The 54,749-nt window shown below is 64.0% G+C and carries 58 protein-coding genes and 1 tRNA gene (1 of these 59 running past the window's edge); 31 read left to right on the top strand and 28 right to left on the bottom strand.

Going from position 1 to position 54,749, the window contains the following annotated elements; genetic code table 11:
* Positions 1-791: the 3' portion of an SDR family oxidoreductase gene (locus Q0603_RS07840; protein WP_298724336.1), read on the top strand. Its footprint begins 43 nt before the window's first position; the window shows 791 of its 834 coding nt (coding positions 44-834); the start codon falls outside the window, past its left edge; it ends in the stop codon at positions 789-791.
* Between the two features lie 26 nt (positions 792-817).
* Positions 818-1,360: a PAS domain-containing protein gene (locus tag Q0603_RS07835; protein WP_298724334.1), complete on the top strand. Its 543-nt coding sequence runs from the start codon at positions 818-820 to the stop codon at positions 1,358-1,360.
* A 13-nt stretch (positions 1,361-1,373) separates the two neighbouring features.
* Here the strand turns inward: Q0603_RS07835 and Q0603_RS07830 are convergent, their stop codons facing one another.
* The 5 genes from Q0603_RS07830 to Q0603_RS07810 all read right to left on the bottom strand — a co-directional run bounded on the left by Q0603_RS07830 (position 1,374) and on the right by Q0603_RS07810 (position 4,035).
* A complete protein-coding gene (locus Q0603_RS07830) occupies positions 1,374-2,531 on the bottom strand; it encodes an aminotransferase class V-fold PLP-dependent enzyme (RefSeq protein ID WP_298724332.1) in 1,158 nt (385 codons plus the stop codon).
* Positions 2,532-2,684: 153 nt separating this feature from the next.
* On the bottom strand, positions 2,685-2,837 hold the full coding sequence (locus Q0603_RS07825; protein WP_298724330.1) for a hypothetical protein: 153 nt from the start codon (positions 2,835-2,837) through the stop codon (positions 2,685-2,687).
* 112 nt (positions 2,838-2,949) lie between these two features.
* Positions 2,950-3,189, bottom strand: a complete 240-nt coding sequence (locus Q0603_RS07820; RefSeq protein WP_298724328.1) for a hypothetical protein — start codon at positions 3,187-3,189, stop codon at positions 2,950-2,952.
* Positions 3,190-3,320: 131 nt separating this feature from the next.
* Positions 3,321-3,602 (bottom strand): hypothetical protein, encoded by a 282-nt coding sequence (locus tag Q0603_RS07815; RefSeq protein ID WP_298724326.1) that lies wholly within the window; start codon positions 3,600-3,602, stop codon positions 3,321-3,323.
* Positions 3,603-3,738: 136 nt separating this feature from the next.
* Positions 3,739-4,035: a hypothetical protein gene (locus tag Q0603_RS07810; protein WP_298724324.1), complete on the bottom strand. Its 297-nt coding sequence runs from the start codon at positions 4,033-4,035 to the stop codon at positions 3,739-3,741.
* A gap of 96 nt (positions 4,036-4,131) precedes the next feature.
* Here Q0603_RS07810 and Q0603_RS07805 point away from each other — a divergent pair, with 96 nt between their 5' ends.
* From Q0603_RS07805 to Q0603_RS07790, 4 genes are all read left to right on the top strand, one after another.
* Positions 4,132-4,485, top strand: a complete 354-nt coding sequence (locus Q0603_RS07805) for a hypothetical protein (protein WP_298724322.1) — start codon at positions 4,132-4,134, stop codon at positions 4,483-4,485.
* A 33-nt stretch (positions 4,486-4,518) separates the two neighbouring features.
* Positions 4,519-5,079, top strand: a complete 561-nt coding sequence (locus tag Q0603_RS07800; protein WP_298724320.1) for a cysteine hydrolase family protein — start codon at positions 4,519-4,521, stop codon at positions 5,077-5,079.
* A gap of 106 nt (positions 5,080-5,185) precedes the next feature.
* Positions 5,186-6,247 (top strand): SDR family oxidoreductase, encoded by a 1,062-nt coding sequence (locus Q0603_RS07795; protein WP_298724318.1) that lies wholly within the window; start codon positions 5,186-5,188, stop codon positions 6,245-6,247.
* Positions 6,248-6,276: 29 nt separating this feature from the next.
* Positions 6,277-7,470, top strand: a complete 1,194-nt coding sequence (locus Q0603_RS07790; RefSeq protein ID WP_298724315.1) for an MFS transporter — start codon at positions 6,277-6,279, stop codon at positions 7,468-7,470.
* Here the strand turns inward: Q0603_RS07790 and Q0603_RS07785 are convergent.
* The 4 genes from Q0603_RS07785 to Q0603_RS07770 form a co-directional block, all read right to left on the bottom strand.
* On the bottom strand, positions 7,453-8,424 hold the full coding sequence (locus tag Q0603_RS07785) for a LysR family transcriptional regulator (protein WP_298724313.1): 972 nt from the start codon (positions 8,422-8,424) through the stop codon (positions 7,453-7,455). The genes Q0603_RS07790 and Q0603_RS07785 overlap by 18 nt on opposite strands.
* Before the next feature lie 21 nt (positions 8,425-8,445).
* Positions 8,446-9,297: a CDP-diacylglycerol--serine O-phosphatidyltransferase gene (gene pssA, locus Q0603_RS07780; RefSeq protein ID WP_298724311.1), complete on the bottom strand. Its 852-nt coding sequence runs from the start codon at positions 9,295-9,297 to the stop codon at positions 8,446-8,448.
* 60 nt (positions 9,298-9,357) lie between these two features.
* Entirely contained in the window at positions 9,358-10,050 is a 693-nt protein-coding gene (locus Q0603_RS07775) for a phosphatidylserine decarboxylase (protein WP_298724309.1), read from the bottom strand.
* Between the two features lie 228 nt (positions 10,051-10,278).
* Positions 10,279-12,132 (bottom strand): ABC transporter ATP-binding protein/permease, encoded by a 1,854-nt coding sequence (locus tag Q0603_RS07770; protein ID WP_298724307.1) that lies wholly within the window; start codon positions 12,130-12,132, stop codon positions 10,279-10,281.
* 161 nt (positions 12,133-12,293) lie between these two features.
* Here Q0603_RS07770 and Q0603_RS07765 point away from each other — a divergent pair, with 161 nt between their 5' ends.
* Positions 12,294-13,151 (top strand): fumarylacetoacetate hydrolase family protein, encoded by an 858-nt coding sequence (locus Q0603_RS07765; protein ID WP_298724305.1) that lies wholly within the window; start codon positions 12,294-12,296, stop codon positions 13,149-13,151.
* Positions 13,152-13,240: 89 nt separating this feature from the next.
* Here Q0603_RS07765 and Q0603_RS07760 read toward each other — a convergent pair whose 3' ends face one another.
* The 5 genes from Q0603_RS07760 to Q0603_RS07740 all read right to left on the bottom strand — a co-directional run bounded on the left by Q0603_RS07760 (position 13,241) and on the right by Q0603_RS07740 (position 16,044).
* A complete protein-coding gene (locus Q0603_RS07760; RefSeq protein ID WP_298724303.1) occupies positions 13,241-14,302 on the bottom strand; it encodes a quinone-dependent dihydroorotate dehydrogenase in 1,062 nt (353 codons plus the stop codon).
* Positions 14,299-14,928 (bottom strand): 2'-5' RNA ligase family protein, encoded by a 630-nt coding sequence (locus tag Q0603_RS07755; protein ID WP_298724302.1) that lies wholly within the window; start codon positions 14,926-14,928, stop codon positions 14,299-14,301. The genes Q0603_RS07760 and Q0603_RS07755 overlap by 4 nt, the downstream gene beginning before the upstream one ends.
* The gene (locus tag Q0603_RS07750; RefSeq protein ID WP_298724301.1) at positions 14,925-15,281 is read right to left on the bottom strand and encodes a DUF952 domain-containing protein; all 357 of its coding nucleotides are present in this window, start codon (positions 15,279-15,281) and stop codon (positions 14,925-14,927) included. Before Q0603_RS07750 ends, Q0603_RS07755 begins: the two co-directional genes overlap by 4 nt.
* Before the next feature lie 182 nt (positions 15,282-15,463).
* Positions 15,464-15,727 carry a hypothetical protein gene (locus tag Q0603_RS07745; RefSeq protein ID WP_298724299.1) on the bottom strand — a complete coding sequence of 88 codons (264 nt, stop codon included), beginning with the start codon at positions 15,725-15,727 and terminating at the stop codon, positions 15,464-15,466.
* Positions 15,724-16,044: a hypothetical protein gene (locus Q0603_RS07740; RefSeq protein ID WP_298724297.1), complete on the bottom strand. Its 321-nt coding sequence runs from the start codon at positions 16,042-16,044 to the stop codon at positions 15,724-15,726. Before Q0603_RS07740 ends, Q0603_RS07745 begins: the two co-directional genes overlap by 4 nt.
* Before the next feature lie 784 nt (positions 16,045-16,828).
* On the opposite strand from Q0603_RS07740, the gene Q0603_RS07735 reads away from it, so the two are divergent.
* Together Q0603_RS07735 and Q0603_RS07730 are read left to right on the top strand one after the other, a co-directional pair.
* Positions 16,829-17,461 (top strand): helix-turn-helix transcriptional regulator, encoded by a 633-nt coding sequence (locus tag Q0603_RS07735; RefSeq protein WP_298724295.1) that lies wholly within the window; start codon positions 16,829-16,831, stop codon positions 17,459-17,461.
* Positions 17,462-17,629: 168 nt separating this feature from the next.
* Entirely contained in the window at positions 17,630-20,431 is a 2,802-nt protein-coding gene (locus Q0603_RS07730; RefSeq protein WP_298724294.1) for an ATP-dependent DNA helicase, read from the top strand.
* A gap of 15 nt (positions 20,432-20,446) precedes the next feature.
* Here the strand turns inward: Q0603_RS07730 and Q0603_RS07725 are convergent, their stop codons facing one another.
* On the bottom strand, positions 20,447-21,421 hold the full coding sequence (locus tag Q0603_RS07725; protein ID WP_298724293.1) for an alpha/beta fold hydrolase: 975 nt from the start codon (positions 21,419-21,421) through the stop codon (positions 20,447-20,449).
* Positions 21,422-21,580: 159 nt separating this feature from the next.
* Here Q0603_RS07725 and Q0603_RS07720 point away from each other — a divergent pair, with 159 nt between their 5' ends.
* Positions 21,581-22,012 (top strand): tellurite resistance TerB family protein, encoded by a 432-nt coding sequence (locus tag Q0603_RS07720; RefSeq protein ID WP_298724291.1) that lies wholly within the window; start codon positions 21,581-21,583, stop codon positions 22,010-22,012.
* Positions 22,013-22,028: 16 nt separating this feature from the next.
* Positions 22,029-22,877 carry a hypothetical protein gene (locus Q0603_RS07715; protein WP_298724289.1) on the top strand — a complete coding sequence of 283 codons (849 nt, stop codon included), beginning with the start codon at positions 22,029-22,031 and terminating at the stop codon, positions 22,875-22,877.
* Here Q0603_RS07715 and Q0603_RS07710 read toward each other — a convergent pair.
* The gene (locus Q0603_RS07710; protein WP_298724287.1) at positions 22,874-23,824 is read right to left on the bottom strand and encodes a diacylglycerol kinase family protein; all 951 of its coding nucleotides are present in this window, start codon (positions 23,822-23,824) and stop codon (positions 22,874-22,876) included. The two genes, Q0603_RS07715 and Q0603_RS07710, sit on opposite strands and share 4 nt — an antisense overlap.
* Before the next feature lie 126 nt (positions 23,825-23,950).
* Between Q0603_RS07710 and Q0603_RS07705 the strand changes: the two genes are divergently transcribed.
* From Q0603_RS07705 to Q0603_RS07675, 7 genes are all read left to right on the top strand, one after another.
* Positions 23,951-24,463 carry a thermonuclease family protein gene (locus tag Q0603_RS07705; protein ID WP_298724285.1) on the top strand — a complete coding sequence of 171 codons (513 nt, stop codon included), beginning with the start codon at positions 23,951-23,953 and terminating at the stop codon, positions 24,461-24,463.
* Positions 24,464-24,541: 78 nt separating this feature from the next.
* Positions 24,542-24,850, top strand: coding sequence for a 50S ribosomal protein L21 (gene rplU, locus Q0603_RS07700; RefSeq protein WP_298724283.1), 309 nt, complete (start codon positions 24,542-24,544; stop codon positions 24,848-24,850).
* Between the two features lie 30 nt (positions 24,851-24,880).
* Positions 24,881-25,141 carry a 50S ribosomal protein L27 gene (gene rpmA / locus Q0603_RS07695; protein WP_298724281.1) on the top strand — a complete coding sequence of 87 codons (261 nt, stop codon included), beginning with the start codon at positions 24,881-24,883 and terminating at the stop codon, positions 25,139-25,141.
* A gap of 94 nt (positions 25,142-25,235) precedes the next feature.
* Positions 25,236-26,258, top strand: coding sequence for a GTPase ObgE (gene obgE, locus Q0603_RS07690; RefSeq protein ID WP_298724279.1), 1,023 nt, complete (start codon positions 25,236-25,238; stop codon positions 26,256-26,258).
* A gap of 74 nt (positions 26,259-26,332) precedes the next feature.
* Positions 26,333-27,448, top strand: coding sequence for a glutamate 5-kinase (proB, locus tag Q0603_RS07685; RefSeq protein ID WP_298724278.1), 1,116 nt, complete (start codon positions 26,333-26,335; stop codon positions 27,446-27,448).
* An 11-nt stretch (positions 27,449-27,459) separates the two neighbouring features.
* On the top strand, positions 27,460-28,752 hold the full coding sequence (locus tag Q0603_RS07680; RefSeq protein ID WP_298724276.1) for a glutamate-5-semialdehyde dehydrogenase: 1,293 nt from the start codon (positions 27,460-27,462) through the stop codon (positions 28,750-28,752).
* Positions 28,753-28,788: 36 nt separating this feature from the next.
* Positions 28,789-29,385, top strand: a complete 597-nt coding sequence (locus tag Q0603_RS07675) for a nicotinate-nucleotide adenylyltransferase (protein WP_298724274.1) — start codon at positions 28,789-28,791, stop codon at positions 29,383-29,385.
* Here Q0603_RS07675 and Q0603_RS07670 read toward each other — a convergent pair.
* From Q0603_RS07670 to thrS, 4 genes are all read right to left on the bottom strand, one after another.
* A complete protein-coding gene (locus Q0603_RS07670; protein ID WP_298724358.1) occupies positions 29,382-31,160 on the bottom strand; it encodes an OPT family oligopeptide transporter in 1,779 nt (592 codons plus the stop codon). The genes Q0603_RS07675 and Q0603_RS07670 overlap by 4 nt on opposite strands.
* Positions 31,161-31,201: 41 nt before the next feature.
* On the bottom strand, positions 31,202-32,179 hold the full coding sequence (locus tag Q0603_RS07665; protein WP_366132464.1) for an NADPH:quinone oxidoreductase family protein: 978 nt from the start codon (positions 32,177-32,179) through the stop codon (positions 31,202-31,204).
* A 108-nt stretch (positions 32,180-32,287) separates the two neighbouring features.
* Positions 32,288-32,830, bottom strand: coding sequence for a translation initiation factor IF-3 (infC, locus tag Q0603_RS07660; protein ID WP_298724356.1), 543 nt, complete (start codon positions 32,828-32,830; stop codon positions 32,288-32,290).
* Between the two features lie 58 nt (positions 32,831-32,888).
* Positions 32,889-34,877: a threonine--tRNA ligase gene (gene thrS, locus Q0603_RS07655; RefSeq protein WP_298724270.1), complete on the bottom strand. Its 1,989-nt coding sequence runs from the start codon at positions 34,875-34,877 to the stop codon at positions 32,889-32,891.
* Positions 34,878-35,032: 155 nt separating this feature from the next.
* Between thrS and Q0603_RS07650 the strand changes: the two genes are divergently transcribed.
* From Q0603_RS07650 to Q0603_RS07640, 3 genes are all read left to right on the top strand, one after another.
* On the top strand, positions 35,033-35,869 hold the full coding sequence (locus tag Q0603_RS07650; RefSeq protein WP_298724268.1) for an amino acid racemase: 837 nt from the start codon (positions 35,033-35,035) through the stop codon (positions 35,867-35,869).
* Positions 35,870-35,888: 19 nt separating this feature from the next.
* Positions 35,889-36,812: a LysR substrate-binding domain-containing protein gene (locus Q0603_RS07645; RefSeq protein WP_298724266.1), complete on the top strand. Its 924-nt coding sequence runs from the start codon at positions 35,889-35,891 to the stop codon at positions 36,810-36,812.
* 137 nt (positions 36,813-36,949) lie between these two features.
* The gene (locus Q0603_RS07640) at positions 36,950-37,981 is read left to right on the top strand and encodes an amino acid ABC transporter substrate-binding protein (protein ID WP_298724263.1); all 1,032 of its coding nucleotides are present in this window, start codon (positions 36,950-36,952) and stop codon (positions 37,979-37,981) included.
* A 64-nt stretch (positions 37,982-38,045) separates the two neighbouring features.
* Here Q0603_RS07640 and Q0603_RS07635 read toward each other — a convergent pair whose 3' ends face one another.
* Complete coding sequence (locus Q0603_RS07635) at positions 38,046-39,233, bottom strand: glycosyltransferase family 4 protein (protein WP_298724261.1); 1,188 nt, start codon at positions 39,231-39,233, stop codon at positions 38,046-38,048.
* Between the two features lie 110 nt (positions 39,234-39,343).
* Between Q0603_RS07635 and Q0603_RS07630 the strand changes: the two genes are divergently transcribed.
* Positions 39,344-40,090 carry an alpha/beta hydrolase gene (locus tag Q0603_RS07630; protein ID WP_298724258.1) on the top strand — a complete coding sequence of 249 codons (747 nt, stop codon included), beginning with the start codon at positions 39,344-39,346 and terminating at the stop codon, positions 40,088-40,090.
* Positions 40,087-40,629, top strand: a complete 543-nt coding sequence (locus Q0603_RS07625; protein WP_298724256.1) for a GNAT family N-acetyltransferase — start codon at positions 40,087-40,089, stop codon at positions 40,627-40,629. Before Q0603_RS07630 ends, Q0603_RS07625 begins: the two co-directional genes overlap by 4 nt.
* On the opposite strand, the gene Q0603_RS07620 is transcribed toward Q0603_RS07625, so the two are convergent.
* The gene (locus Q0603_RS07620) at positions 40,587-41,456 is read right to left on the bottom strand and encodes an SDR family oxidoreductase (RefSeq protein ID WP_298724254.1); all 870 of its coding nucleotides are present in this window, start codon (positions 41,454-41,456) and stop codon (positions 40,587-40,589) included. The genes Q0603_RS07625 and Q0603_RS07620 overlap by 43 nt on opposite strands.
* Positions 41,457-41,525: 69 nt before the next feature.
* Between Q0603_RS07620 and Q0603_RS07615 the strand changes: the two genes are divergently transcribed.
* Positions 41,526-42,299 (top strand): hypothetical protein, encoded by a 774-nt coding sequence (locus tag Q0603_RS07615; RefSeq protein WP_298724252.1) that lies wholly within the window; start codon positions 41,526-41,528, stop codon positions 42,297-42,299.
* On the opposite strand, the gene queG is transcribed toward Q0603_RS07615, so the two are convergent.
* The 3 genes from queG to Q0603_RS07600 all read right to left on the bottom strand — a co-directional run bounded on the left by queG (position 42,286) and on the right by Q0603_RS07600 (position 44,477).
* On the bottom strand, positions 42,286-43,356 hold the full coding sequence (queG, locus tag Q0603_RS07610; RefSeq protein WP_298724250.1) for a tRNA epoxyqueuosine(34) reductase QueG: 1,071 nt from the start codon (positions 43,354-43,356) through the stop codon (positions 42,286-42,288). The genes Q0603_RS07615 and queG overlap by 14 nt on opposite strands.
* On the bottom strand, positions 43,337-43,690 hold the full coding sequence (locus Q0603_RS07605) for a RidA family protein (RefSeq protein WP_298724248.1): 354 nt from the start codon (positions 43,688-43,690) through the stop codon (positions 43,337-43,339). Before Q0603_RS07605 ends, queG begins: the two co-directional genes overlap by 20 nt.
* Positions 43,691-43,808: 118 nt before the next feature.
* The gene (locus Q0603_RS07600; protein ID WP_298724247.1) at positions 43,809-44,477 is read right to left on the bottom strand and encodes a glutathione S-transferase family protein; all 669 of its coding nucleotides are present in this window, start codon (positions 44,475-44,477) and stop codon (positions 43,809-43,811) included.
* 358 nt (positions 44,478-44,835) lie between these two features.
* Here Q0603_RS07600 and Q0603_RS07595 point away from each other — a divergent pair, with 358 nt between their 5' ends.
* The gene (locus tag Q0603_RS07595; protein WP_298724245.1) at positions 44,836-45,507 is read left to right on the top strand and encodes a glutathione S-transferase family protein; all 672 of its coding nucleotides are present in this window, start codon (positions 44,836-44,838) and stop codon (positions 45,505-45,507) included.
* 130 nt (positions 45,508-45,637) lie between these two features.
* The gene (locus Q0603_RS07590; RefSeq protein WP_298724244.1) at positions 45,638-45,961 is read left to right on the top strand and encodes a HigA family addiction module antitoxin; all 324 of its coding nucleotides are present in this window, start codon (positions 45,638-45,640) and stop codon (positions 45,959-45,961) included.
* A 157-nt stretch (positions 45,962-46,118) separates the two neighbouring features.
* Here the strand turns inward: Q0603_RS07590 and Q0603_RS07585 are convergent, their stop codons facing one another.
* Together Q0603_RS07585 and phhA are read right to left on the bottom strand one after the other, a co-directional pair.
* Complete coding sequence (locus Q0603_RS07585; protein WP_298724242.1) at positions 46,119-46,724, bottom strand: HD domain-containing phosphohydrolase; 606 nt, start codon at positions 46,722-46,724, stop codon at positions 46,119-46,121.
* A gap of 157 nt (positions 46,725-46,881) precedes the next feature.
* Positions 46,882-47,766, bottom strand: coding sequence for a phenylalanine 4-monooxygenase (phhA, locus tag Q0603_RS07580; RefSeq protein WP_298724240.1), 885 nt, complete (start codon positions 47,764-47,766; stop codon positions 46,882-46,884).
* A gap of 152 nt (positions 47,767-47,918) precedes the next feature.
* Here phhA and Q0603_RS07575 point away from each other — a divergent pair, with 152 nt between their 5' ends.
* On the top strand, positions 47,919-48,401 hold the full coding sequence (locus Q0603_RS07575; RefSeq protein WP_298724238.1) for an Lrp/AsnC family transcriptional regulator: 483 nt from the start codon (positions 47,919-47,921) through the stop codon (positions 48,399-48,401).
* A 30-nt stretch (positions 48,402-48,431) separates the two neighbouring features.
* Here Q0603_RS07575 and Q0603_RS07570 read toward each other — a convergent pair whose 3' ends face one another.
* Entirely contained in the window at positions 48,432-49,346 is a 915-nt protein-coding gene (locus tag Q0603_RS07570) for an N-formylglutamate amidohydrolase (protein ID WP_298724236.1), read from the bottom strand.
* Between the two features lie 142 nt (positions 49,347-49,488).
* On the opposite strand from Q0603_RS07570, the gene Q0603_RS07565 reads away from it, so the two are divergent.
* The 4 genes from Q0603_RS07565 to Q0603_RS07550 form a co-directional block, all read left to right on the top strand.
* Positions 49,489-49,563: transfer RNA gene (locus tag Q0603_RS07565), tRNA-Val, on the top strand.
* A gap of 431 nt (positions 49,564-49,994) precedes the next feature.
* On the top strand, positions 49,995-50,222 hold the full coding sequence (locus Q0603_RS07560; protein WP_298724235.1) for a hypothetical protein: 228 nt from the start codon (positions 49,995-49,997) through the stop codon (positions 50,220-50,222).
* Between the two features lie 318 nt (positions 50,223-50,540).
* Complete coding sequence (locus tag Q0603_RS07555; protein WP_298724233.1) at positions 50,541-52,580, top strand: methyl-accepting chemotaxis protein; 2,040 nt, start codon at positions 50,541-50,543, stop codon at positions 52,578-52,580.
* Positions 52,581-52,833: 253 nt separating this feature from the next.
* Positions 52,834-54,749, top strand: a 1,916-nt coding sequence (locus Q0603_RS07550) for a methyl-accepting chemotaxis protein (protein ID WP_298724231.1), incomplete at its 3' end; no start/stop codon positions are given.

Genomic DNA, 54,749 nt, shown 5'->3' with positions numbered 1-54,749 from the left:
TCATGGGCGTCGCCAACGACCATTCGATCGCATGGGGCATCGCCCGCACCCTGGCCGCCCATGGCGCCGAACTGGCCTTCACCTATCAGGGGCTGGGTTTCGAGCGGCGCGTGCGCCCGCTGGCCGAAAGCGTCAATGCCAAGGCCGTCGTGCCCTGCGATGTCGAGGACGAGACCAGCATGCACACCGCTTTCGACACGGTGGGCAAGGCGTTCGGCGGCAGCTTCGACTTCGTCGTGCATGCCATTGCCTATTCCGACAAGGAAGAGCTGAAGGGCCGCTATCTCAATACGACCAAGAGCAACTTCACCCGCTCGATGGCGATCTCCTGCTATTCCTTCACCGAGGTCGCGCGGCTGGCCATGCCGTACATGACCAATGGCGGCGCGCTGGTGACGCTGACCTATGAAGGCTCGACGCGGGTGATGCCGAACTACAACGTGATGGGCGTCGCCAAGGCCGCGCTGGAGGCATCCGTGCGCTATCTTGCCGTCGATCTCGGCCCGCAGAACATCCGCGTCAACGCCATCTCGCCCGGCCCGATGCGCACACTGGCCGGCTCAGCAATCGGTTCGGCGCGCGCCACCTTCAAGTTCACCGCCACCCATAGCCCGCTGCGCCGCAATGCGTCGCTCGATGAGGTCGGCGGTGCGGCCTTGTTCCTGCTTTCCGATTGCGGCTCGGGCGTCACCGGCGAGGTGATCCATGTCGATAGCGGCTTCCATGTGCTCGGCATGCCCAACCCGGCCGATCTGAACGGCAACGGCACGAACGGCAACGGCGAAGGCTGAGTTTGGCCGCGCGGCCTGGATCTTCCATGGACCGCCCGCTGAGCTCCCTGCTTTCCGATCTGCGCCTGCCCGGTCATCGGCAGATGGCCGAGCATTGGCTGTTGCTCTATGAGGAGAGCGGCCGGACGGTGCCGCCGCTGTCGCGCATCGATCCGCTGCGCTTTCCCAAAGCACTGGCCGATTGCTGGATCATCGATGCCGAAGCTGATGGCCGCTTCCGCGTGCGGCTGGCGGGTGAGGCCATGAAGGAATGGTACGGCTTCAATCCGAAGGGCCGCTGTTATGAAGAGCTGTTCGCTCCGGCCGTTCTGCCCATCCTGCATGACCTGTCGCGCCGCGTGATCGATGCGCCCAGCATCGGCTATCAGCGCATGCGCACCAACGCGCCAGCATGGCGTGATCCGGCTTTCTTCGACCGCATCGCTTTGCCGCTGGCCGACGCGGACGGCCGCATCCGTCATCTGCTCGGCGCCACGCAGCTCAAGGATCCCGCCGATCAGGGCAAAAGCAGCCTGGAATCCAGCGTGGAAGCGAATTACTGGTACACGATACCCTCGGCTGCGGCTTAACCGCCAACAGCCGTCACCGCTTCAGCGCCGTCTTCATCACGCTGAACAGGCGCTCGACATCCTCATCGCTATTGTAGAGATGCGGCGTGACGCGCATGGAACGGCCGCGCACCGAGACATAGACCTTCTTTGCCGCAAGCCTGGCCGGCAGATCGACCGGCACCTCGCCGCCGAAGCGCAGGCCCAGAAAATGTCCGGCGCGGCGATGCGCCGGTGCGCTGCTTAAGCCCAGTTCGGCCTCGGCGCGTTCGGCAATTGCCGCATTGCGCGCCGCCAAAGTGGCCTGGATATTCTCAATGCCCCAGTCGAGCAGCATCTGCAGCGCTGCGATGGCGGCCGGTGTCAGCGCGAAATTGCTGCGCTCACCCACATCGAAGCGGCGCGCGCCCGGCTGGTATTCGCTTTTGTAATCGACCAGACCGGCGAAATTCTCTGAATCTTTCCGCGCGATCCAGTTCTGCTCCAGCGGCACCGCCTGCTGCCAGCGCCTGGCCACATAGAGATAGCCGAAGGAATAGGGCCCCATCAGCCATTTATAGCCGCCGACGGCGAGGAAATCGGGATCGATCTCGGCCACGTCAAACGGCAGCGCGCCGAGCGACTGCGTCGCATCGATGCACAGCGCCGCGCCCACGGCGTTACACGCCTTGCGGATGGCGATGAGATCGAGCAGCCCGCCATCGGTCCAGTGGCAATGCGGCAGAGCGACGATGGCGGTGGATCGGTCGATATGCGACAGCACCGCAGCGGTCCAGTCGTCATCGGCGGGCCGCGGCACGGTAACATAGCGTGCATTGGCGGCGCGCGCCTTTTCCATCCAGCGATAGACGTTGGAAGGAAACTGCTCGGCCAGGGTCAGCACGCTTTGGCCTGCCTGCAATGGCAGGGCCTGGGCGGCCACCGCGATGCCATAGGAGGCTGCCGGCACCAGCGCGATGTCATCAGCCGTGGCATTGATGATCTGCGCGAAGAGGGCGCGCACTCTTTCGGAATCGGTGAAGAAATCCTGCGGCGTAACCTCCCAAGGCCTTGCCTTGCGGCGCATTCCCGCTTCGCCTGCCGCCACGGCGGCGCGGCTGAGCGGCGACATATAGGCGCAGTTCAGATAGGCGACATCGGCCGGGATGTCGAAGAGATGGCGCTGGCTGGGAAGGATCTGCGGCTTTGTCATGCCGGCAGATTAGCCGCCGCACCGGTCAATGCCAGTTGCAGGAAATGTATGGCGACAATATTCCGTCGCTGGCGGCACACGCCGAGCCCAGTGCCAATCCTGTCGGGCCGATTTTTCCGACCCGCCCTTTCGGACAAGGGGCAACGTTAACCGCTAAAGCTGCCTGGCGAGATCGCGGATCGCGACACGGCAGGCCTCGGCCGTGCGCTCGAGATAGGCGCGCGCATCGGGACGCAAGTCGTTCTGCTGCAACTGCTCATTGATCGAAGCCAAAATAGCGCGCAGGTGCCGTATCCGGGCCGGCATATCTTTCTCCCCCTCAAACGAATCGCTCATGATGGGAGCGAGAGTGGGGGAGGATGGTTAATAAAATCTGAGGCGGGAAAGCCGGATTTCCGCCTTACCTGCGCGCCTGCCCTTAGGCAGCCGTGGCCGGTTGCGACGATTCGACGAAACTGCGGATGCTGTCCAGCACATGCCGGGGCACGGGATCATGCCCTTTGAGGATCAGCACCAGCGCGGCGCGGTTCATGCCGAGCTTGGCGGCATAGTCTTCGAAGCTGATCCCATGCTGGCGGCAGGCCTGCAGCACCAGCGGCTGCACATCGCGGGCAAAGAATGTCTTCGCGCCATATCCCCTGGTTTCCAAGCGGCTCACGGCGATGCCTCCTTTCACCCTATCGCTATGCACCGTCTCCAGTGCCGGGCCCCTGCCCGGACCGGCACCAGAAATTTGGCAAAACCGGTGGCGGTTTCAAGAGGCCAAAGACGGTTCGTCCAGGACCAAAATCAGAAGCCGGCTGGCGCGGGCGTGTCGGCCACGAAAGCATCAATCGCCAGCAGAAGCGTGCGCGGCACCGGATCATGGCCGCGCAGGATCAGCGTCAGCGCCGCGCGCGACATGCCCAAGCGGCGCGCCAGCAGATCCAGGCTGACGCCATGATGGCGGCAGGCCTGCAGCACCAGGGGCTGCACGTCCCGGAGGAAGAAAACCTGCGCTCCCAGCACCATGGCCGGCATGCCTGGGGTCCGCAGCCCCGGTTTGTCGAAAAGCGGATGTCCTGGCGTCACGGCCCTCTCCTGCCTGCTGCAGGCGGACAATAGCGGCGAAACAGCAAGCCAGCGGTGACCGTGGCGTGGCCCGGCTCGATGCAATGTTTGGTTAATGGGAAAGCGCAAGCGTCCTTAATCAGACGCTAAGATCGGATCAGACGCTGAGATCGGTATTCCGGCCCATGCCGCGCGGCCGGTAATGCGCGGTTTTCGTTTCCGCCGCATTGGCCTCGGAATCGCTGTTCTTGCCCTTGTCCTTCTTGGCGCGGTCAGAATCGCTCGACTGGCCCGAGGCGGTGGTGGCCATGCGGCTGTCGGCCCGCACCGGAATAGCCGTCACCGCCGCAGCCGCCTGGGCTGCGTTGGGGGCTTGGCTCTGCTGCGCCAGCCCCTGGGCCGGATTGGCCTGGGCCTGGGGCAGAACCGTCACGGGGGGGACGAACAAGCTCATATTTCACATGTAGTAGTGTGACAAAGCCTTGACAAGCCCTTATTTTTCCATCGCTGGTATCCCCGAATCATCCATTGCCCGTTTAAGGAGGCCGTCTTGGCCAAACCCGCCCCCAAGCCTGCCGCCAAACCCGGCCTGTTAAGCCGGCTCTTCGGCAAGCCTGCGCCCGCGCCGAAGCCCGAGCGGCGCTATCACGGGCCGGCCAAGACGGAAGCCGAAAAGCTGCGGCTGCGCACCCAATTGGCCCAGCAGATCAAGACGATACGGGCCAAGCTGGACCCCCGGCTGCTGCGTCTGGCGGAGAAGATCGCCAAGAAGGGCCCGCCGACCACGGACCAGGAGCGCGCCCAGCTCGCGATCGAGCTTTTTCTGGCACAGCGCAAGGATGGCGGCGATTTTGCCGCCAAGCTGAAGGCCAAGCTGGAAGAACAGAAACGCCGCAGCCATTGACGCCGCAGCCATTTAACGCCGCAGTCGTTGACCATGACGCCCCTGCCCCGCCATGCCGCCCTGCTGGTGATCGATGTCCAGCGGGCCATCGACGCGCCCTATTGGGGCCCGCGCAACAACCCGGATGGCGAGCGCAACATCGCAGCCCTGATCCAGGGATGGCGGTCGAGCGGCCGGCCGATTTATCACATCCGGCATGACTCGACCGAGCCCAGTTCCGCCTATCGCCCCGGCGAGCCCACTCACGACTTCAAGGCGGAAGCGATGCCGCTGCCGGGCGAGACCGTGATCGGCAAGCACACCAACAGCGCCTTCATCGGCACGGACCTGGAGAAGCGTCTGCGCGACGCCGGGCAGACGACGGTGGTGATCTGCGGCGTGCTGGTGCACAATTCGGTCGAGACCACCGCGCGCATGGCCGGCAATCTCGGTTTCGACACTTACGTCGCCGCCGATGCTACCTGGGCGGTAGACAAGCTATTGCTGGATGGCCGGGTGATGAAGGCCGATGACATGCATGCGCTGTCGCTTGCCAATCTCGCCGGCGAATACGCAACCATCGTCACCACCGCCGAATTGCTCGCCGCGCTGTAATTGCCCGCGGCGATTTTTCACAAAATGGAAAAACTGATTCGCGCGCGCGCCGACTACCCGCGGCGCCAGGCCTGCCCAAAGTGATGGCTCCATGTCGGAGCCATTCATGTCTACGGATAAAAAAGTTGCCCTCATCGTCGGTGCCCAGGGTGTGATCGGCCGCAATCTGGCGGCGCATCTGGCGCGCCTGGAAGATTGGGAGGTGATCGGGCTTTCCCGGCGCGGCGGCGCGGCCAACGGCCGTTTGCGCCATATCGCCGTCGATCTGCTCGATCCTGAGGACAGCCGCGACCAGCTCGGCGGACTGCGCAACGTGACGCATGTCTTCTATGCCGCCTATCAGGACCGGCCAGGCTGGGCCGAGCTGGTCGCCCCCAATCTCGCCATGCTGGTCAACGTGATCGATGCCATTGAGCCTGCTGCGCGCAACCTGCGGCATGTCAGCCTCATGCAGGGCTACAAGGTCTATGGCGCGCATCTTGGCCCCTTCAAGACGCCGGCGCGCGAAGAGGATGCCGGCCGGCATATGCCGCCGGACTTCAACATGGATCAGCAGCGCTTCCTGGAGGCGCGTCAGCGCAACAAGTCCTGGACCTGGTCGGCGATCAGGCCATCGGTGGTCTGCGGCTTTGCTCTGGGCAATCCGATGAACCTTGCGATGGTGATCGCGGTCTATGCCGCGATCTCGAAGGAGCTTGGCCTGCCCTTGCGCTTTCCCGGCAAGCCCGGCGCTTACAACACGCTGATGGAAGTGACCGATGCCGGCCTGCTGGCACGCGCCACGATCTGGGCCGCAACCGAGCCGCGCTGCGCCAACCAGGCCTTCAATATCGCCAATGGGGATCTGTTCCGCTGGAACGACCTGTGGCCGAAGATCGCGCGCTTCTTCGATCTCGATGTTGCACCGCCGCTGCCGATACCGCTTGAAACGGTGATGGCCGACAAGGCGCCGCTCTGGCAGGCGATGGTGCAGAAGCATGGTCTGGCGCCGATCCCATATGAGGATCTCGCTGCCTGGCGCTTCGGCGATTTCGTCTTCTCTTGGGAATACGACTTCCTCGCCGATGGCAGCAAGGCGCGCCGCTTCGGCTTGCATGACTTCGTCGATACCGAGGCGATGTTTCTCGGCATCTTCGCCGATCTGCGCCAGCGCAAAATCATCCCCTAAAAAACAACCCAGACTTGGAGATCATCATCATGCGACGACTACCGCCTTCCTTTGCCATAGCTGCGCTGGCGATCAGCGCCTTCGGCATCGGCACCACAGAATTCGTGATCATGGGCCTGCTGCCGCAGCTCAGCGAGGATTTTTCCGTATCCGTCCCGCAGGCCGGTCTTTTGGTCACCGGCTATGCCCTGGGCGTGGCGGTGGGCGCGCCGCTGCTGGCGGCGATTACCGGCCGCATCCCGCGCAAGACCCTGCTGCTGGGCCTCATGGGCCTGTTCACCATCGGCAATCTGCTCTGCGCGACTGCGCCGTCATACGAGCTGCTGATGACGGCGCGCGTGGTGACCAGCTTTGCCCATGGCAGTTTCTTCGGCGTCGGATCGGTGGTGGCGGCCGGCCTGGTGCCGCCCGACCGGCGCGCCGGCGCCGTGGCCCTGATGTTCAGCGGCATAACCATCGCCACCATCGTCGGCGTGCCGTTCGGCAAGGTGCTGGGCGATGCCTTTGGCTGGCGCTCGACCTTCTGGGCGGTGACGGGCCTTGGCGTGATTGCGATGACCGCGATTGCAGTGCTCGTGCCGCGCATCGCGCGCCATCAGGAAACAAGCTTCCTGGGCGAGTTGCGGGGCGCGATGAAGCCGTCCGTTCTGCTGGCGCTGACCACCACCGTTTTCGGCTTTGGCGGCGTGTTTGCAGCCTTCACCTATGTCGCGCCGCTATTGCTGGAAGTCACACGTTCGACTCAGACGATGGTGACGCTGGCCCTTCTCTTGTTCGGAATCGGCGTAACCATCGGCAACATGCTGGGCGGCAAGATCGCGGATCGCAGCCTGATCCCGGGCCTGATGGGCATCCTGGCGATCCTGATCGTCGTGCTGCTGGCGCAGTATCTCTTCGCCGCACAGCTGGTCCCGACCCTCATCCTGGTAACCCTGGTCGGCATCTTCGGCTTCGCCACCGCGCCGGGCCTGCAGACCCGCGTGCTGGACAAGGCGGGCGATGCGGCGGCGCTGGCGGCGACCTTGAATATCGGCGCTTTCAATCTGGGCAATGCGCTGGGCGCCTGGCTGGGCGGCGCGCTGATCGATGGCGGCTTCGGAATCGCCTCCACGGCACTCGGCGGCGCGGCGATGGCCTTGATCGGGCTTGGCGCCGCCGCTTTGGGGCTGGCTGCCGACCGCCGGCGGTCGGCCTCGCTGGCTGCTTCAGCGACGGCTGAGTGAACGCCTGCGCGCGCTGCCCGGCTTCATGGAACCTGGTTTCTTCATGGGGTCGGGCAGCTTGCGTTCCAGCGCCTGCAATTCCGCGGCGACGTAATCGACGAAGGCACGGATGCGCCGCGGAATCTGGCGACCCGGCGGAAAGACCGCATGCAGGCTTTCCTCGCGGCGGTATTGCGGCAGCACGACCTGCAGCCGGCCGGCGGCAATATCTTCTGCCACATCCCAGACCGATTTCTGCGCCAGTCCCAGTCCCGCCAGCGCCCAGGCATGCGCGACCTCGCCGTTATTGGCCGCCAGTCGGCCATCGATGCGCAGGCTTTGCTCACCCTCGGGACTGGTGAAGCGCCAGATCTGAACGCCCGGGCCCTGGCCCGCGCAGACGGCGATGCAGTCGTGATGGGCGAGATCGCTTAAGGCCTGCGGTATGCCGCGCACCTTCAGATATGACGGCGCGGCGCAGATCACACGCTGTGCCGCCACCAGCCGCCGCGTCACAAGACTCGATTCCGGCAGGTCGCCGAAGCGGAAGGCGACGTCGATATTCTCGGTCAGCAGATCGACGATGCTGTCGTTGAGATGCAGATGAAGACGCACGCGCGGATGCCTGGCCGCGAAGCTGGCGATCAGCGGCGCCAGCCGCTTGCGGCCGAAGGCCACTGGCGCGCTGATGCGGATCGTGCCGGTCAGCACGCCATCGCGGCCCGACACGGCCTGCTCGGCATCGGCGACGCTGTTTAAGATCTCGCGGCAGCGCTCAAGAAAGGTCAGGCCTTCCTCGGTAAGCGTCAGTTTGCGCGTGGTGCGATTAACCAGCCGTGCGCCGAGGCGGCGTTCAAGCTGCGATAGCTGCTTGCTGACCACAGCAATGGAGAGGTTGAGCCGGCGCGCCGCCGCCGACAGGCTGCCGGCAATCGCCACGGCGGCAAAAATCTCCATTTCGCGAAGACGGTCCATCGCGAAGGAAGATAGAGCAGCTTAATGCAGAAGGGTACGCGGCTCGTCCGGCTTATCGTGGGATGCCGTCGAAGGAACGGCAGCCTCGGGCTCCGCGGCCTTGGCGCTGTCGCCGCGGCGCAGGCGCTCATGGGCGCGGACCGAAAACGGAATCGAGATCAGATAAGCCAGCAGCATGGCGCCCAAAGTATACCAGGGCTGGTTCAGCAGCCCGGCAACCAAGAGGCCCGTGGCCAGCAGGATGAGGCCGACATATTCGCGGCCGACGCGGACGCGCTTGAACGAAAATGTCGGCACGCGGCTGATCATCAGGCCGCCGATCAGCAGCAGCCACAGTGCATTCAGCGCTGGCGAGCGGAAGACGTCGCTGTCGATTTCCTGGCTGAGGATCAGGAAGACCAGCGCCAGGCCAGCGCCAGCCGGCGCCGGAACGCCGGTGAAGAAGCTGCCGGTCCATTGCGGCTTGTCGGGATCGTCCAGCGCCGTGTTGAAGCGCGCCAGACGCAACGCCGTACAGACGGAGAAGGCCAGCACGACCAGCCAGCCGGTATTGCCGCTGCCAAGCTCATGCAGGCTCCAGAAATACAGGATGATCGCCGGCGCGACGCCGAAACACAGGAAGTCAGACAGCGAGTCGAGTTCTGCGCCGAATTTCGACGCGCCTTTGAGCAGCCGCGCCACGCGGCCATCCAGCATGTCGAACAGGGCGGCGACCGCAATCGCGCCGATGGCGAATTTCCACTGCCCGACCAGGGCAAAGCGGATCGCGGTCAGACCCGAACAGAGCGCGACGATGGTCAGGATATTCGGGGCAAGCGTGTTCAGCGGCAGCTTACCCACCCGCTTCGGCGGGACGATGAGCTTCAGCGGCATCCGCTCCTCCTGTCGCATGAACCCTTTAAGCCTCCTAACACACCCGGCGTTGACGCCGTCTTAACGGACCTCGCCGACGCGAGGCTGTTCGTCGCTGTTGTCCTCGGCGACCACCGTTTCGCCGGCCACCGCACGCTGGCCGACGATCACCAGCGGCACCATGCCGTCATCGAGATAGATGTCGACGCGGCTGCCGAAGCGGATCATGCCGAAACGCTGGCCCGCCTTCAGTTCCTGGCCTTCGCGCACATTGCACAGGATGCGGCGAGCCACCAGGCCGGCGATCTGGACGACGGCGATCTCCTTGCCGTTCTTCAGCTTGATCTTCAGCGCCTGACGCTCGTTATCGACGCTGGCCTTGTCCAGGGCTGCATTAACGAAGCTGCCCGGACGATAGGCCGTCGCCGTGACAACACCGTCAACCGGGCTGCGGTTCACATGCACGTCGAAGACATTCATGAAGATCGAGATGCGCTGGCGCGGATCGAGGCCCATGCCGAGCTCTTCCGGCGGCACCGCACGCTCGATCATCTGCACGACGCCATCGGCCGGCGAAATCAAAAGCCCCTCGCGCACCGGGGTGACGCGCGGCGGATCGCGGAAGAAATAGGCGCACCACAAGGTCAGCACCACGCCCGCCCAGCCAAGCGGCTCGGCGATGAAGAAGAGAATCAGCGTCGCCGCCGCGAAGATCGCGATGAACTTGTAGCCTTCCTGGTGAATCGGCACCAGAACGGAACGGATCGTGTCCATATTGCCCCAGCCTGTGAACGGGATGACGGGCTAATCTAGTGATTGCCAGCGGTTATATAAAGGGGCGGAGGTAAAGGTTCTGGCTGGCGGAAGGCCGCATTCCGCAGCCGCGCTGCCATCGCCGCAATCCGTCATGCCCTGGCTTTGACCCAGGGATTTCTGGCCGCCTGCGCAGGACCCGCGGGTCAAGCCTGCGGGTGATGTATTGATACCTCGCTCCGCAATGCTTCACTCCGCCACTTCCGCCTTCGTTGCCGGGCGGGATACGGGCGCTGCGTTGGGGCGTTCGGAGGCGATCTCCTCGCCGGCTTCGCGGGCTTCCTGCTGCTTCTGCCACAAGGCTGCATAGAGGCCGTTCTGCGCCAGCAGGGCATGATGGCGGCCGCGTTCGGCGATGCGGCCATCGTCCAGCACAATGATCTCGTCGGCATCCACCACGGTGGAGAGGCGATGCGCGATGACGAGCGTCGTGCAGCCTTCTGCTGCGCGCTCCAAAGCGGCCTGGATCTCGCGCTCGGTATGCGTATCCAGTGCCGAGGTGGCCTCGTCGAAGACCATGATCTTGGGCTGCTTCAAAAGGGCGCGGGCAATGGCAACGCGCTGCTTCTCGCCGCCCGAAAGCTTCAGGCCGCGTTCGCCTACCATGGTCTGCATGCCATCGGGCAGGCGGCTGATAAGCTGATCGAGCTGCGCGAGCCGGGCCGCTTCGGCCACTTCGGCATCGCTTGCCTCCACCCGGCCGTAGCGGATGTTGTAGAGGATTGTGTCGTTGAACAGCACGGTATCCTGCGGCACGATGCCGATGGCCTTGCGTACGCTGAGCTGCGTCACATCGCGGATATCCTGACCATCGATGCGAATGCTGCCGCCGGTGATGTCGTAGAAGCGATAGAGCAGCCGCGACAGGGTCGACTTGCCGGCACCCGAAGCGCCGACCACCGCCACCTTGGCGCCGGGCGGGATACGGAAACTGACGCCTTTGAGGATTTCGCGGCGCGGGTCGTAGGCGAAGCGCACATCCTCGAAGACAATCTCGCCCTGCATGATCTGCAAGGCCGGAGCATTCGGCTTGTCCTGCACCTCCTGCGGCACGTCGAGCAGCTTGAACATCTGCTCCATGTCGATCAGGCCCTGCTTGATCTCGCGATAGGCGAAACCGAGAAAGTTGAGCGGCAAATAAAGCTGGATCAGATAGGCGTTGACCATCACCACATCGCCCAGCGTCATGGTGCCGTCGCGCACGCCAAGCACGGCGAAGCTCATCACGCCGATCAGGCCGACCGCGATGATGGCGCCCTGGCCGAGATTGAGCATGGCCAGCGTCGTCTGGCTTTTCACCGCGGCCTTTTCGTAGCGTTCCAGCGCCTCGTCGTAGCGGCGCGCCTCATGAGCCTCGTTGGTGAAATACTTCACCGTCTCGTAATTCAGCAGGCTGTCGATGGCGCGCGTATTGGCGCGCTGGTCCTCGTCGTTCATCTGCCGGCGGTATTTGGTCCGCCATTCGGTGATCAGCAGCGTGTAGACGATATAGCCGCCGATGGTGACCACGGTGATGGCGGCGAAGATCCAGCCGTAAAGCCACCACAGAATGCCGCCGACCAGGCCGATCTCGACGATGGTCGGCAGGATGTTGAAGGTCATGAACTGCAGGACGAACTGGATTCCCTTGGTGCCGCGTTCGATGACGCGGCTGAGACCGCCGGTCTGGCGCTCAAGATGGAAGCGCAGCGACAGCGCATGCAGATGATTGAAGACCTGCAGCGCCAGATCGCGGATCGCCGCCTGGGCCACTTTCGCAAAGACGGCATCGCGCAGTTCGCCGAAGGCCTGGGCGCCGACACGCGCAACGCCGTAGGCCAGCACCAGCGCCAAGATCGCGCCGACGGCAAGCTGGCCCGCTGAGACGCCGCTTTCCAGCAGATCGACGGCGCGCTTGAACAGATATGGCACCGCAACATTGACCAGCTTAGCGGCCACCAGGAAAACCATGGCGATGACGACTCGCAGCCGCAGATCGGGGCGGTCGGCTGGCCAGAGTCGAGGCAAAAACGACTGCGCGAGAGAATTTTTCAAGCTGGCCATGGCGGTTCGGAGCTGGTCGGGCGTAGTGGTCGGGAGGCGGGACAATTAATATAAGGACGCGAATGCAGCAGCGCTTGTGCGACGCCACTTGATCAAGCGGCAAAGCCAAGCGTATTGTTTGCCCCCCAAACTATTTCCCAATCCGGCAAGGGAGCGTTCCGATGAAAGTGGTGAGCTTCGTCCGCAATGGCAAGAGCTCGTATGGCGTGGTGGTTGGCCCCAATAACGACGGCATCGTGGATGTCGGCGCCAAGCTGGGCTCCAAATATCCCGATCTGGTGAGCGTGCTCAAGGCCGGCGCCCTGGCGGAAGTCGAAGCCGCCGCAAAGGGCGCTGCCGCGGATGTGCCTTTTGAAGGCACGACCCTGCTGCCGGTGGTGCCGAATCCCGGCAAGATCGTCTGCGTCGGCGTCAACTACGATGAGCATCGCCGCGAAATGGGCCGCGAGCCGCCGGGCCATCCGACCATCTTCCCGCGCTGGCCGGAAAGCCAGGTCGCCCATGGCCAGCCGGTGATCAAGCCCGCCGAATCCGACAAGCTGGATTACGAAGGCGAGCTGGCCGTCATCATCGGCAAGGAAGGCTATAAGCTGTCCGAGGACAAGGCGCTGGACATCATCGCCGGCTATAGCTGCTACATGGACGGCTCGGTGCGCGACTGGCAGACCCATACCAGCCAGTTCGCTCCCGGCAAGAATTTCGTCGCCACCGGCAGCTTCGGCCCGTGGATGGTGACGGCGGACGAGATCCCCGATCCGCAGGACCTGATGCTGGAGACCCGCCTGAACGGCCAGGTGATGCAGAAGTCCGGCACCGACCTGATGACCTTCAACGTGCGCAAGATCATCCGCTACATCACCACCTGGATGCCGCTGAAGCCCGGCGACGTGATCGCCACCGGCACGCCGGGCGGCGTCGGCACCAAGCGCAACCCGCCGGTCTACATGAAGGATGGCGACGTGGTCGAGGTCGAGATCAGCAAGGTCGGCCTGCTGCGCAATCCCATCAAGGCGGCGTAGGCGATCCATCCTTTCTGTCCTGCAAAGCGCGGCGTTGGAAAAGACGCCGCGCTTTTTTCATCTTGCATTTTCTCACCGGCCGGTGAGAGTCACCGATGATCGGCGCCAACCGCGTCGGCAATGCTGCTGAAGCCGTCTTTCTTCAACAGCGCAGCAAGTTCGGACTTGATCCGCGCGACCAGACCCGGGCCCTCATAGACCAGCGCGGAATAAAGCTGCACGGCATTGGCGCCGGCGCGGATCTTGGCATAAGCCTGGGCGCCCGAGGAGATGCCGCCCACACCGATCAGGGTCATCTTGCCACCGACCTGCCGGTAAAGCTGGCGCAGGACTTCGGTGGAGCGTTCGAATAACGGGGCACCGGACAGCCCGCCCGTTTGCTTGGAATTGCCGCTGCGCAGGCTCGCCGGGCGGGCGATGGTGGTGTTGGTCGCCACGATGCCATCCAGTTCGAAGTTCAAGGCAAGCTGCGCGATGGCGTCGATATCCTCATCGGCCAGATCGGGCCCGATTTTGACCAGCAGCGGCGTTTTGAGCTGGCGATGCAGCGGCTGAATCCGCGTCAGCAGCGCCGACAATTCCTCGCGGCCCTGCAGATTGCGCAGGCCCGGCGTATTCGGCGAGGAGACGTTGACGACCGCGAAATCGACCAGCGGCGCCAGCTTTTCATACGATGCGGCATAATCACCTGGCCGGTCTGTGCTGTCCTTGTTGACGCCGAGATTGACGCCGACCAAACCCTGCGGGGCAGACGGGCTGCCGCGCCGCTGCTCCAGCCGACGCGCCATGATGGCCAGGCCTTCATTGTTGAAGCCCATGCGGTTGATCACCGCGCGATCTTCCTCCAGGCGGAAAAGGCGCGGCTGCGGATTGCCGGGCTGTGGCCGCGGCGTCACGCCGCCGACTTCGACAAAGCCGAAGCCAAGCCGCAGCATCGCATCCGGCACTTCGGCGTTCTTGTCGAAACCGGCTGCAAGGCCGACCGGATTGCCGATCCTTTTACCGAAGAGCCGGGTCGCCAGCACCGGATCGTCGATATGTCGCAAAAATGGGGTCAATCCGGACTTGAGCAGCGTCAGGGTCAGCCGATGGGCTTTTTCGGCATCCACATGGCGGATGAAAGGCCAGACAAGGCTGCGATAAAGGCTCATGACACGAACTCCGCCGTCATCAGGGACTGCGCGGCAACCGTGTCGTAAGCAAGCGACGGATAAACGGTTTCATGCATGACAACGATCGTTTCGATAGGAAAGCTCAGGTCGATGGTGCAGGCCGCGATCCGCATAGCGAAATCGGCCGGCAGTTTTTCCGGCTGCGCGTAACGGGCTAAGGTGACGTGGATCAGATCATAGCGCACGGCGCCGCCGGGCGGCGGCGGCAAGGCTTCCGCCATGCGGCGGCGCAACGCCCAGACGGCCTCCTCCGGTTCGGCCACGGCGATCACCGCCGTGGGCGTTGCCCGCAGCCTGCGCAAACGAAGTGCAAAGGCACGCTGCCCGGCGCAGAATTCAACAAGCTCGGCCAAAGCGCGCGGGCCGTGCGCCTGCCAATAGGCTTCCTTGTCGAAGTTTGAGCGCACCGGAGCAATGCCATAAAGCGAGGCATGCAACGTGGGCAGTGGCGGCAGATGCAGGTGATCCGGCCCGCCTGCAATCTCAGCGATCCTGGACAGAATCCTGGCCACCTGCTGCTGAAAGCCGTCCGATGCAAAGCTGGCCAGCGTGTAGGACAAAACCGGCCTGGCCCAGAGCGGATCGCCAAGAAAAGCATCCGTCATGGCATGTCGTCCGGAAAGACATGACGGCCATCCGCGCCCAGCGGCAAATCGGTCACACGATAGACGGCATCGACGGGAAGAGCGCCGTAAAGATGCGGGAAGAGATCGTTGTTGCGCGAGACTTCCCATTTCAGCGGCGCGGTGAGCCTGGCCGCATCAACATAAAGCAGCAGCAGGTCGGCCAAGCCCGCATAATGCTTGGCCGCCGTTTCCGCTGCCTGGGCGGCCGTGGAAAAGTGGATGAAACCATCGCGGATATCATGCGCCGTGCCAGCAAAGGCACCGGCGGCCTGGGCCGCCTTCCAATCGGACCTGGCGACGATGCGGTAGATGGTGGTTGGGGGGAAGGTCATGGCGCAGGTATAGCCGAAGCCCGGTTGAGCGTCACCTCGTCCGGTCCGCCCAAGGCGCAGCGGCCCATTCAAAAAAGCGGATGGCCGAGATGAGGTCCAGCCGACACCCAGCGCACAGATCCAGCCGGCGGCCGGACGCCATCGGGCGACAAAGACCGAGCGATGCAAAGCCTCGACGAGTGTCAGTTCGACCTGAAGCTCGTTCGGACGCTGGCGCAGCTTTTCCGCACGGCCTGCGCCTGAAGACGCTCCTCCTTCGATGTGAAGAGCGCCGATGTGAAGAGCGCGTCTAAGATATTCTCAATCGCCTCGATCAAAGAGATAACGGGCAGCGCGACGATCTTGTTCAGCGTCGCCGCGCGCATCGCCCCCGCGCGCCAGACATCCAGCGGGAAAGCCTGATCAATGTAACCGGCGGCGCGCGCCGGCAGAGCTGACGAGATCATCGCGCGCTCCAGGCCAGCGGCGAGGACGGCACGCCTTGATCGAGTTTGGCTTCGACCCGCAGCAGGTGCTCGGTCAGGCGGGTCTCCGCATCTTTCATATGGCTGAGCGACGCATAGTTCTGCGCCACTTCAAGCCTGTAGTCGGCCAAGGCCGCCCGCGTTGCCGCAATCGCCGCGCGATGCTCGCTTTGCATTTGCGCGATCGTCTGCTCCAGGCGATCGCGCTGGCTCTGCGTGAGCCAGAGCAAGCCCGCCAAAGCCGGCAGTTCGACGGCGCTGAGCCACCACATCAAGTCGAAGGTCATCGTTCCAGTCATGGCGTGTCTCCTTCCTTTCGGGCTCGACAATCTGTGGTCGCAAAGCCCAAAGACTCGATCGCTTGCGGATGAGGCTCTTGGCTTCTCCCGGCGCAGGCTCTGGCGCCCGAGTCACCGCCTGCGCATGGCCGCGCTTCGTTCCCACAGGGTCTATGTTCGGAACATACAGGGGGTATTGTCAAGGGATATTTTCCGCATACAAAGAAGAATTTCCTAATAAGTTCTTATTCGCTGCTATGCAGGCTGATCAGCCATGCAACCGTCCCGATGCAGGAAAAAGGCAGCGGCGGCATCAGCCGGCGCGGCAGCTGAAAAAAACCGGAACCGTGACGGTGCACCGGCGGAGCCCGCGCAGGCGCGCGCCCGGATCAGCATTTCTGGACCAGTCATAAAACTGCGGATTTCCAGGTGATGCATGAGAGATCGGCACCGATCCGGCCAGCCTTGCGGGCTGTACATATGGGCATGATGCTGACAAGGCGGGCTTTCCCCGCCACCGCAGTCTGGCAAGCTGGTTTTTTTTGACAAAGGCTGCCACCGCCCGGTCGGCTCGATCTGCCGCGTATGCTCCAGGCCAGCACCTTGAGCGCTTGAAGGGGCGGTATAAAGGGCGAGAAAGCCGATTCTGGAGCCATTTGTTCTACAAATGTCCCATAAGGCAACGAGAACAAATAGAATAAATAAGCTATATATAGATATATAGTCCCATTGAGTTCCTTAGCCAAACCCGCATATTGAGAATATTCCTGTAGCCAAATCGGCCGATTTGTAAGACGATGTTCCCATGCTTACCCATAAGGCGATTTGGGCCGCGATCGACGGCCTAGCCGAACGTTACGGCCTCACCGCATCCGGCTTGGCTCGCAAGGCCGGCCTCGATCCCACGACCTTCAACCGCAGCAAACGCGTCTCGCGCGACGGCAAGCAGCGCTGGCCGTCGACGGAATCGATCTCCAAGGTGATCGAGGCGACCGGAGCCAGCGTCGAGGAATTCATGAGCTTCCTCGTCAGCAACGGCGCATCGCGGCCGATTGCGCGCATTCCGCTGATCGGCTTGGCACAGGCGGGCGCGGCCGGCTATTTCGACGATGCCGGCTTTCCGACCGGCGAGGGCTGGGAAAAACTGCCGTTTCCCGAGATGGACGATCCGCAGGCTTATGCGCTGGAGATCAGCGGCGACAGCATGCTGCCGGTCTATCGCGACGGCGATGTGGTGATCGTGTCGCCTGCCGCCAGCATCCGGCGCGGCGACCGCGTGATCGCCAAGACCGTGCAGGGCGAAGTGATGTGCAAGATCCTGGCCCGCCGCACGCTGACCCGCGTCGAACTGACGTCTTTCAACCCCGCGCATCCGGATCGCAGCTTCGACGTGCATGAGCTGGCCTGGATGGCGCGGATCGTCTGGGCGCGGCAGTAACGGCGCAGACCAGTAATCTGCGCCGTAATCAGCGCATAACAGTCAGTCGGCAAGCGCGTCTCCCTTCTGGGAGAAACCAGGTGGTTCGCAGAACGCGGCATGCCGCGTGACGAATTCCATGCTGCATCCTGTAACGGCGCGGCTGGATCGTGTAACCAGGGCAGATCGATGAGCGTCCCGCCCCTCTCCTCTCTTCTTGCGCGGCTGCCGGCCCTGGTGGCTGGCGGCGGCGTGGCCTGGTGGGCGGATTCTGATGCCCCGGGTGCTGTCGAGAAGCTGTCGCCGGATGCAGCAGCAAGACGTACCCGCGCGACACCGCCGCTGCTGGTGCATGCCAAGGCCACGGCGGCGCGGCTGGGCGTGGAGCCGAATTTTGCTGCTTTCGATTTGCTCGATCTTTTCGCCTTCGTGCGGCCGGCAAAATTCTGCCTGCCGACGCCGCACGGTCTGCTGCAACGCATCGGCCTCGACGCCGCCGACGACGAGGAAGCAGTCCAGTATCTTCGCGAAGCTGCGCTGACCTTGCTGCAGGAACTGCCGCGGCAATCGCCACGCAGCCTGCGCCGCGTTGCGAGGCTTGCGCAGTCGCTGCAAAAAGCCGGCTGGCCCTGGGCGCCCTATATTCTCGCCGCGCTCGGTCCGGAACAGGCGGCCGCACCGGCAGGCGGTTTCGGCGGCTTCGACATCTGGCAGGAATTGCCCGATTGGGTCGATTACGCGCCGCCGCCGCCGCCCGATACGCAATCGGTGACGCCGATGGAGGCGCGCGAGCGTCTGGCGCGCCTGCTGGGCCAAAGAGGCGAAGGCGGGGCGGCCGAGATGCGCGATGCCCAGGCCGACTATGCCGCCACCACGGCGCAGGCCTTCGCGCCGCGCGAGATGATCGGCATGCCGGAAATCGTTCTGACCGAAGCCGGCACCGGCATCGGCAAGACGCTGGGCTATATCGCCCCGGCCAGCGTCTGGGCCGAGAAGAATGGCGGCACGGTGTGGCTGTCGACCTATACGAAGAATCTGCAGCGGCAGCTGGACCGCGAACTCGATCGGCTGTTCCCCGATCCCGCCGAGAAGGCCGCGAAAGTTGTCATCCGCAAGGGTCGCGAGAATTATCTCTGCCTGCTTAATCTTGAAGACGCGCTGCAGGGCGGCGCGGCGCGGCCGCAGGACATGGTTCCGCTGGCGCTGATTGCGCGCTGGGCCGGTGCAACGCGGGACGGAGATCTGGCCGGCGGCGACTTTCCCGCCTGGGCGGTCGACCTGCATGGCCGCAACCGCACGCTGGGACTGACCGACCAGCGCGGCGAATGCATTCATGCCGGCTGTCCGCATTATCGAAAATGCTTCATCGAGCGCGCCGTGCGCAAATCGCGCAAGGCGGAGATGGTGATCGCCAATCATGCGCTGGTGATGATCCAGGCTGCGTTGGGCGAAGACGACAGCCAGAAGCCGCTGCGCTACGTCTTCGATGAAGGCCATCATCTCTTCGACGCCGCCGACAGCGCCTTTGCCGCGCATCTGACCGGCCAGGAAAGCGTCGAGCTGCGCCGCTGGCTGCGCGGTCCGGAAGGCGGCCGGCGCAGCCGCGCGCGAGGACTGGCCAACCGCATCGGCGATCTGGTCGTCGAAAACGAAAAAGGCCGCGTCGCGCTGGAAGAAATCGTCGAAGCCGCGCGCGCCCTGCCCGCCGATGGCTGGCTGGGCCGTCTGAGTGATGGCGTGCCGGCCAATAGCGGCGAGAAGTTCCTCGCCAAGGTGCGCCAGCAGATCCTCGCCCGCGCGCCGCAGCCCGATAGTCCATATGGCCTTGAATGCCCCACCAAGGAACCGGTGGACGGTCTTGTCGATACAGCGCATGGCTTTGCCGCCGCCATGATGCGCATTCTTGAGCCGATGAACAGGCTGGTGAAATGCCTGTCCGACATGCTGGCGGATGAAACGGCCGAACTGGACACAGCAACGCGCGCCCGCATGGAAGGCGCGCTGCGCGGCCTGCTGCGTCGCAAGCTGACCCTGGAAGCCTGGCGCAGCATGCTGCTCGATCTTGAGACGGAAACGCCGCCGAGCTTTGTGGATTGGTTTGCGCTGGAACGCATCGATGGCCGCGATTTCGATCTCGGCCTGTACCGCCATCATCTCGATCCGATGCTGCCTTTTGCCGCCGCCGTGCTGAAGCCGGCCCATGGCGTGGCGATCACCTCGGCCACCTTGCGCGACCTTGCACCGGCCAAGGCCGATGCGGCGCCGGAACAGGCCTGGGTCAGCGCCGAAATACGTACGGGCGCGCGCCATCTGCCGCAGCCGGCGCGCCGCGCCGCTTTCCCCTCGCCCTTCGATTATGCCGGACGTACCCGTGTGCTGGTGGTCACCGATGTGCGCCGCGATGCCATGGATCAGGTGGCAGCCGCCTATCGCGAGCTGTTTCTGGCTGCAGGCGGCGGCGGGCTGGGGCTGTTCACGGCGATCTTCCGTCTGCGGGCGGTGCAGAAGCGCATTCTCAAGCCGCTGGCGGACGCGGGCCTGCCGTTATTCGCCCAGCATGTCGATCCGCTGGACAATGCGACGCTTGTTGACATCTTCCGCAGCGAGGAACATGCCTGCCTGCTTGGAACCGATGCGATGCGTGACGGCGTCGACGTGCCGGGCGCGTCCTTGCGGCTGGTGGTTTTCGACCGCGTGCCCTGGCCGCGGCCGGATCTGCTGCACAAGGCGCGCCGGGCTGCCTTCGGCGGTCAGGCCTATGACGATCTGCTGACGCGCCTGAAACTGAAACAGGCTTATGGCCGTCTGCTGCGCCGGGCGGATGATTACGGTGTGTTCGTCGTACTCGATGCGCAGCTGCCGTCACGCCTGCTTTCGGCTTTTCCGGCCAGCGTGGATGTGCGGCGTGTCGGCATCGCCGAAGCCGTCGCCGAGACGCGCAGCTTCCTCGCGCAGATGCGGCTGGACAGCGGCGCAGCCCAGCAGGCCTAGATCAATGCTGCCTGATTATTGCTGCTCGAGCGCGGTGACGACCGCCTGATGCGCCGCGTCGGCAAAGATCATGTCCATATGCCCAAGCCCCGGCAGAACCGTGATCTGCGCATCGGAGCGGATCTCCTTGATCAAGGGCGGAAAGGCCTCGGCGACGAAGAGCTCGTCATTTGCGCCGACCAGCACCACAGGCGGCACCGGCATCTTGCGGAAGTCGGCGGCGTAGTCTTCATGCGCCTTGAAATTGCGCCATAGCCGGTAGGAATAGGCATAAGGCTGACCCTCGGCATCCTCACGCGCGAAAGCCAGCACCGGCAAATCCTGAAACCAGGGCAAGCCGAGCTTGTCGAGCACGGACAAACCGATCAGGCGCGGAATGTACGCCGTCGCCCAGCCGCCGCCTTGCGGACGATAGGTCGGCGCGTCGTGATGCAGCATCGGCGCCAGCAGGATGTAGCGGCGGAATTTCTCCGACAGATGCGATCCGGCAATCCGCAGCGTGAAGCCGCCACCGGATGAAAAGCCGATCAATGTCCATTGCGCCGCCGGATGCGTGGTGGATTGCGCCGCCAGGAAATCCTCCAAGTCGTCTTCGAGCTGGCCGACATAATCGATATCGCCGCGCCGTCCGCTCTGGCCATGGCCGCGGATGTCGATGGCAAAGACACTGGGCGGATCAGGCATGGCGTGCAGCGCCCGCGCCAACGCATGCATGCTTTCCGCCTGCGCCGTCGATCCATGCACGAGAATAACAGCCCGCGCGATCGCACCGGAATAAGCGCGATAGGCCAAAGCAGTTCCGTCACGGGCGCGGATGAACCGCCGTTCAGGCAAGGCGGTAATATTCTGCTGCGCAACCAGCTCGTTGACAGCGGTTAATGGCGGCGGTGGCGGCGCGCTTCCCCACACGATCGCTGCGGCCACGACGGCAACCGCGAAGAGCAAGGTGCCGAGACCGGGCAGGATCACGTAGCGAACAACGGCGCGCATGATCCCCAAGCTTGCTTTGCCCAAGTGAAAAAGGAAAGCCTGTTGTGATGGCAAAAATGTGGCCTATGGCGGCGGCGGATGATGAATTTTTCTGCACTTGCAGTCGCTCCGACATGCTCTCATAGTCGGCAGAACTCCACCTCAATCAGCAGCCGGATCATGTCTACCATCACACCGCACAACGCCTTGATCTATGCCATGGTGATCGCTGCCGTGGCGGATGGAAAATTGAAGGAATCGGAAGTGGCCGCAATCGAAGTGGCAGTGCGTCATCTGCCGATCTTCCAGGACTATTCACTCGATGCCATGCGCGTCGCGACCGGCGACTGCGTTGCATTGCTGGATGAGGAAGACGGCATCGATGCCGCGCTCGGCCTCGTCAAGGAAGCGCTGCCGCCGGATTGGCGCGAGACGGCCTATGCGCTGGCCTGCGATATCGTCGCGGTCGACGGCCACGGCCGGCAGGAAGAATTGCGCTGGCTGGAAATGCTGCGCCATGAGATCGGCGTGGAACGTCTGCATGCCGCCGCCATCGAGCGCGGGGCGCGCGCCCGCTACAAGCGCGCCGCTGCCCTCGTGCCGGCGGAGTAGCCGCGATTGAGCGGCGATGCGCAGCAATGGTCAGGACATCCTTCTGCGGCGCATCGTTGATGCGCTCTCTCCGATCCCGGGCATCGACGTCATCACGCTCGGCGGCTTACGCGCGCGCGGCGTAGCATCGACGGAATCCGATTACGACATCGGCCTCTATTACGATCCCCGCCATGTCTTTGACCTGGCTGCGCTGCAAGCGGCCGTTTCCGCTCTGGATGAAGACGCATCGCTGACGCCCATCGCCGGCTGGGGACCCTGGATCAACGGCGGCGGCTGGCTGACGGTCGATGGCCAGCGCGTCGATCTTCTGTATCGCGATCTCTACAAGGTGCGCATGGTGATCGACGATTGCTGCATGGGCCGCGTCACCACGCATTACCAGCCCGGCCATCCGCATGGCTTCGTCTCCGCCATCTATATGGGCGGAGTCGCTCATGGCCGTGCGCTGTGGGATCCGACCAATGCCTTCGCCGCCCTGAAGCGGCTGACAACGCCCTATCCCGATGCACTGCGTGAGGCTTTGCCGCAGGCCTTCCAATGGGAAGCCGAATTCGCCCTGAGCAATGCCGAAAAGAGCCTGCATCGCGGCGATCTCTGTTATCTTTCCGGCTGCGTCTTCCGCTGCGTATCCTGCCTCTGCCAGGTGCTGTTCGCGTTGAACGGCGAATATCTGCTGAACGAGAAGAATGCCGTCGCCCAGGCCGACGGGTTCACTCTGGCGCCGCGGCATTTTTGCAGCGGCGTCGAAAGCGTCTTCATGGCCATCGGCAATGGCGCACCGGAAGACGGTCTTGAACGCCTGCGGCAGATGGTGCGCGAGACCGCCGCCTTGGTGCGTGGCGGCGAATTCGATCTGGCCTAGGCGACGGCTTCGCCGGCGCTTGCAGCCATGGGCTGCGCCAATGCGCTGCCAGGCGGCACGATCAACTTTATCGCCCGCGCGCCGATCCTCACTTTTGCCGGCAGGTAGGTCACGATATCACCATCGGCCTGCACGGGCTCCGTCTTTGGGCCGAAAATGTCGATGCGATGGCCGCGCACCAGTTCGATCTCCGGCAATCTGTGCAACCGCCCCAGCATCAGCGCCGCCGCCGCGCGCAGGACGCCGGCGCGCCCGCTTTTCCTGAACAGGCAGACCTCAAAGGCGGGATCGTTCAGTCGCGCATGCGGCGCGCAGACGAATTTGCCGCCATAGAAATGCCCCTTGGCGATGACGGCCGAAGCACAAGCGTAATCCACGCCATCGATCGCCAGCCGGAATCCCGGCCCGTCATAGCGGATGAACTGCCGCAGGGTTTCAATCACATAGGCGCCCTTGCCGAGCCAGAATTTTTGTCGCGGCGACAGGGCCGCGACGACATGGGCATCGAAGCCGATCCCGGCCATGATGGTGAACAGGCGGTCATTCACATAGCCGGGCCAGATCCGCGCCACCGGTCCATGCAGCAAGGCCTGCGTCGCGGCAGAAGGACCAAGCGGCAATCCGATTTCCAGCGCCAGCACATTGGCAGTGCCCAGAGGAAGGATGCCAAGCGGGGCCGCATCCTCGGGCAGGCCGTTGGCGATTTCGCCGATGGTGCCGTCGCCGCCGGCCGCGACCACGGCATCGTAGCGCGCAGCAAGCGCCTCGGCGGCAAAGCGTTCCGCATCGCCGCGCCGGGTGGTCGGGCGGAACTCAGCCGCACAGCCGGCGTCTTTCAATAAATCGAGCCAGGCTTGCAGCCGGGCGCGCCTGCGCGGGTTCAGCCGGCCGGATCCCGCGGCCGGGTTGTAGATCACCAGCAGGCGGCGGCGCTGCGACACAGGCATGCGGGCCCGGATAGCAGATTTGCTCCGCCCGGTTAAGGACGGTTTTATGCCCGGCCCTGCCCGGGCGGGCGGCGCGATCTCCTCACCCCGAAGCGTGCACATATTATTGTATGCTATGCAGGCAGAATGCGGTGGCATCCGATTCTCTGGCACCTCTTCCTGCTCTTTCTGGCCGCCCCGGCCATGGCCGCCGGCCCGGTCAAGGTTGTGGACGGCGACACGCTGCAGATCGGTACGGTCACCTATCGCTTCTATGGCATCGACGCTCCGGAAAAAGACCAGATTTGCAGGAAAAACGGCGTCGACTGGCTGTGCGGGCAGGAGGCGGCGGCCTATCTGCGCCGCCTGATCGGCAACCGCCAGGTCCGCTGCCGGGAAAAGGACCGCGACCGCTATGGCCGCATCGTTGCGATCTGCTGGGCCGGCCGGATCGAGCTGAACCGGGAGATGGTCCGCGCCGGCCTGGCCTGGGCCTATACCGACTATGCCCGCGACTATGAGGATGCCGAACGGGAGGCTCAGATCGGCGGCCGCGGCTTCTGGGCCGGCGAGGCCCAGCCCGCCTGGGAATGGCGGCGGCAAAGGCGGCGCCATATAGGCCCGCAGACGGGCCAGAATCCGGGGTTGACAGCCCCTTAGCGGCAGTTATAGTGCGCGACCTCGGAATTCGGGTGGCGCCGGAAGGCTGGCGCTGCCATTTTCTTATGGAAAACCAATATGTTCGCAGTGATCAAGACCGGCGGTAAGCAGTACAAGGTGGCGGCGGGCGACGTGCTCGAGGTCGAGCTGTTGGCCGGTGAGGCCGGTGACAAGATCGAATTCGATCAGGTTCTGGCCGTCGGCAAGGGTGCCGATCTGAAGGCCGGCAAGGCGGTTGGCGCCGCCAAGGTGAAGGCCGAGGTGATCGGCCGCACCCGCGGTCCGAAGCTGATCGTCTTCAAGAAGCGCCGCCGGCAGAATTCGCGCCGCAAGAACGGTCATCGCCAGCAGTACACGGCGGTGAAGATCCTCGAGATCGCCGCCTGATCGGCGCATAGAGTTTAAGGAGACAGTTCCATGGCACACAAAAAAGCTGGCGGCTCCTCGCGCAACGGCCGCGACTCCGAGTCCAAACGCCTCGGCGTCAAGAAGTTCGGTTCGGAAGCCGTCGTCGCCGGCAACATCCTGGTCCGCCAGCGCGGCACCAAGATGCATCCGGGCAAGAATGTCGGCATCGGCAAGGATCACACCCTGTTCGCCCTCGTGGACGGCAAGGTGAAGTTCCATGACGGCAAGAATGGCCGTACTTTCGTGTCGGTGCTGCCGCCGGAGGCGTGATCTCACGCGCCTTTCCCGAGAGCATAGCAAATCGATCAAGGGGAATGGCGCAGGCCATTCCCCTTTTTCGTTTTGACGACATAGCAGCAGCACAATGAAATTCCTCGATCAGGCCAAGGTCTATATCGAAAGCGGGCATGGCGGCGCCGGCGCCGTCAGCTTCCGCCGCGAAAAGTTCATCGAGTTCGGCGGACCAGACGGCGGCAATGGCGGCAAGGGCGGCGACGTCTGGGCCGAATGCGTCGACGGCCTGAACACGCTGATCGACTACCGCTATCAGCAGCATTTCCGCGCCGCCCGCGGCGGCCATGGCATGGGCCGCCAGCGGTCCGGGGCCAATGCGCCCGACGTGGTGCTGAAAGTGCCCAAGGGTACGCAGATCTTCGCCGAGGACAACGAAACGCTGATCGCCGATCTGACGGAAGTGGGCCAGCGCGTGCTGCTGGCCAAGGGCGGCGATGGCGGCTTCGGCAACGAGCATTACAAGTCTTCCACCAACCGGGCGCCGCGCCGCGCCGATCCCGGCTGGCCCGGTGAGGAGAAGTGGATCTGGCTGCGGCTCAAGCTGATCGCCGATGCCGGTCTGGTCGGCCTGCCCAATGCCGGCAAGTCAACCTTCCTGTCGCGCGTTTCCCGCGCCAAGCCCAAGATCGCCGATTATCCCTTCACCACGCTGAAGCCCCAGCTTGGCGTGGTGAAAACCAATGACCGCGAATTCGTGCTGGCCGACCTGCCCGGCCTGATCGAAGGCGCGGCGGACGGCGCTGGTCTTGGCCATCGCTTTCTAGGCCATGTCGAGCGCTGCGCCGTCATCCTGCATCTGCTGGACGGCACGGCGGAAGATCCGGTCGCCAACTGGAAACTCATCCGCAAGGAACTGAAGGCCTACGGCGCCGGGCTGGACAAGAAGCCCGAGATCATCGGCCTCAACAAGATCGACGCCCTGAGCGAAGAGGAAGTGAAGGAAAAGCTGACCAAGCTCAGGCGCTCGGCCAAACGGCCGGTCTTTGCGCTGTCCGGCGTCTCCGGCGCGGGCGTGGATGAAGTCGTCGCCAAGCTCTACGAGGTGATCGCCGAAGCGCGCGCCGCGGAGAAGGCGGAGGCGGAAAATGCGTGATCGGCGCTCTACTCCCCTGACGTCATGCCACCGCCTGGCCGTGGCATGACGGCTGTTTTTGTATCGAGTTCGCTATGACTGATGCTTTGAAGAAAGCAAAACGCGTTGTCGTCAAGGTCGGCTCGTCCCTGCTGGTCGACAGCGAGAAGGGCACCCTGCGGGCCGCATGGCTGAATGCGCTGGTCGATGACATCGCTGCCCTGCGTGAAGAGGGCAAGGACGTGCTGGTGGTTTCCTCCGGCGCGATTGCGCTTGGCCGCCGCATTCTCGGCCTGCCGGGCAAAACCCTGCGTCTGGATGAAAGCCAGGCGGCGGCGGCGGCCGGGCAGATCCGTCTGTCGGCGGCCTGGCAGGAAGCGCTGGCGCGGCATGATCTGAAGACCGCGCAGATCCTGCTTACCTTGGGCGATACGGAATCGCGGCGGCATTACCTCAACGCTCGCGAAACCGTGCACACGCTCCTCAAGCTCGGCGTCGTTCCCGTGATCAACGAGAACGACACGGTGGCGACGGCGGAAATCCGCTTCGGCGACAACGACCGCCTGGCGGCCCGCGTCGCGCAGATGATCTCGGCCGACTGCCTGGTGCTGCTGTCCGATATCGACGGCCTTTATTCGGCCGATCCCGGCCTCGATCCCAATGCCAAATTCTTCCCTGTGATCGAGCAGATTACGCCCGAAATCGAAGCGATGGCCGGCGTGTCGCGCTCCGGCCTTGGCCGCGGCGGCATGATCACCAAGATTCTCGCGGCCAAGATCGCAGTGGGTGCGGGCTGCGCCATGGTGATCGCCAACGGCAAGGTGATGCATCCGGTAAAATCGATCCGCGATGGCGGACGCTGCAGCTGGTTCCTGGCGGAAGGAACGCCAAGCGCGGCGCGCAAGCAATGGATCGCCGGCCATCTCAACCCGCAGGGCTCGATCACCGTCGATGCCGGCGCGGTGAAGGCGCTGAAGCAGGGCCGCTCGCTGCTGCCCGCTGGCGTGACCGATGTCGAAGGCCGCTTCCAGCGCGGCGATTTGGTGCGCGTGCTCGATCCCGAGGGCATCGAGATCGCGGTGGGCTTAAGCGCCTATGCCGATGAAGATGCGCGCCGCATCAAAGGCCATAAATCCGGCGACATCGCGGAGATTCTCGGCTACGGTGGCCGTGACGAGATGATCCACCGCGACGATCTGGTTCTGCGTTAAGGACGATACCGATGACCGCGCATGCGACGATCTCCGACACGACCGCTTCCATTGCCGCCCTGATGGATCAGATGGGCCGCGACGCGAAAGCCGCCGCCGCCATTCTGGCCACCGCCTCGACTGGACAGAAGAACGCCGCGCTGCGCGCCGCCGCTCAGGCCTTGCAAACGCGCGAGGCAGAGATTCTTGCTGCCAACGCTGAAGATATGGCAGCTGGCAGGCAGAAGGGCCTGAGCGCGGCCCTGCTGGATCGTTTGATGCTGAACAGCAAACGGATTGCCGGGATCGCGCAAGGTCTGGAAGAGATCGCCGCCCTGCCCGATCCGGTCGGCGGCGTGATCGCCGAATGGACGCGGCCGAATGGTTTGAAGATTCAGCGCGTGCGCACGCCGCTCGGCGTGATCGGCGTGATCTTCGAAAGCCGCCCCAATGTCACCGCCGATGCCGGTGGGCTCTGCCTGAAGGCGGGCAATGCCTGCATTTTGCGCGGCGGCTCTGAAAGCTTTAGGTCCAGCCGCGCCATCCATGCCTGCCTGGTGGAAGGATTGAAGAGCGCCAAATTGCCGGAAGCGGCGATCCAGCTTGTGCCCACCACCGACCGCGCCATGGTCGGCGCCATGCTGACCTCGCCGCAATGGCTGGATGTCATCGTGCCCCGCGGCGGCAAGTCGCTGGTGGCGCGCGTGCAGTCGGAAAGCCGCGTGCCGGTCTTCGCGCATCTCGAAGGCAACTGCCATATCTATGTCGAGGAAAGCGCCGATCCCGACATGGCCGAGCGCGTGGTGGTGAATGCCAAGCTGCGGCGCACCGGCGTCTGCGGAGCGGCCGAGACATTGCTGGTGGAACGCAGCGCTGCCAAAACCCTGCTGCCCCGGCTCGTGAAAGCCCTGCTGGACAAAGGCTGCGAAGTGCGCGGCGATGCCGAGGTGCAGGCAGCCGACGCCCGCGTGAAGCCCGCCACCGAAGAGGATTGGGCGACCGAGTATCTCGATGCCATCATCGCCGCCAAGGTGGTCGATGGCCTGGATGATGCCATCCGGCATATCTCCACCTATGGCTCGCATCACACCGAAGCGATTCTCACCGGGGATACCGGCCATGCTGCCACCTTCATGAACCGGCTGGACAGCGCCATCCTGCTGCATAACGCCTCCACGCAGTTTGCCGATGGCGGCGAGTTCGGCATGGGGGCGGAGATCGGCATTGCCACCGGCAAGATGCATGCCCGCGGACCGGTCGGCGTCGAGCAGTTGACGACCTTCAAGTATCTCGTGCACGGTAACGGTCAGGTTCGGCCCGACTAAACCCATCCTTTTTTGAAACGGCAGCGCGATCCATCCATGATCCCATCCTTCGGTTCGCGCCTGTCATTGCGGATTGGATTGCTGGGCGGCTCGTTCAATCCCGCCCATGCCGCGCATCGCGAGATCAGCCTGATCGCATTGCACCGGCTGAAGCTCGATCAGGTCTGGTGGCTGGTCAGCCCGCAGAATCCGCTCAAGACAGCCGACGGCATGGCGCCGCTGGCCGAGCGCCTGGCCGGCGCGGCGCAGGTCGCCGCGCATCCGCGCATCAAGGTCACCGCCATCGAGACGCGGCTCGGCACCCGCTATACCGCCGATACGCTGGAGCATCTGCGGCGCCACTATCCGAATCTGCGCTTCGTCTGGCTGATGGGGGCCGACAATCTCAACCAGATCCGCTACTGGGACCGCTGGGAGGACATCGCGCGCAGCATGCCGATTGCCGTGCTCGACCGCCCCGGCCATAACCTGACCGCGCCGCAAAGCCTGGCCGGCCGCTATATGAATCGCTGGCGCCTGCCGCAGCATGAGGCGGCCGCGCTCGCCAGCCTGCAGCCGCCATGCTTCCTGCTGCTGAAGTCAAAGCTCAATCCGTTGAGCGCAACCGCGCTGCGACAGCGCAAAGCTGGCTAGTCCAGCGCGCGCAAGGCCAGCGTCGCCACGCCGATCAGGCTCTCGCCGGCCACCAGTCCGGCGGCCAGTCCAACCACATGCCGCTCCGCCCATTGCGGCGCGATACGCGCAATCAGCGCCGCCGCTGCCGCACCCAGGAAGAGCGAGATCGCATTCCAGGCCGGCACCACGAAAGCCAGGCCAATCGCCGGCGCACTCGGCAGCCAGCGCGCATGGCGCGGCGGCAGCATCTGTTCGGCCAGCGCAAGGATCACGCCCAGCACGGCTGCGACTGCCATGGCCGGCAACGCGCCGGTCGGGATCGAAGCCAGCCCAGCCGTCAGCACTTCCGCCACCGCTTTCCAGGTCGCCACTGCCGGGGCCGGCCATTCCGGCGTGATCAGCATGCTGCGCGGATCGGGGATCAGCAGCAGATAGACAATCGAGCCGACGACGCTGCCGACGATGACGCCGAAGAACTGCGCCAGGATCTGAAAGCGGAAGGTCGCCCCGATCAGCATGCCGGTTTTCAGATCCTGCATCAGATCGGCGCATTGCCCCGCCGCGCCGCCGGTGATGTTTGCCGTCATCAGATTGGTGCCGATCTGGCCGGGGGCGAGGATGCTGTAGGCAAGCTGCGTCACCTGTCCCATGGCGCCGATCGGTGTGATGCCGGTTTCGCCCGTCGCCCGCGTGGCGACGATGGCAAGGATGTAACTCACCCCCACCGCGCCGATAGCAGTCCAGAAACCGATGCCGAAGAGATGCGCTGATGTGAGCGCAATCAGCACGGCGATGGCGCTGAGCGCGAAAGCATGGCCGCGCCAGCCAAGCCCCCTCGCCCATCGCGAGGACTTCGGCTTCTTCTTGCCGCCGTAGAGGCGCAGCAGCGAGATGCCGAAGGAAACCAGCGATGCCACCACCATCAGCGTGGCGCCGGGCCAGAGCAGCCATGTGACGAGCGGCGCGAACCAGGAAGCTTGTGGCTCAATTGCCCCCGGCTCGGCCCAGCCCTGTGCGAGGACATACGGCGCAAGAAGGCCCCAGGCGACTACGGCACCCAGCAGAATCGACAATCCCGCACGCAGGCCGATGATCGCGCCGAAGCCGAGCATCAGCAGCGACGGATCGAGCGTGAAGCCTAAATTGCTCAAGGTCGGCGCTGCGGCACTGCCCGGCAGCTTCAGGCCAGGACCGACACGCGGCATCGCGATGACAAGATCGTGGAAAGCCTTGATGGCGCCCGAGACGGCAGCCGCGCTGAGCAGCAGTTTGAGACGCGAAACCGCATCATCGCCGCGATCGTGGATGCGCGTCATCGTCTCGGCGGTAGCGATGCCGGCGGGAAAGCTCAGCTTCTCGCGCAGTAGCATCTGATTGCGCAGACCGGCAGCGACAATGACGCCAAGAATGCTGACGATGGCGACCCAGAAGATCAGCCAGTACCAGGGCAGCACCTGGCCGGTCAGCAAGGTCAGCGCCGGCAATGGCGCCACCAGGCCGCCGGAGATGTTCGAGGCAGCGGACGACGCCACCATCTGATTGGTGTTGTTTTCCAAAATGCCCCAGGACCGCGTGCCGATCAGAGCGCGATTGACCTGCCAGAAGCCGAAGCCCAGCAGCACGGCAGCGATCGCCATGTTGAAGGCCCAGCCGATCTTCAGGCCGCTGTAGACATTGCAGGGGGTGAGGATCGCGCCGATGACCACCCCGGTGAGGATGGCCCGAAGGGTCAGTTCCGGTTGGCGCGCAAGAGATATTGCTGGCGATGCCGCCGAGGGTCCTGCCGGGGCCATGGAAACCAAACTAGGTTTCCCGGCCGCGGCAGCAATGGCATTTACGCGACCTTGATGACGACCTTGCCGGTGGTCTTGCGCGACAGCAGGGCCTGCATCGCCTGCGGCACCTGATCCAGCGAAAATGTGGCCGAGACATGCGGCTTCAGCCGGCCCTGTTCATACAGCGCCAGCAGGGCAGCGAAATTGGCGCGGTTCTTCTGCGGCTCGCGCGCGGCGAAGGCGCCCCAGAAGACGCCGACAATGCTGCAGCCCTTGATCAGCGCCAGATTGGCCGGCGCTTCCGGAATGCGGCCCGAAGCGAAGCCGATCACCAGCAGGCGGCCATCCCAGTTGATGCAGCGCAACGACTGGTCGAAAGCATCGCCGCCGACCGCATCGTAGATCACATCGGCGCCGTTGCCGCCGGTGAGTTCCTTGACCCGGTCCTTGATGCTTTCCTTGTTGTAATTGATCACATGGGCAGCGCCGTATGCCTTCACGATCGCCGCCTTCTCGTCCGAGCCGACGGTGCCGATTACGGTGGCGCCAAGTTCGCGGCCGAGCTCGACAGCATTGAGGCCGACGCCGCCGGCCGCGCCATGCACCAGCAGCACCTCGCCCTTCTTCAGACGGCCGCGGTCCACCAGCGCGTGGTAGGTCGTGCCGTAGGTGATCGGGAAACCGGCGGCAATCTCGTAAGGCATCGAAGCCGGGATCTTGAACACATTGGCGGCGGGGCAGTTCACCTCGGTGGCAAAGGCGCCATGGCCGGTGGTCGCCATCACGCGGTCGCCGACTTTCAGGTCGCGGACGTTTTCGCCCACGGCGGCGATTTCGCCTGCGCATTCCATGCCCGGCGCGAAGGGAAAGCTTGGCTTGAACTGATACTTGCCGGCGATCATCAGCGTGTCGGGGAAGTTCAGCCCGGCGGCATGCACCTTGATGCGCACGTCCTTCGGCCCCAGCGCGGGCAGGGCAAGCTCCTTGAGCTGCAGGCTTTCCGGCCCGCCCCAGGCCTCGCATACCATTGCCTTCACGCTGGCCGCTGCCGACATCGTTCGCTCCCTATCGTCTGGTTCTGGATCTGGTTTTTTGGATAAAGAAATGGCGCCGGACGAAACATCCGGCGCCATGCCAGCTCCTGCTTATTTGGGAGCCATCACCATCGTCATCTGCCGCCCTTCCATCTTGGGCGTCTGCTCGACCTTGGCCTTGTCGTTGAGATCCTCGCGCACCCGGTCCAGCAGCTTCATGCCGAGTTCCTGATGCGCCATCTCGCGGCCGCGGAAGCGAAGCGTGACCTTGACCTTGTCACCCTCTTCGAGGAAGCGCTGCATCGCCTTCATCTTCACGTCATAGTCATGCGTGTCGATCATCGGGCGCAGCTTGATTTCCTTGATCTCGATGACCTTCTGCTTCTTGCGCGCCTCGGCCGCCTTCTTCTGGGCCTCGTACTTGTACTTGCCGTAATCGAGGACCTTGGCGACGGGGGGCTGTGCAGTCGGCGAAATTTCCACCAGGTCGAGGCCGGCCTCTTCGGCGATCCGGAGAGCTTCGCGGATCGGAACGACGCCGCGGTTCTCGCCGGAGGCATCGATCAGTCGAACGCTGGGGACGTCGATTTCAAAATTGACCCGCGGGCCGTCGGTTTTCGGCTGCGGCGGGGCATTAAACGGGGGACGGGCTATGACGCGCTCCTATAGTCGTTTCAGCAAAATCAGTGGGTTAGCCGAAGGCATGCCTGGCTCAGGCCTGCGGCATGCGGGCTTCGGCGGTCAATCTAGCAATCGCTTCGGCTAAAGCAATGGTTTCCTGACGCTCTTCGCCCAGGCGCCGCAGGGTCACAGTGCCCTGCTCGGCCTCCTTCTTGCCGACCACGATGATGACCGGGATCTTGGCGAGGCTCAGCTCGCGGATCTTGTAGTTGATCTTCTCGTTGCGCAGATCGGTATCGGCCCGCAGGCCCGCGGCATCGAGCTGGTCCGCCACCTGGCGGGCATAGTCGTCGCAATCCGACACGATCGGCGCCACCACCGCCTGGACCGGCGCCATCCAGAGCGGCAGCTTGCCCGCATAATGCTCCAGCAGGATGCCGATGAAGCGCTCGAAGCTGCCGAGGATGGCTCGGTGCAGCATCACCGGGCGGTGGCGCTGGCCATCGGCGCCGACATATTCCGCGCCCAGCCGCTCGGGCAGCACGAAGTCGACCTGCAGGGTGCCGCATTGCCAGTCGCGGCCGATGGTGTCGCGCAGCACGAATTCCAGCTTCGGGCCATAGAAGGCACCCTCGCCGGGATTGAGGGTGTAGTCGAGGCCGGCGGCGACGCAGGCTTCCTTCAGCGCGCTCTCGGCCTTGTCCCAGGTGGCATCCGAACCGGCGCGCTTTTCCGGCCGGTCGGAGAATTTCACCCGGATGTCGGTAAAGCCCATGTCGTGGTAGATGCTCTTCAGCAGTTCGCAGAACTGCTTGCTCTCCGAGATGATCTGATCCTCGGTGCAGAAGATATGCGCATCGTCCTGGGTGAAGTTGCGCACCCGCATGATGCCGTGCAGCGCGCCGCCCGGCTCGAAGCGGTGGCAGGAGCCGAACTCGGCCATGCGCAGGGGCAGATCGCGATAGGACTTGAGCCCCTGATTGAAGATCTGCACATGGCAGGGGCAGTTCATCGGCTTCAGCGCGAAGACCCGCTCGTTGGGATCGCTGCCGTATTCGCGGATGCCCTGCTCGTTCTCCGCCAGATACATGTTCTCGCGGAACTTCTCCCAGTGGCCCGAAGCCTCCCAGAGCTTGCGGTCGACGAGCTGCGGCGTGCGCACCTCGACATACTTCGCCTTTTCCAGCCGGTTGCGCATGTAGCGCTCCAGCGTGCGGTACAGCGTCCAGCCCTTCGGGTGCCAGAACACCATGCCGGCGGCTTCTTCCTGCTGATGGAACAGGCCCATCTCCTTGCCAAGCCGGCGATGGTCGCGCTTTTCGGCCTCTTCCAGCCGCTTCAGATAGGCGTCGAGTTCCTTCTGATCGCGCCAGGCCGTCGCATAGATGCGCTGCAGCTGGCGGTTTTTGGCATCGCCGCGCCAGTAGGCGCCCGAGACCTTCATCAGCTTGAAAACCGGCGGCAGCTTGCCGGTGGAGGGCAGATGCGGGCCGACGCAGAGATCGAGCCAGGTATCGCCCTGGCGATAGATCGAGATCGGCTCGCCGCGCTTGGCGATCTCGGCCACCCATTCGGCCTTGTAGGTCTCGCCGATGGACTTGAAATACTCGACCGCCTTTTCCGGCGACCATTCCTCGCGCTTGATCGGCAGGTCACGCTGCACGATCTCGCGCATGCGCTGCTCGATCTTGGCAAAGTCGTCGGGCGTGAAGGGCTCGTCGCGGACGAAATCGTAATAGAAGCCGTCTTCGGTGGCGGGGCCGAAGGTGATCTGGGTGCCGGGATAAAGCTCTTGCACCGCCTGGGCCAGGACATGGGCGCCGTCATGGCGGATCAGCTCAAGGACTTCAGCCTCGTTCTTGTCCTTCAGCGTGACGATCTCAAGCCTGGCGTCCCGGGTGATCGGGGTGGCCAGATCCTTCAGCACACCGTCCAGCCGGATCGCCAGGGCCGCCTTGGCCAGGCCCGCGCCGATCGAAGCGGCCACTTCCGTTCCCGTCGTGCCGGCCGCGTAAGTTCGGACGCTGCCATCGGGCAGCGTGACGCGGATTTCGGCGGCGGAAACGGCAGAACTGGACATGGTTTATGAACCTCCAAGGGGGCGCAGCCTAGCCGTCTGGCCCCCCCTGTCAAGGCGGGCGGGCCAGGGTGGCCAGATAGTTATTCCGCTTCCGCATAACCCCTGCCCGACTTGGCATTGGCCGGACGTAGCCGGCTTTGTCATGGTCTGCAGCCATGGGTCAGCATCAAGCGATCACCATGCCGCCGGTCACTGCCGCCGTCCCTTTGCGGCGGCGGCTATTAGGCGTGCTGGGCGGCATGGGGCCGCTCGCCACCGCCGATTTCCTGCGCAAGCTGATCGAACTGACCCCTGCCGCCTGCGATCAGGAGCATGTGCCCCTCATCGTGTACTCGGTGCCCCAGATTCCCGACCGCTCGAGCTGCATCGAAGGCCGGGGCGCCTCGCCGCTGCCCGCCATGCTGGCCGGATTGCGCTGCCTGGAAGCCGCGGGGGCGGAGATTATCGCCATGCCCTGCAACACGGCGCATTACTGGTACGACCCGCTTTGCCGTCAAACCGGGGCCGAATTCCTGCATATCGTCGACACCGTCGCCGATGCGCTCCTCCGCCAGAATGTGGCGGCATGTCCAGTGGGCCTGCTGGCCACCACCGGCACCATCCGCGCCGATATCTATGGCAGTCGCCTGGCCGGGCGCGGCTACAGTCTGATCCTGCCCGGCGCGCGCCAGCAGGAAGACCTCGTCATGGCGGGCATTCGCGCAGTGAAGGCCGGCCGCCTTTCGCAGGCGCATGGCCTGCTGCAATCGGCTGCCGCCGATCTGGCGGCGGCTGGCGCCAGGGCGGTGATTCTGGGCTGCACCGAAATCCCGCTTGCCCTGCCACAGACCGACTGGCGCCTGGATGTGGCGCGGATCGATGCGACCGAAGCGCTGGCTCAGGCCTGCATCGCCCGCAGCCTGGCCGTGAGCGTTTCCGCCGTCCCGGCACAGACAGCTACAACGCTGGCAGCTGCAACGCTGGCAGCTGCAACGCTGGCCGAAGCCGTTTAGGGCATGCAAAGATACCGGCATGGAACTGAAGTGGCTGGAAGATTTCATCAGTCTTGCCAATACCGGCAGCTTCTCGCGCTCGGCCGAGGAGCGCAATGTGACCCAGCCCGCCTTCAGCCGCCGCATCAAAGCGCTGGAATTCTGGCTCGGCGCGCCGCTTGTGGACCGCAGCACCTATCCGACCGTGCTGACGCCCGCTGGCCGCGCCTTTCGGGATGTGGCGGAAAGCATGCTGCGGCAGATCTACCAGCTGCGTGACGAACTGCGCCAGGCCGAACATCAGGCGCGCAGCACCATCCGCTTTGCAGCGCTGCATACCCTGTCGCTGACCTTCTTTCCCGCCTGGCTGCGGCGCATCAGCGAGGGCGTAGGCCGGCTGAACACCACCATGATGGCCGACAACATGCACGATTGCATGCAGGCTTTGGTCACGGGCACCTGCGACTTCTTGCTCACCTATGCGCATCCGGGCGTACCGCTGCTGCTCGACCCGCGCCGCTATCCATCCGTCGTGCTTGCCGAAGATAAAATCCTGCCGGTCTGTGCGCCAGGCCCGGAGCGCAAGCCGCTTTATTCCCTGCCTGGTACCGCGCGGGCGCCGCTGCCTTATCTTGCCTATTCGCCGGACACCTTTCTTGGCCGCATCGTCGAGGTGGCGATTACTACCGGCCGGCAGCGCGGACCGCACCTGTCCGTCATCTACGAGAATTCAATGGCCGAGGCACTGAAGGCGATGGCGGTGGAAGGACAGGGCATCGCATGGCTGCCGGCAAGCTCCATTAAACGCGAACTCAAGACGGGGGACCTCGTTCCTGCCGGCGATGAAAGCTGGAACCGCAGCATGGAAATCCGGCTCTATCGCACCGGCGATCTGGGGCGGCCGAAGATGGAAGAAGTCTGGTCGCTGGTCTGCCGGCAAGCCGAACAGAAAGATTCTGCTTAACCCCTGATCAGGCTGCCAAAAATAGCCGCACCCTCCCCTTATGCCAAATTTGCATAGTTCATTGCCATTCGGCATTGGCAACTGGCTGGGGATGTGAGTAGCGTAATCCGGTTGAACAAACGGGGGAATCCATGTGGATGAAAAAAAGCTTTAAAGGGATGCTTACCGCCATCGGCGCTGTTGCCGGCATGGCATTGGCGCAGAACGCCGCTGCCGGCCCGACCTTCGATGCGGTCAAGGCCAAGGGTTTCGTGCAATGCGGTGTCAACGGCAGCGTTGCCGGCTTCAGCGCGCCGGATTCGCAGGGCCAGTGGAAGGGTATCGACATCGACCTCTGCAAGGCCATCGCGGCGGCAATGTTTGGCGATGCCTCCAAAGTGCGCTTCACGCCAACAACCGCGCAGCAGCGTTTCGTGGCGTTGCAATCGGGCGAAATCGATGTGCTGACCCGCAACGCAACGCAGACCTTGATGCGCGATGTCTCGCTGGGTCTGCGTGAGGCCGGTGTGAACTTCTATGACGGCCAGGGCTTCCTGGTGTCGAAGAAGCTCGGCGTCAAATCCGCCAAGGAACTCGGCGGCGCCACGATCTGCGTGCAGCCCGGCACCACCACGGAGCTGAATCTTGCCGATTACTTCCGCAAGGCAGGCATGACCTACAAGGCCGTGGTGATCGAGAAAGTGGATGAAAACATCGCCGCCTTCTCCTCGGGACGCTGTGACGTCTACACCACCGACGCTTCGCAGCTGGCTGCGATCCGCGTGACGGCGCTGAGCAATCCCGACGACTACATCATTCTGCCCGAGCTCATTTCCAAGGAACCGCTGGGACCGATGGTGCGCCAGGGCGATGAGCAATGGTATCAGGTCGTCAAATGGACCCTGATGGCGATGAAGGAAGCCGAGGAACTTGGCATCACCTCGCAGAACGTCGACCAGATGCTCAAGAGCGAGGATCCCGGCATCAAGCGCTTCCTCGGTGTCACGCCCGGCTTTGGCAAGGGCATCGGCCTGGACGAAAAATGGGCCTATGAAATCGTCAAGCAGGTCGGCAACTATGGTGAAAGCTTCGAGCGCAATGTCGGCAAGGGCAGCCCGATCAAGCTGGACCGCGGCCTGAACGATCTGTGGACCAGGGGTGGCCTGATGTACGCCATCCCGTTCCGCTGATCAGAAGCCTGAAAACTGTAATATCCCAGAACTGCAAGACGTTGTGACGGCGCCACGGGCGCCGTCACGCATGTTCGGGGAACAGCAAATCCGTATAGACCCTGATATAGGCCGCGCACATCGTATCGACGGTGAAATGCTCGGCCACATGGCGGCGCGCCCGTTCGGCAATCGCCATCCGCCGCTCAGGCGTCAGCTTCAGCGCTTCCTCCAGCGCATCCGCCAGCGCAATCGCATCATTCGGCGGCACCAGCCAGCCGGTTTCTCCAGGCAGCACGGTTTCGCGGGCGCCGCCATGATTGGTGGCGATCACCGGCTTGCCCATCGCCTGGCCTTCCACAGCGATGCGGCCGAAGCCCTCCGGCTCGATGCTGGCGGAGACCACCACATCGGCCAGCATGTAGGCCGCCGGCATGTCCTTGCAGTCGCCCGGCATGCGCACGCAGCGATCAAGCCCGAGCTGCACGATCATGCCTTCCAGTTCGGCGCGGTATGTCTCGCGGCCCTGATGATCGCCGACCAGTACGGCGATGAAATCCTGCTTGCCGCGGCGCCTGGTCAACTCGGCCAGCGCGCGCAGCAGCACCGCATGACCCTTCCAGCGCGTCAGCCGGCCCGGCAGCAGGATCACCGGCAGGCCGTCGACCAGCCGCCATTGCTGCTGCAACTTCGCGATGCGGTCGGGATAGACACGGGAGGGATCGAATTTCGCCAGATCCGTGCCGCGCGCAATGACAGTGATCAGCGACCGCGGCACGCCGAAGGTCTTATGCGCATACTCGCCGACGAAATCGGAGATTGCCACCACGCGGTCGCCCTTGGCCATCGGCCCGGCCCAGAAGCGCTTGAACCAGTTATGCGCCTTGTAGGCGTTGTGAAAGGTCGTCACCAGCGGCACGCCGCAGCGCCGGGCGGCGGCGCGCGCAGACCAGGCCGGAGCGCGCGAGCGCACATGAACCAGATCGACCGGCAGGCTGCGGATCAGCTCTTCCAGCCGGTCGGTATTCCGACGCATGACGAGGGGATTCTTGCTCGCGACAGGCAGCGTGAAATGCTTGGCACCGGCGCGCTCCAGCTCGCGCACCATCGGGCCGCCCTCGGAGACCACGTAGGATACCCAGCCAGCCCTGGCCAGAGCCTTGGCGGTATCAACCGTGCCGCGCTCCACCCCCCCGGTGACAAGCGCAGGTAGCACCTGCAGCACAGCGGGAGGACGGCCGCCTTCTGGACGTTCGGCGGGCGCTGCGGTCATAGTGAGGTTCGGATCGTCTGGCATCAAAGGGTAACGCGATTCGCGGCACTATAAAGGCGCCGCGATCCGCCGGAAATGCCCGGACCCCACAAGATTGCAGGAGTTTTTCCGTGTCCGAGACGCAATTTCTCACCCGCCCCGACCAAACACGCCTCGCCTATTGCAGCATTCCGGGCCGCCAGCCGGGCGTGCTGTTCTGCGGCGGGTTCAAATCCGACATGACCGGAACCAAGGCCGTGGCGCTGGAAGCTGCGGCCAGGGCACGCGGCACGGCCTTCACGCGTTTCGATTACTTCGGCCATGGCCAGTCGGATGGCCGCTTCATCGACGGCACCATCGGCCGCTGGAAGGAGGATACGCTGGCGATTCTCGATCAGGTCTGCCAGGGACCGCAGGTGATCGTCGGTTCCAGCATGGGCGGCTGGCTGGCGACGCTGGCGGCGCTGGCGCGGCCGGAGAAGGTGATCGGCCTTGTGCTGATCGCGCCGGCCCTGGATTTCACCGAAGATCTGATGTGGGCGCAGATGACGGAGGAGCAGCGCGCCACGCTGCTGCGTGACGGCGTGCTGCGCGAGCCGTCGGACTATTCCGAAGAGCCTTATGAATATACGCTGCAGCTCATCACCGATGGACGAACCCACTGCCTGATGAAGGCCGGCATCGTTTTCGACAAGCCGGTGCGCATCCTGCAGGGCATGCGCGATCCGGATGTGCCCTGGCAGCATGCGCTGAAGACGATCGATGCGTTCAGAGGCGACGATACCCGCCTGACCCTGATCAAGGATGGCGATCACCGCCTGTCGCGGCCGCAGGATATCGACCTGCTGATCGAGACAGCCTGGAGCCTGATCCGTTGATCGTCTCGACCGCGAGGCTGCTGCTGCGGCCGCCGGTGCCGGGGGATGCAGCAGTGCTTTCGCGGCTGATGACAAAAGAGGTCAGCCACCGCACGGCATCCTGGCCCTATCCGCTCAGCGAGGCGGCAGCCGAAGCGAAGCTGCGGGAAGTCATCGCCGCCGAGCGTGCCCATCGCAGCTTTGCCCGCCTCATCACGCAGCGCGAGGATGGTACGCCGATGGGCTGGCTGGTGGTCGCACTGGTGAATGATGCGCCGCGCACCGGCAGCTTAGGCTACTGGCTGGGGACTGCCTTTCACCGGCAGGGCTATCTCAGCGAAGCGCTGATGCCGTTCGTTCAGGCTGCGATCAGCGCCCTGCAGATTGAGCGGCTGGAGGCCGGTGTGCAGGCGACGAATGCGGCTTCAGTTGCCCTGCTGAAGAAACTCGGCATGCAGTTCATCGGACGGCAGATGCATTACGTGCCTGCGCGCGAGCGCGAGGAAGCAGCCGACTTCTACGCCATGGATTGCCACAGCGCCGTCAATCCCTCGCGATAGGTCGGGTATTTCAGGTTCACGCCCAGCTCACGCTTGATGCGGTCATTCTTCACGCGGCGATTGTCGGCATAGAAGCTGGCGGCCATCGGCGAAAGCTGCGCCTGTTCGAACGGAATTTCCGGCGGCGGCTCCATGCCGAGCAGCTTGGCGGCGTAGGCGACCACATCCTGCGGCGGCGCGGGTTCGTCATCGGCAACATTGTAGATCGCGCCGGGATTGGGCTTGCGCATCGAGGCTTCCAGCACGGCGGCGATATCTTCCACATGGATGCGGCAGAAGACCTGGCCTGGCTTGACGATGCGATGCGCGGTGCCGCGCCGCAGGCCTTCGAGCTGGTTGCGGCCCGGTCCGTAGATGCCGGCGAGGCGAAAGACATGCACCGGCACGCCGCGGGATTTCCAAAGCTCCAGCCAGCCCGCTTCGGCTTCGGCGCGACGCTTGCTGCGCGGCTGATCGGGACGCACCGGGCTTTGCTCATCCACCCATGCGCCGCCGGTATCGCCATAGACGCCGGTGGTGGAGAGATAGCCGAGCCATCTCAAATTCGGCAAAGCGGCAATGTCGGCGCCATGCCAGCGCAGGACGGCATCGGCTGCATCATCCGCCGGCACCGAAACGAGGATATGCGTCGCCGGCGCCAGCACGGACGCATCGGCCAGCGGTGCCGTACCATCAAAGACATGGCTGTCATAGCCGACTGCTGCGATATCGGCGGCTTTCTCCAGGCTGCGGCTGGTGGCGATGATGCCCCAGCCTTTGGCATGCAGACGCATGGCCAGAGCCTGCGCGGTGAAGCCAAGGCCGAAGCAGAACAATGTGCCGGTCACGGAGATAAACCTCGTCGCATTCCGATGCGCGCCTTGCTTTTGCCATGGGCGGAGGCCACTCTCCGCGCCATGCCGATCTTCAAGATAGCGTCTTGTGCCGCATTCGCCAGCCTTGCCCTTCTGTCGATGGGCTCTATTGCCCAGACGTCGCAGTCGCGCGCGCTGGAGGATATCGCCTATCAGGATTGCCTGAGCCTGGTGCGCAGGAATCCGGAAGAAGGATTTGCCCAGGCGCAGGTCTGGCAATCGACCGGCGGCGGATTGGCGGCAGCGCATTGCGGCGCGCTGGCGCTGGTGGAGCTGAAGCATTACGCCGATGCCGCCGACCGGCTGGAGCTGCTGCTGCCGCTCGCCGAGAAGCAGGCGCCGCATCTGACGGTGGCAATTCTTGATCAGGCGGCCAATGCCTGGCTGCTGGCCGAGCAGCCGCAGCGGGCGCGGCAATTGCTCGATATCGCGGTGAATGCCGCGCCGCATCAATCCGACATCCTGATCGACCGCGCCATTGCGCTGGCGGCACTCGACGATCATGCGGCGGCCCGCGCCGATCTGGACCGCGCGCTGAGCCTGGAGCCGACGCGCGCCGATGCCTATGCGCTGCGCGCCAGCGCAAGGCGGCAGCTGAACGATCCTGCGGGCGCGCTGGAAGATGCCGAGACGGCTTTGGCGCTGGAGCCGCGCCTGCCGGAGGCACTGCTGGAGCGCGGCATCCTGCGGCTGAACATCGGTGACCGCAAAGGCGCGCGGGCCGACCTCATTCAGGTGCGGCTGATCGCGCCGGACAGTCCCGCTGCGGTGGCAGCAGGCCGCTATATCGAAGAGATGGACGTCAAGGCCGATTAAGGCGCCGCAGGGCCCATGCGGCATGCTCGCGCACGATGCCGCTTTGATCGGCGGATAGTTTCTGCAGCACCGCGATCGCGGCCGGATCGCCGCTGTTGCCGAGCGCGATGCAGACATTGCGCACGAAACGGTCGCGGCCGATGCGCTTTACCGGATTGGTCGAGAAGCGTTCGCGGAACGCGGCGTCATCCAGCCCGGCCAGTTCGATCAGCAGCGGCGCATCAAGCTCAGGCCGCGCATGGAACGAGATTTCCCGCGCCAATTTAGCGAACTTGTTCCACGGGCAGACGGCCAGGCAATCGTCGCAGCCATAGATGCGGTTGCCCATCGCAGTGCGGAATTCCTCCGGGATGCTGCCGTCATATTCGATGGTCAGATACGAGATGCAGCGCCGCGCGTCGAGCTGATAGGGCGCGGGAAAGGCATTGGTCGGACAGGCATCAAGGCAGTTGCGGCAGGAGCCGCAATGATCGGCCTCGGGCGCATCGGGTTCGATCTCGAGCGTCGTGAGAATGATGCCGAGGAACAGCCAGGAGCCGAAATCGCGCGAGACCAGATTGGTATGCTTGCCCTGCCAGCCGATCCCGGCGGCAGCGCTGAGCGGCTTTTCCATCAGCGGCGCGGTATCGACGAAGACCTTGACCTCGTCACCCCATTCGCGATGCATCCAGCCGGCAAGCGCCTTCAGCTTCTTCTTCACCACCAGGTGATAGTCGCGCCCCTGCGCATAGACGGAAATCGCGGCGCGCTCGCGCTGCGCCAGCACATCGAGCGGGCTCTTCTCCGGCGCGTAATTGAGGCCGAGCGCAACGATGCTTTTCGCCTCGGGCCAAAGCGCATTGGGATGCCGGCGGCGCTCGGCCTTCTCTTCCAGCCAGCGCATTTCGCCGTGGCGCTGCAGCGCCATGAACTGATCCAGCCGCTCGGCCAGTTCCGGGCCGATGCGGCCGGTATTCGTGAAGCCGACCGCATCGAAGCCTTCCTCGAAAGCGCGCGCCCGGATGCGCGCCTTCTTATCTTCTGCCTGCTGAACCGGCTTAGTCGGGGAGTGCGGCAATGCAGGCGATCTCCACCTTGTAGGCCGGCGCCGCCAGCTTGGATTCCACGGTGGCGCGGGCCGGCGTGTTGCCCTGCGGCACCCAGGCATCCCAGGCCTTGTTCATCTCGGCGAAGGTGCCGATATCGGCGAGCCAGACATTGGCCGAAAGGATGCGGGTCTTGTCGGTGCCGGCTTCCTTCAGCAGGCGGTCGATCTGGGCGAGTATCTGCTGGGTCTGGCCGAAGACATCGGCGCTGGTGTCGCTGGCGACCTGGCCGGCCAGATAGACCGTCTTGCCATGGACCACGGCCTGGCTCATGCGGGGGCCGACATCGATGCGGCGGATGGACATGGGGATGCTCCTTCTCTTCCTTCGTTTCTCAGACGTCATGCCCGGGCTTGACCCGGGCATCTGTTTTCCGTTCTGCACAAGATCCTCGCGTCAGGCGCGAGGATCTTGTGTCTTGTAGTTAAAAATCCAGATCGGCGTAATGCTTGGGCGGTGGCAGGCCGGGGATGTGGTCGGCGAGCAGCGGCCGGAAGCTGGGCCGCGACTTCACCCGCGCATACCAGTCCTTGGCGCCGGGATGATCCTCCCAGAGGATGTCGCCGAGATAATCGAGGCAGCTCAGATGCGCAGCCGCAGTGATGTCGGCCAGGCTGAAATCGTCGCCGGCCAGCCAGTTCCGCCGCTCGGTGAGATAGGCGATGTAATCGAGGTGGATCTTCAGATTGCTGTGGGCGATGCGGATCACCGAGGATTCCGGATGGCCCATGCCGAGAAAGCGCTTCATCACCTTCTCGTAGATCAAAGGCTCACTGGCCTCGCGGCCGAATTTGTGATCCCACCAGGCGACCAGCCGGCGCGTCTCGGCGCGGCTCGGCGGATCGAAGCCGATCAGCATCTTGTTGGGATAGACCTCGTCGAGGTATTCGCAGATCGCCTGGCTGTCGGCCAGCACGCGGCCGTCATGCTCGATTAGCACGGGGCCCTGGCCCGTGGGATCCATGGCGAGGAATTCCTCGCGGCGCTCCCAGATCTTCTCGACCTCGAGATCGAATTCCAGACCCTTCTCCTTCAGCAGGATTCGCACCTTGCGGGAATAGGGAGATAGCCAAAGATGGTAGAGCGTGCGCATGGCAGTGGATCAGCGGTTTGGCCCCGGCAGAACGGCGCACGGCAGCCAGCAGAATCAGCAAATCGTTGATATGGCTTTGCCCAGAGCGCCGCAAGAGCGATCCGGCAGGATCGGCCAGGATCGTTCTGTGGCCGGAGGATTCCTTTGCGGAGCAAACGGAGCGAAACTCGGCCAACGGAGCCACGCCGAAACTGAAGAGTACCCGTCTTCCACGCAGGTTCGCAGGCATGGGGCTTAAGATGGGCGACCGCAGCACATATGGCGGTGAAGAACATATATAGTACATCGCGACAGGGGATCAGGCCCACGCTATGGTCCGGGGACCGATCGATCAGTGAAGCTGTCGAGGGAGGATGAGGTGCTGACCATCTGGGGCCGGGCGAGCTCGGTGAATGTGCAGAAGGTGCTGTGGACGGCCGATGAGCTGGGCTTGGCTTACGAGCGTATCGATGCCGGCGGCAAATTCGGCGGGCTGAGCGACGCGGCCTATCGCGCCATGAACCCGAACGGGCTGATCCCGACCATCCGCGACGGCAGCGGCACGGGCGAGGAGGTCGTGCTGTGGGAGAGCAATGCGATCGTGCGCTATCTCGCAGCGCGCTATGGCGCGGATGATGCGAATGCGGGTGATGCGAATTCTGGCGCAGCGCCGCTCTGGCCGCGCGATCCGGCACGGCGCGCGCTGGCCGACCGCTGGATGGACTGGGCGCTGACCACCATCAATGAGCCGATGCGTGTGCTGTTCTGGGGCCTCGTGCGCGATCCGGTGAATGCGAAGGTCGACGAGATGCTGCGCGCCGAGGAGCAGAGCGGCGAGCTCTGGGCGCGGCTCGATGCCTGGCTGGCCGAACACGGGCCTTTCATTGCCGGCGATAGCCTCAGCATCGGCGACATTCCGGTCGGCTGCCAGGTGCAGCGCTGGCTCAGCTTCCCCATCCAGCGCCCCAGCCTGCCGCATCTCGAAGCCTGGCATAAGCGGCTTGCCGAGCGGCCGGGCTATCGGAAATGGGTGATGGTGAAGATGGAGTGAAGACAGTAGAGGCTCGTGGAAGCCTCATCTTGGCACCTTACAAATTAGAATATTATGCCCTGCTTAGAGTATAGCATCCGCATCGATCAGCAATGGCGCATCTGCTTCGGCTGGAAGGATGGCAATGCCTATGACGTCGAAATCGTCGACTACTACTAAGCGGATTCCCAACCCGCATCCGGGACGCATCCTGAATGAGGAATTTCTCAAGCCGCTGGGCCTGAGCCAGAATGCGCTGGCACGCGCGCTGGGGGTGCCGCCGCGGCGGATCAACGAAATCGTCCTGGGCAAGCGCGCCGTCACTGCCGATACGGATCTGCGGCTGGCGCGTTTCTTCGGCCTGTCGGAAGGCTTTTTCCTCGGCCTGCAGGACGATTACGACCTGCTCAAGCGCAAGCGCGAACTGGGCGACAAGCTGAAGCGCATTCCCGTTTTCGACCGCAGCGCGGCCTGAACCGCCAGGCGGACAGCAGCAATCGACTGACTTCCGGGCCTGTCGGTCTATAGCTTCAGGCGTGCCATCTGCGCGTTCTTTCTCGGCGGCAAAAGGAATGGATGCTCGGACTAAGTCCGAACTTGACGGTGCGAGCCGTAGCCCTGGCGTGTTGCCGTCAGTTCCGGCCGGCGTTGACGAGCTGCTCGATTTCGGGCGCGCGGCGGCTGAAGGCGGCCAGCACGTCCGGATCGAAAAAGCCCGGCGAGGTGCGCTCATCGCCCTGCAGGATGATGCGGCTCGCCTCGGCATGGCTGAGGCCGTGCTTGTAGGGCCGGATGGCCCGCAGCGCCTCGTAGACATCGGCGACCGCCACAATACGGGCTGCCAGCGGAATGGCCTCGCCGGCCAGTCCCTGCGGATAGCCGCTGCCGTCGAAATGCTCGTGATGGCTCAATGCCACGGCGGCGGCGAGATCAAGCGCCGGATGGCGCGCCTCGCGCAGCAGATCGTGGCCGTGATGGGTGTGCAGCGCCATCACCTCGCGCTCGGCCGGATCGAGGCGGCCGGGCTTCATCAGGATGCCATCGGCGATTGCGGTCTTGCCGATGTCGTGCAGCAGGGCGGCCTCACCGATATCCTGCACCGTCTCGCTGTCGAGCTGCAGCGCCTCGGCGAGCATGCGGCTGATCACCGCGGTCAGGTCGGCGTGCTTCATCGTGTGGCGGTCGCGCACATGGGCGACCCTTGCAACCAGCTGCGCAACGGTGGGACGATCGATCATGGGAAGGAGGATACGCGGGAAAGTCGCTTTGAGATGGAAAGTCTCGGCTTCTATTTCGACCGTATTTAGCCGCTACCAGCGGCAAACGCCACCCTCCGGGCCGCGAAGAAGAATAGGATAGGGGATACGAAGCGGTCCTTAGCGCAGAAATGAGGCGTCAGGCGTCGGCTGTGTCGCCCCAGCCGCCTTCCTTTGCATCCAGCGTGCCGCGGTTGATCACGCCGTCCGATGCCGTGAGATCGGCGGCGCCGTAATCGGGCAGGGCTTCGAGCGCGCGGTAAAGTGGAGCGAAATCCGGCTGCGTCGCCTCAAACAGCTCATCGAAGCTGCGGATCACGAAATAGGTTTTCTGAAACGTGTCGATGCGGTAGCGCGTGCGCATCACGCGCATCAGGTCGAAGCGGATACGGTTGGGCGCGGCAGATTCCAGGCAGAAGACGCTTTCGCTTTTTGACGACAGGATGCCGGAGCCATAGATGCGCAGGCCCTGCGGCGTTTCGATCAGGCCGAATTCCACCGTGTACCAGTAAAGCCGCGCCAGCCGGTGCAGCGCATTCAGGCGCGCCGCCTTCAGCCCGCCTTGGCCATAGGCCTGCATGTAATCGGCAAAGACCGGATTCATCAGCAGCGGCACATGGCCATAGATGTCATGGAAGACATCGGGTTCCTGGATGTAGTCGATCTGATCGCGGCGGCGGATCCACCAGGTGACCGGAAAGCGCCGTTCGGCCAGATGGCCGAAGAAGACATCATCCGGCACCAGCCCCGGCACGGCGACGATGCGCCAGCCGGTGGCCTTCTCCAGCACATCCGACAGGCGCCCGAAATCCGGCACGCCGTCGGCGGCGACGCCCAGGCCCGTCAGCCCGGCGAGGAATTCATCGCAGGCGCGGCCGGGCAGCAAAGCCGCCTGGCGCTGGAACAGGGCGCGCCAGACGGCATGGTCCTCCGCCGTGTAGCGCTGGCGCGGCTGGTCGAGGGTGTAATCGGGCCGCAGTGGCAGACCGGCCGAATGCTGATCGGCATAAGCAAGTGCAGCCATGGCGTGCCTCCCTGTTCTGATTGGCCTCGACTTGTCGCAAGATTATCGCGTCATCGACGCAAGAGCCGTGCAATTCCTGACAAAATTGGCGCTAATATGCGTGGATCGTGTATGATCGGACGAATTTTGCGGCGAACTTGCGGGAACTTGCCATGCTGGCCGACCTCGATGTTTTCGACCTGCGCCTGCTGCAGCATCTGCAGAAGGATGGCCGCGCCGCCAATGCGGCCCTGGCCGAGCATGTCGGCCTGAGCGCCAGCCAGGTGAGCCGGCGGCTGGCGCGATTGGAGGAGACCGGCGTGGTGGAGCGCTATGCCGCGCTGCTGAAGCCCGAAGCCGTGGGGCTGACAGTGCTCGCCTTTTCCAACGTGTCGCTGGAGAGGCATGCGGAAGAATTGGTGCATGGCTTTGAGAGCGCGGTGGCCAGCCATGCCGAAATCCTCGAATGCTATTCGGTAACCGGAGAGGCGGATTTCGTGCTGCGCATCGTCGCGCCCGACTTAAAAGCCTTTGCGGACTTCCTGCAGCTGAAGCTGCTGCGCATTCCCGGTGTGCGCAGCGTACGCTCCAGCATCGTGCTGCACCGGATCAAGCAGACGACGCAATTGCCGCTGGATCATGTCGGCCAGCGCTGACAGGCGCGCTGGCCGTTTGACGCATGGCGATCAGCCGTTGAGGAATTTTGGCGTGGCCGAGGCGGTAAGCAGTTCGATCAGCCCGGTCATCGCCTTCTGCACGCGCTCAAAGCCCGCGGCTTTGACGATGCGTTCCTCGTCCATGTAGAGGTCGCGGTTGATCTCAAGCTGCAGCGTATGGATGCCTTCGTCGCGGCGGCTGTAATGCTGGGTGATGTAGCCACCGGCATAGGGCTTGTTGCGCGTGGTCGAGAAGCCGCAGGACTTCAGGTAATCCTCGACGCGGTCGACCAGGCGTGGCGCACAGGACACGCCATGGAAATCGCCGATCACCATATCGGCGCGGCGCTGGCCCGCATCGGGCTGGTTGCTGCCGCCGACAGACGGCATCGAATGGCAGTCCAGCAAGAGCGCGATGCCATGCTTTGCCTTGGCGGCGGCCAGCAGGCTTTCCAGCGCATCGTGATAGGGCCGCCAGCAGGTTTCCACGCGACGCTCGGCTTCCGTGAAGGGCAGTTTGTCGCGATAGATTTCCAGTCCGCCGGCAACGACGCGGGCAATGGTGCCAAGCCCTGCGCCGATCTTGCTGCTTTCGGTGACCACATGTGGCGGCAGCGGCGCATCGAACATCGCCGGGTCGAGTTCGTAGGCCGAGCGGTTCGGATCGCAATAGGCGCGCGGGAACAAAGCTTCCAAAAGCGGCGCGCCGAGCGAGGGGCCGGCGGCGTAAAGCTCGTGGATGAACGCGTCCTCCGAGCGGCGCAGGGTCAGCGGATCGAGCTTGGAGGCGGCACGGAAGCTGGCCGGATAGATGTCGCCCGAATGCGGCGAGGAGAGCACCAGCGCCGTCAGCTTGCCCGGACTGGGCTGAGTGATCCGGATCGGCGGGTCGACCGGGAATTCCGGATCGGGCTGGTACTGGCGGGCTTGCAGCGGTGCGCTCATGGGTTTCTTCAAAAATGCGGCGGGAGGGGCGGAGGTTGATTATTGAACGGGCGGACGGGGCTTGCCAACCGACACCGCAGCGATTAAAAGCCTGCCGGTCCGGTCGGCCCCCGGATCTCGGCCGAACGGCCTTGGCGTGAATGGGCGGTTAGCTCAGCGGTAGAGCACTACCTTGACATGGTAGGGGTCACAAGTTCGATCCTTGTACCGCCCACCACGCGCCGCCTTCCCCCGCCCCCGCAGCCATTTTCCCAGCATCTTTCTGCGCCCCGCATCTGCGGCGACGATTTTCGCGCTCGGCCATGACTTCGGCATGTGGATTTCTGCGTGCAAAGCCTGCTGCCGGAGGATGATGCAACTTTCCTGATTCTCCCGGCTTTTTCCCGCTATCCACAGAGTGTGGATAACACCGAAATCGCAGAAAAATTGTATTTGCCCTGTGGATATTCTGGCAAAAAACCCGGTTTTCCAATCCCTTACTTTAGACTACTTTAACCATGGGGTTAGAGATTGGCTGCGTGTATGCAAGTCGGGCGGGGGCCCGGCTTGCCGGGAGGCAACTGGTGCATCGCGCCAGGCAGGCAATGGGGGAAAGAGCATGACAATGTTCTTGGACGTTCCAGCGGCTGCCCGCAGCAGGGGGGTGGCATGACTCATCTGGCAGAAACCGCAATTCCGATCGGCGCGGTATTCATCGAGCATTCCCGCTTCCTGCCCAGCGAGGCCCGGCCGCGCTGGCGGCTGGAGCGCATCGTGGCGCTGCCGAACCTGCCGCAGCATGCAGCCATCCGCAAACTGGAGCCCGGCGGCGAAGAGCGCCTGATTACGCTGCAGGTTCTGGCGCAAAGCGGCAAATACACCCGCGTCGACAACTGACGGCAGAGTTCGCGCCGGCGGCAGCCAGCCCGACATTTTTGCCTGAGACAGCGGCTAACGGGCCGTGCAGAACCGTTGCGCGCATGACACCAAGCGGCCAAAAGCGGGCCGGCGGTTACCGGCAGAGGCGTTTGGTGTTCGCGCATGCAATCTGGTTGTGTGCCAATCCCGGATTACCGCGCAATTTTCCACAAAAGGATGCGAACCAGAAATTTATTTCTCGGCAAAAGCGCGAATTGTTAGCCTGCGGTAATCCAGCACCGCCCCCTTAGGGTGGTGTTCTGCTACTACCAGCAGTCATCCGGTCGTGAGGTGTCCATGCCGTTCCGTCTCTCGCTCGCCGCCAAAATCGCTTCGCTGGTCACCCTATTGGTAGCGCTCACAGCGCTTGCCGTCGGCAGCGGCGCCATCTGGCATATCAGTGCCGCGGTGCCTGCCGAAACTGCCAGCCAGATATGCAGCGGCATCCTGCTCGCCTCAGGCATTGCCATCCTGCTTGGCATCGTCATCGCGCAACTGACCACGCGCGCTTTGCTGCGGCCGATCTCGCGCATCGCCGACTGCACCGAGCGGCTGGCGCAGCATGACATGAAGGTCGCGATCGACTATCGCGAGCGCCATGACGAGATCGGCGCGATGGCGCGGGCGGTGGAGAAGCTGAAGCAGACCTCGTTCACGGCAGCCTGGTCCGAAAGTGGGCTTGAGCATGTCAGCGCCAATGTGATGATCGCCGATCTCGATGGCGTCATCGTCTATTGCAATAGAGGCGTGCTGGCGACGCTGCGTAACGCGCAGGACGACATCCGCAAGGAACTGCCGCATTTCAATGCCGACGAGCTGATCGGCAAGAGCGTCGATCTGTTTCACAAGAATCCGGCGCATCAAAAGCGCCTGCTGGCCGACCTGAAGACCACCCACCGCGCGCGTATCACGGTGGGCGGCCGCATTTTTGATCTGATCGCCAATCCGGCGCTGGATCCGCGCGGCGAACGGATCGGCACAGTGGTGGAATGGGCCGACCGCACCGAGGAGGTGCGCATCGGCAACGAGATGGTGACGCTGATCGAAAGCGCCACCGACAAGGGCTTTTCCGAACGCGTCGATGTGCGCGACCGCAGCGGCTTCATCAAGGCGCTGGGCCAGGCGATCAACACCATGTCGGACAAGTGCCAGACGATGACCGGCGAGATCGCCGCGGCCATCGACGCCATGGCGCGCGGCGACCTGACGCATCGCCTGACCAAGGATTATCCGGGCATTTTCGGCCAGCTCAAATCCGGCACCATGGCCCTGGGCGACCGCCTGCGCGATTTCGCCACGCGGCTGTCGGATACCGCGCGCACGGTGCGCGATGCCTCCGGCGAAATTTCTGCCGGCAGCCAGGATCTGGCGCAGCGCACGGAAAGCCAGGCCGCCAGCATCGAACAGACGGCCGCCTCGATGCATGAGATCACCACCACGGTGAAGCAGAATGCCGACAATGCACAGGCTGCAAACCAGCTGGCGATGGCGGCGCGCGACACCGCCGAAAAGGGCGGCAGCGTCGTGCAGGAAGCCGTCGAAGCAGTAAGCCGCATTGAGGACAGCGCGCAGAAGATTTCCGACATCGTCGGGCTGATCGACGAGATCGCCTTCCAGACCAATCTGCTGGCGCTGAATGCGAGCGTCGAAGCCGCGCGTGCGGGCGAAGCGGGCAAAGGCTTTGCCGTGGTGGCGCAGGAAGTGCGTGCGTTGGCGCAGCGCTCTGCCAATGCCTCGAAGGACATCAAGGCGCTGATCACGGAGTCGAATGCGCAGGTAAAGACCGGCGCGAACCTCGTGAACCAGACTGGCGAATCCCTGCGCGACATCGTCAACGCCGTGAAAAAGGTCAGCGATATCGTAGCCGAGATCGCCGCCGCCAGCCGCGAGCAGGCCACCGGTCTGGAACAGGTCAACACCGCAGTCAGCCAGATGGACGAAACCACGCAGCGCAACGGCGCGCTGGTGGAAGAGACCTCGGCCTCGGCGCAGTCGCTGGCCGATCAGGGCCGCTCGCTCGCCGAACTGGTCGGCTTCTTCAAGCTCGCCCAGCAGGAGGCCATCGCGCCGGCCGTCCCGAAGCCCGCGCCGCAACTTGCTGCTTCAACACTGCCGGCCGCAGCGCCTGCTGCCAAATACGCGCCCCGGCCGGTGGCTGAAGCCAAGGCTGCCGAAGCCAAACCGGCCGCCAGCAAGCCTGCTGCGCCGGCCGCACCTGCACCGGCACCTGTGCCTGCGTCTGTGCCCGCAGCGAAAGCGCTGCCGCCCAAGCCGGCGATGGCCAAGCCCGTTCCGTCCGTCGCGGTCGATGACGATGACGATTGGAAGGAGTTCTGAGCCTGAAAATGTTCTGGCACAAACAATCCCGGGCGCAGCGGAGGCTGGGATTGCCTGAAATCCGCCAGGGCATCCTCCAGCGCTTATTTTGGGCCTCGTAAGCCGTTGCGGTAGGTAAAGGATTAACCCTTAGCCTCTAGTCTGGCTGCCCTGCGTAAAGGGGTTGCGTGGCAGGAACCCGCGGCGCACATTTGAGCATTCCTGCGTCAACAGGGGCGCAGTTCGTACAAGTACAATAGTGGGGGGCGCAAGAATGCGACTCGGCATCCGTCAGAAACTTTTCCTCGCCGTGGGCATAATCGCGGCGATGGCCGTGGTCTCCAGCCTGATCTCGTTCGGCTTCTTCGGCCAGGTGCGCAGCGCCCTGGGGCTGGTGACCGAACGCAGCGTGCCGTCGGTAATCTCCGCGCTGACCCTGGCTTCGCAAAGCGCCGATCTCGCCGCCGCCGCCCCGAACCTTGCCTATGCCGCCGGCGAAGGCGAGCGCAAGAATGCGATGGCTGAACTGACCGGCAAGCTGGTGCAGATCGAGCGCACTCTGGCGGACGTCAAGGAATCCGATGCGCCGACCGAGCTGCGCGAAGCGGTCGAGTCCGGCGTCAAGCAATTATCGGATGCCTTGCAGCGCATCGATTCCGCCGTGAAGTTAAAGCTGGCGCAGAATGAGAAGCGCCAGGCGCTGACCAAGACGCTGACCGAGAGCCATGCCAATTTCCTGATGCTGGCGCAGCCCGCCGTCGATCAGGCGGTGATGGACATGACGATGGAATTCGAGCTGGTCAGCCGCAGCACCGGCAGCGGCACCGGCGAGATGATCCAGAGCATTCTCGACAAGCAGGTGGCCGGCGCCCGCGCCATGCAGGATCTGGTCGCCAAGGTGAACCAGGAGGTTGGTCTTCTGGCCGTCGCCGCGCAGGGCGACTCGCCCGAGCAGATCGAGTTGCTGGCGGTCGACAACATCAACGTCAAGGCCGAGATGCTGCGCAGCCTGGAAACCATGCAGGCGGTCTATCCCAACAAGGAGATCGAAGAGCTGGTCAACAAGCTCGCCACGATCGGCGAAGGCGATTCCGGCCTGCTGCAGATCCGCCTCACGGAACTGGCGGCGGCCCGCCAGGCCGTGGCGGCCCTGGGCGAAAGCCGGTCCGCCGCCAGCTCGCTGGCCGATGCGGTCGAGCATCTGGTGACGGCGGCGCGCGAGGAAACCACGACATCGGCCGAAGCCTCGATGACTGCGATCAACATCGCGCAGTCGGTGATGGCGGTGATCGCGGTGATCTGCCTAGTCTCGGCCGTGGTGATCGGCTGGCTCTATATCGGCCGCAACGTCATCGATCCGATCGTCGCCACCACCGGTATCATGGACCGGTTGGCGAAGAAGGATTGGGGCGCGGAAGTCGTTGGCATCGATCGCAGCGACGAGATCGGCGACATGGCGCGCGCCGTGCAGGTGTTCAAGGAGCAGGGCCAGGAAGCCGACCGCCTGCAGCAGCAGATCGAGGCTGATCGCGAGCGTTTCGAAGCCGAGCGCAAGGCACAGGAAGCGCTGCTGCAAAGCGCAGTGGGCGAGATCGTCGCTGCCGCCAATGCCGGCGATCTGACGCAGCGCATCGACACCAGCCGCATCGAAGGCGTAATGCGCAGCCTGGGCGATGGCATGAACCAGCTTCTGGGCACGATGGAGCGCGCTTTGGGCGATATCGGCGAGATGCTACATAAGCTGGCCGATGGCGATCTGACCCATCGCATCCGTGGCAATTACCAGGGCCTGTTCGCCAAGCTGGCGGGCGATGCCAATCAGGTGAGCGACCGCCTGTCTGAGACGATGAAGCGGCTGACTGAAGCTGCAGGCCTGGTGCGCGATGCCTCGGCGGAGATATCCGCCGGCAGCCAGGATCTGGCGCAACGCACCGAAAGCCAGGCGGCCGCGCTGGAGCAGACCGCAGCCTCGATGCATGAAGTCACTGCCACGGTGAAGCAGAATGCTGAGAATGCGCAGGCTGCCAACCAGCTGGCCTTGAGCGCGCGCAACACGGCGGAAGCCGGCGGCAAGGTGGTGAGCGAAGCCGTCAGGGCGATGAGCGAGATTGAAGGCAGCGCGCAGAAGATTTCCGACATCGTCGGCCTGATCGACGAGATCGCCTTCCAGACCAATCTGCTGGCGCTCAA

Source organism: uncultured Ferrovibrio sp., assembly GCF_937960835.1.
GTDB lineage: Bacteria > Pseudomonadota > Alphaproteobacteria > Ferrovibrionales > Ferrovibrionaceae > Ferrovibrio.
The sequence above is the reverse complement of the archived record's forward strand: the minus strand, read 5'-3'. Positions and strand labels throughout refer to the sequence as shown.

Excerpts from the sequence above, each read along its gene's own strand:
- Q0603_RS07835 (WP_298724334.1), top strand. The coding sequence starts at position 818 with ATGGACCGCCCGCTGAGCTCCCTGCTTTCCGATCTGCGCCTGCCCGGT.
- Q0603_RS07830 (WP_298724332.1), bottom strand. The coding sequence starts at position 2,531 with ATGACAAAGCCGCAGATCCTTCCCAGCCAGCGCCATCTCTTCGACATC.
- Q0603_RS07825 (WP_298724330.1), bottom strand. The coding sequence starts at position 2,837 with ATGCCGGCCCGGATACGGCACCTGCGCGCTATTTTGGCTTCGATCAAT.
- Q0603_RS07810 (WP_298724324.1), bottom strand. The coding sequence starts at position 4,035 with ATGAGCTTGTTCGTCCCCCCCGTGACGGTTCTGCCCCAGGCCCAGGCC.
- Q0603_RS07800 (WP_298724320.1), top strand. The coding sequence starts at position 4,519 with ATGACGCCCCTGCCCCGCCATGCCGCCCTGCTGGTGATCGATGTCCAG.
- Q0603_RS07795 (WP_298724318.1), top strand. The coding sequence starts at position 5,186 with ATGTCTACGGATAAAAAAGTTGCCCTCATCGTCGGTGCCCAGGGTGTG.
- Q0603_RS07790 (WP_298724315.1), top strand. The coding sequence starts at position 6,277 with ATGCGACGACTACCGCCTTCCTTTGCCATAGCTGCGCTGGCGATCAGC.
- Q0603_RS07785 (WP_298724313.1), bottom strand. The coding sequence starts at position 8,424 with ATGGACCGTCTTCGCGAAATGGAGATTTTTGCCGCCGTGGCGATTGCC.
- pssA (WP_298724311.1), bottom strand. The coding sequence starts at position 9,297 with ATGCCGCTGAAGCTCATCGTCCCGCCGAAGCGGGTGGGTAAGCTGCCG.
- Q0603_RS07775 (WP_298724309.1), bottom strand. The coding sequence starts at position 10,050 with ATGGACACGATCCGTTCCGTTCTGGTGCCGATTCACCAGGAAGGCTAC.
- Q0603_RS07770 (WP_298724307.1), bottom strand. The coding sequence starts at position 12,132 with ATGGCCAGCTTGAAAAATTCTCTCGCGCAGTCGTTTTTGCCTCGACTC.
- Q0603_RS07765 (WP_298724305.1), top strand. The coding sequence starts at position 12,294 with ATGAAAGTGGTGAGCTTCGTCCGCAATGGCAAGAGCTCGTATGGCGTG.
- Q0603_RS07760 (WP_298724303.1), bottom strand. The coding sequence starts at position 14,302 with ATGAGCCTTTATCGCAGCCTTGTCTGGCCTTTCATCCGCCATGTGGAT.
- Q0603_RS07755 (WP_298724302.1), bottom strand. The coding sequence starts at position 14,928 with ATGACGGATGCTTTTCTTGGCGATCCGCTCTGGGCCAGGCCGGTTTTG.
- Q0603_RS07750 (WP_298724301.1), bottom strand. The coding sequence starts at position 15,281 with ATGACCTTCCCCCCAACCACCATCTACCGCATCGTCGCCAGGTCCGAT.
- Q0603_RS07745 (WP_298724299.1), bottom strand. The coding sequence starts at position 15,727 with ATGATCTCGTCAGCTCTGCCGGCGCGCGCCGCCGGTTACATTGATCAG.
- Q0603_RS07740 (WP_298724297.1), bottom strand. The coding sequence starts at position 16,044 with ATGACTGGAACGATGACCTTCGACTTGATGTGGTGGCTCAGCGCCGTC.
- Q0603_RS07735 (WP_298724295.1), top strand. The coding sequence starts at position 16,829 with ATGCTTACCCATAAGGCGATTTGGGCCGCGATCGACGGCCTAGCCGAA.
- Q0603_RS07730 (WP_298724294.1), top strand. The coding sequence starts at position 17,630 with ATGAGCGTCCCGCCCCTCTCCTCTCTTCTTGCGCGGCTGCCGGCCCTG.
- Q0603_RS07725 (WP_298724293.1), bottom strand. The coding sequence starts at position 21,421 with ATGCGCGCCGTTGTTCGCTACGTGATCCTGCCCGGTCTCGGCACCTTG.
- Q0603_RS07720 (WP_298724291.1), top strand. The coding sequence starts at position 21,581 with ATGTCTACCATCACACCGCACAACGCCTTGATCTATGCCATGGTGATC.
- Q0603_RS07715 (WP_298724289.1), top strand. The coding sequence starts at position 22,029 with ATGCGCAGCAATGGTCAGGACATCCTTCTGCGGCGCATCGTTGATGCG.
- Q0603_RS07710 (WP_298724287.1), bottom strand. The coding sequence starts at position 23,824 with ATGCCTGTGTCGCAGCGCCGCCGCCTGCTGGTGATCTACAACCCGGCC.
- Q0603_RS07705 (WP_298724285.1), top strand. The coding sequence starts at position 23,951 with ATGCGGTGGCATCCGATTCTCTGGCACCTCTTCCTGCTCTTTCTGGCC.
- rplU (WP_298724283.1), top strand. The coding sequence starts at position 24,542 with ATGTTCGCAGTGATCAAGACCGGCGGTAAGCAGTACAAGGTGGCGGCG.
- rpmA (WP_298724281.1), top strand. The coding sequence starts at position 24,881 with ATGGCACACAAAAAAGCTGGCGGCTCCTCGCGCAACGGCCGCGACTCC.
- obgE (WP_298724279.1), top strand. The coding sequence starts at position 25,236 with ATGAAATTCCTCGATCAGGCCAAGGTCTATATCGAAAGCGGGCATGGC.
- proB (WP_298724278.1), top strand. The coding sequence starts at position 26,333 with ATGACTGATGCTTTGAAGAAAGCAAAACGCGTTGTCGTCAAGGTCGGC.
- Q0603_RS07680 (WP_298724276.1), top strand. The coding sequence starts at position 27,460 with ATGACCGCGCATGCGACGATCTCCGACACGACCGCTTCCATTGCCGCC.
- Q0603_RS07675 (WP_298724274.1), top strand. The coding sequence starts at position 28,789 with ATGATCCCATCCTTCGGTTCGCGCCTGTCATTGCGGATTGGATTGCTG.
- Q0603_RS07670 (WP_298724358.1), bottom strand. The coding sequence starts at position 31,160 with ATGGCCCCGGCAGGACCCTCGGCGGCATCGCCAGCAATATCTCTTGCG.
- thrS (WP_298724270.1), bottom strand. The coding sequence starts at position 34,877 with ATGTCCAGTTCTGCCGTTTCCGCCGCCGAAATCCGCGTCACGCTGCCC.
- Q0603_RS07650 (WP_298724268.1), top strand. The coding sequence starts at position 35,033 with ATGGGTCAGCATCAAGCGATCACCATGCCGCCGGTCACTGCCGCCGTC.
- Q0603_RS07645 (WP_298724266.1), top strand. The coding sequence starts at position 35,889 with ATGGAACTGAAGTGGCTGGAAGATTTCATCAGTCTTGCCAATACCGGC.
- Q0603_RS07640 (WP_298724263.1), top strand. The coding sequence starts at position 36,950 with ATGAAAAAAAGCTTTAAAGGGATGCTTACCGCCATCGGCGCTGTTGCC.
- Q0603_RS07635 (WP_298724261.1), bottom strand. The coding sequence starts at position 39,233 with ATGACCGCAGCGCCCGCCGAACGTCCAGAAGGCGGCCGTCCTCCCGCT.
- Q0603_RS07615 (WP_298724252.1), top strand. The coding sequence starts at position 41,526 with ATGCCGATCTTCAAGATAGCGTCTTGTGCCGCATTCGCCAGCCTTGCC.
- Q0603_RS07605 (WP_298724248.1), bottom strand. The coding sequence starts at position 43,690 with ATGTCCATCCGCCGCATCGATGTCGGCCCCCGCATGAGCCAGGCCGTG.
- Q0603_RS07600 (WP_298724247.1), bottom strand. The coding sequence starts at position 44,477 with ATGCGCACGCTCTACCATCTTTGGCTATCTCCCTATTCCCGCAAGGTG.
- Q0603_RS07590 (WP_298724244.1), top strand. The coding sequence starts at position 45,638 with ATGACGTCGAAATCGTCGACTACTACTAAGCGGATTCCCAACCCGCAT.
- Q0603_RS07585 (WP_298724242.1), bottom strand. The coding sequence starts at position 46,724 with ATGATCGATCGTCCCACCGTTGCGCAGCTGGTTGCAAGGGTCGCCCAT.
- phhA (WP_298724240.1), bottom strand. The coding sequence starts at position 47,766 with ATGGCTGCACTTGCTTATGCCGATCAGCATTCGGCCGGTCTGCCACTG.
- Q0603_RS07575 (WP_298724238.1), top strand. The coding sequence starts at position 47,919 with ATGCTGGCCGACCTCGATGTTTTCGACCTGCGCCTGCTGCAGCATCTG.
- Q0603_RS07570 (WP_298724236.1), bottom strand. The coding sequence starts at position 49,346 with ATGAGCGCACCGCTGCAAGCCCGCCAGTACCAGCCCGATCCGGAATTC.
- Q0603_RS07560 (WP_298724235.1), top strand. The coding sequence starts at position 49,995 with ATGACTCATCTGGCAGAAACCGCAATTCCGATCGGCGCGGTATTCATC.
- Q0603_RS07555 (WP_298724233.1), top strand. The coding sequence starts at position 50,541 with ATGCCGTTCCGTCTCTCGCTCGCCGCCAAAATCGCTTCGCTGGTCACC.